This is a genomic window from Paenibacillus sp. LC231 (assembly GCF_001860525.1).
Classification (GTDB): Bacteria; Bacillota; Bacilli; order Paenibacillales; family Paenibacillaceae; genus Paenibacillus_AQ.
Genome location: NZ_JFOM01000013.1, coordinates 115,344 through 161,901 on the forward strand (window position 1 = coordinate 115,344; position 46,558 = coordinate 161,901).

Consider the following 46,558-nt stretch of genomic DNA (forward strand, 5'->3'; position numbering starts at 1 on the left):
AACCGCGCTGCCTGGGAACAGATGACGAATAACACGCTCAATCGTTATTTTAAAAGGGAACTGGGCCGAAGCCCGTACATTATGCCTTCCATTATGGAAGTATAAGTCTCATTGACTTTGAGCCTTAACTGTATCTCAAACATAAAAAGGGTGGATCCAAGGTAATTTGAACCTTTGGATCCACCCTTTTCTTCCGATATCAGAAAGCATACACTTCGAAGCATGTCCTGCTGTTTTGCAAGAAAAACGTCATTAACGGGGGCTCTTTAGCCTTAGTCCGCAAGCTCCAGCCCTTTCGTTTCCTTACCAAGTACCAGTACGCCGAGGGCACCGATCAGGATGGTCACAAAAAACATCACGAAAATGAATTCGATAGGGGTGCCATTTTGCTTCAGCACACCCACGAGCAGCGGCGCAATAACGCCCCCGATCCGTCCGAACGAAGTGGCAAGCCCTACCCCCGTTGAACGAACCTTCGTCGGATAGAGTTCCGGACTGTAGGCATATAAACCTCCCCATGCTCCCAGATTGAAGAATGACAGGGAAATGCCTGCTGCGAGCAGCGAACCTTCCGTGTTGGCGTAGCCAAACCAGATTGCGCTAAAGGCCGTTAGCACCAAATAGGTAACGAGCACGAATTTCCGCCCGAACTTTTCTATAAAATACGCAGCCGTAAAATAACCCGGCAACTGGGCAAGCGTCATAATCAGCACATATTGAAAGCTCCTGACCAGACTGAACCCTTTATCGACCATGACGGTCGGAAGCCACAGGAACATGCCGTAATATGAAAATACGACCGTAAACCACAGCACCCAGAGCATAATGCTCGTACGCCGATGTTCCACCGACCAGACCGAAGCCACTCGCTGCCCGAAGGTCAGCTTACGGGTAACTTTGGCTTTCTGCTCGATATACCTTGGCGAATCCTCGATGGCACGCCGCAGATAGAGCGCATAAAAAGCAGGCAGAGCTCCAATAACAAAGGCTGTCCGCCAGCCGTAATCCGGGATGACGAAGTAAGCAATGAGTGCGGATAGTATCCAGCCTGCCGCCCAGAAGCTTTCCAGCAGCACAACCGCCCTTCCCCGTTCATGAACCGGCATGCTTTCCGATACCAGCGTGGATGCAACCGGAAGCTCTCCTCCGAGTCCGAAGCCGGCAATAAAGCGCATCAGACACAGCATAATAAAACCGGTAGCCAGCGCGGATAGACCACTCGCAATCGAGAATATGAGCAGCGTCCACAGCAGAACATTTTTCCGTCCATATTTATCGGCCAGGAATCCTGCCATAGCCGCGCCGAATACCATTCCGATCGATGTGGTGCTTGTCAGAATACCTACCTGCTGTGAGCTCAACGACCATTCCGCTGCCAGTGCCGCAACAACAAACGAAATCATGCCGACATCCATCGCATCGAACATCCAACTGACACCCGCACTGAACAGCAGCTTGCGCCGCTTCGGTTCTTTTAACAATTGCATATTGCCCATATTAGCCGCCCCCTCTCCTATATCTTTCTATAATGTAGAGCGAACCATACGTCTGGTCAAGCTAGATTATGCTAAGCGGCAGGGTAACCTTTATGGTTGTTCCCTCCTGTAGCTTGCTGGACACGTGAACCTGCCCCTTGTGGTCCTCGATCATTTTTTTGCTGATCATGAATCCCAGGCCATTCCCTTTCTCCTTCGTCGTGAAGAACGGCTCCCCTAGACGGGAGAGGATCGCTTCCGGAATTCCGGAGCCATTATCCGTGAAATAGATGGCCACGGTGTGGTCATCGCCTATCTCCAGCCGAATGGTCAATTCCCCGCCACCCGGCATGGATTCCACCGCATTTTTAATAAAATTGATGAACACCTGCTTCAGATGATTCACATCACCTTCCACATTGGCCTCTCGCTCTCCGAAATCCGTTATAATCTCGACGTTATGTATGATGGCCTGCGTATTTAGTAGCGTAATCACTTGGTCCAGGAGCTGCCGGATATCGGCACGCTCGAATTTCACGCTTTGCGGTTTCGCCAAAAACAGAAGCTCACTGACGATCAGCTCGATCCTTTCGATCTCCGAGGAGATAATATCGAAATACTCATCCTTCCGGCCAGCGCCGGAGCGAATGAGCTGCACGAACCCTTTAATGGAAGTCATGGGGTTACGAATTTCATGGGCGATCCCTGCCGCAAGTTGACCGGCCATGGACAGCTTATCGGACTGGATCAGCCGCTCCTCTTCTTGGTGGGCCGCCTTTTTCATGTCGGTAATATCCGTAAAATGCGCCACATAGCCGAGTGTAGTTCCTTCCCTGCTGCGAGCTGTGCTTAGCATACAAGATACCCACCTGATATCGCCTTGTTTATGTATCAGTCTCTTCTCCAATTGCAAAGAAGCGGTCTTACCCGACTTTAGCTTCTCCATTCTATCTTTGTCCTTATTCACATCCTCCGGATAAATCCAATGGTAATAGGGATGATGCAGACACTCTTCCGCCTCATACCCCAGCATGACGCAAGCAGCGGGATTAATTTTGATAATGCTCCCCTCTGAATCGATGAATACCGTTCCAATCGGCGCTACTTCAATCGCTTGGACCATAAAATCATAGCTGAGACTTTCACTATTCATCATCGTTTGGAGATCCTCCTGTCTTTCATTGTTCCATCGTTTTACCTATTTCGAGATATCGGATTGCTTCTCCTTTCCTATCGCCTATTGAAAAATATAAATAAAGCAAACCAAAGGATAATTTGGACATGAAGCGAATATATTGTTATGAGGTTTCTAATTTTTGGTGGCAATTCCAGCGCTATTCTAGTGAAATTGAGAGAAAATGGTTTTTTTTGACTTGAACGCTATGGCTTTTTCGTTTATTGTGAAAGAAAGCAAGTCATTTACAATTGCTAGTCGTTAGGACCGTTAACAAAGGAGTTTGCGAGTATGTACACGGAACAAGATATTTGGATTGTGCTTACAGGCACGGGCACCTGGTTCAGCAGAATGATCCAATATTTCACGAAGGCCCCACTCAACCATGCATCCATCGCGTTTGATTCCGAATTACGCGAAGTGTACAGCTTTGGGCGAAAGAAGGCGAACAATCCGTTTGACGGCGGTTTAGTTCGCGAAAACCTGCGCGACCCCTTCTTCTACACTTCGGAATGCGCGGTTTATCACTTCCGCGTCAGTAAGGAAGACTATCAACGCATGCACAACCTTGTCAAAGAGATGATGCGTGATCAGGACCGCTACAAATATAATCTGCTAGGGCTGCTGGGTATATTGTTTCGGATTCATATTGATCGTGACGATGCTTTCTTCTGCTCCCACTTTGTTGCTACGGTGCTGGAGCAAGCAGGCCTGCGGCCTGTAAACAAGCCTTGTCATCTCGTAACGCCGGAGGATTTCTCCCATTCACCGCAGTTGAATGAAGTCTACCGTGGACCTCTCCACGGGTATCTTGCTCAAGACATGACATCCCCGCTGTCCCCATCACCGACGTTTACTCCTGTGACAACGAAAGGCCGAGGCAAGTTCTTCAGATTCGGAAAAACGGGTTAATACCGAAATATTTAGCTATCATATAAATATGTTTCTCTGATACCTTGGAAAAAAGCAGCCGGGCTCTCACCCGGCTGCTTTTTTATATGATTCTCGCGGGAGCGTAGCCACCACGTCAATGTTCAGCGTTAAGCCGATGGAGTCTGGTCCGACGTCTGCTCCAGTACCGTCTTTTCGACCACAACTGGACTAGATTCACCAGCAGTTTCAGCGAGCTTTTCCTGCTCCATCTTCTTGCGCTTGCGTTTGCGGTTAAAGTACACACCGATCAACAGAAGCGGAACGGCAATAAGCGCAATGTATAGCGATACGTCCTTAACCATGCCTTCTGCCGCGTTACCATACAGGTAAAACAAGGTGCCTACAACATAAAACTTGGTGGCTCTGCCCACAGCGGCATAAGCCAGAAGTCTCCATAACGGGAAGTTCAAACACCCCGATAGAATCGTGAACACCTTAAAGGGCACCGGCGTGAAGGAACCAATCAATATCGCGGCCTCGCCGTTTTTCTGAAACATGTTCGTTGCAGCGTCAATCCACTCTTTTTTCAAAATCTTGTATAGTACCGACTTCCCAAGCAGCTTTCCGATTAAATAACCCAGCGGCGTCCCCAGCAAGCACCCGATAAAACCGTACGTTGCGAGCCACAGCGCATCCTGCGGGTGCATGATGCTAAGCGAAACCTGCAGAAAAAAAGCGGGAACCGGAAAAATTACAGCATCAGCAAACGAATGAATAAACAATCCCCATGGACCAAAATTTTTCAAAAATTCCAAAATGTCCTGAAACATGTCTCAACCCCTAAACATTTTCTTCCTGCTTCTATCAGACCCTTTATAAATTATAGCACATAATTATACTGGAAAGGACCTAAGCGGCTCTATCCCTGTGTAAAAACCGCGTAAAACGAAGCATGCCATAGCTCCTATACACTATATGCAGCGAGTTCAACTAACAACAAAAAAACCTTTCTTCTTGGAAGAAAGGTTTTCGGTCACTCCTGCAAGCCGAATTCCATGCATGAATAAGCTTGCAAAAAAGTGCATTTTATTTAATTTGCAGATAAACTGCGGTGCGCGGAATGTCTTGTCGGACCTACGAACTCATTCAGCGGGAAGCCATTGGAGATGGCTTGGGTAATGAATGCCTTCGCTTGTTGTACCGACTCGCGAACAGTCAAACCTTTGGCAAGATTAGCCGTAATGGAAGCGGATGACGTGCAGCCTGCACCATGGGTGTATTTCGTTACAATGGTAGCGGCCTCGAACCATTCAAAGCTGTTTCCGTCATAGAGCAGGTCCATCGCTTTGCCTTCGCGGATCTTGCCTCTGTCTTTAATCAGCACATTCTTCGCGCCGCGCTCGTGAATGATGGCCGCCGCCTCCTGCATTTGATCCAGGGTCGTGATCGGGCCGGACTTGGCCAGCTGGGACGCCTCGAACAGGTTTGGCGTTACCAGATCGGCGCGCGGGAGAAGGAACTCCAGCATCGCTTCCGTATTTTCCGGCTGCAGCACTTCATCCGTGCCTTTGCAGACCATCACCGGATCGATGACGATCCGCTCCAGATTATAACGGTCGATATACTGGGACACGAGCTCGATGATCTCTACGGATCCGAGCATGCCGGTCTTCATAGCGTCGATGCCAATGCCCTCAAGCACGGTTTTCAACTGCGTTTCTACAATATCCAGCGCCACCGGGAAAACCTGATGATCCCATGTCTTTGGTTCCATGCAGACAATCGTGGTCAGTGCGGTCATACCGTATACGTCAAATTCCTGAAACGTCTTCAGATCCGCCTGGATGCCAGCGCCCCCGCTCGTGTCCGAGCCGGCTACGGTTAGTGCTTTTCGTATCGTCATGTTCCATGTTCCCTTCGCTTGTAAAATGATTACTCTATTATAAGAAAAACTCAGGGTGACGTCTATTCATTGATCGCGTATTCGCAGATGTCGAATTCTGCATGGTACCACATCACTCCGCATGCGGATTGTTCTTCCGATCGCTGTTGCCCCCAGATTTCCCTTGAATCACGATATATATCGTTGAAATCCGGGGGCAAAGGCGAACGCTTCGCTTCTACAGAACAATTCCGCCTGCTCCGTTGGAGTCTTACTTTTAAAACCTTAATGACAAATTCGCTTTAGCATCTATTCGTCGTAGATGTCGAATTCTGCATGAAAACACATCACTCCGCATGCGGATTGTTCTTCCGATCGCTATTGCCCCCAGATTTCCTTTGAATCACGATATATATCGTTGAAATCCGGGGGCAAAGGCGAACGCTTCGCTTCTACAGAACAATTCCGCCTGCTTCCGTTGAAGTCTGTCTCATAGGCCCTTAAAGGACAACTTCACTATAGCGTCTATTTCGCAGAGGCCGAATTCTGCTTATGATACCACATCACTCCGCATGCAGACTGTCTTCCGATCGCTGTTGCCCCCAGATTTCCCTTGAATCACGATATATAGCTTGTACATCCGCTTACCTCCAATAGGAGCAACGCCCCCTCGGAGTCACATCATGCATCTTATTGCTCCGTCAAGATCACCGGGCCATCCTTGGTAATGGCAAGCGTATGCTCATACTGCGCGGACCATTTGCCGTCCACCGTTCTTGCGGTCCATCCGTCTGAATCGATCTTGCATTGATATGTGCCTAGATTCAGCATCGGTTCAATGGTAATGACCATGCCCTCTTTAAGATGCGTCCCGCGGTTGGGCGGGCCGTAATGCGGCACCTGGGGCTCCTCATGCATATTTTCGCCGATGGCATGCCCTACGAAGTGGCGGACGACCGATAAATTTTGGGATTCCGCATAGGTTTGAATCGCATGGGAGATGTCTCCGATTCGATTGCCGATTACCGCTTGCTCAATGCCAAGATACAGGGATTTCTTCGTTACATCCAGCAGATGCTGCGCTTCCTCGGACACGTTTCCGACCGGATAAGACCACGCGGAATCAGCGAGCCAGCCATCATACTTCACCACCATATCAATGGTAACGATATCCCCGTCCTTTAATGGCTCCTTGCTCGGAAAACCATGGCAAATCACATCATTAACCGACGCACAGGTGGCATACGGATATCCGTGATACCCCTTCTGCTCCGGTGTCGCGCCGCGCTCTGCCAGAAACCGCTCGACAAATTGATCAATCTCCAATGTCGTCACGCCCGGTTTAATCATCTTGGCAATCTGCCGGTGGCATTCGGCGAGGATGTCCCCTGCCTTATTCATCTTGGCGATTTGTTCTGGTGTTTTAAGGATTATCAATCCTGCTCACTCCTTCTCATATGGCTGTTATCTCCTATTCAAATCAAAAAGCCTTAGCTGACCGAAGATTCTGAAGGACAGGCATCTGCCTCTCCCCACTCCCCGGCCAATAAGGCTGATTTACAATCACAAGGTGTATCTGCTTTCTTCTGGTCTGTATCCAAAAAAAGAAAAGCGAAAAGCGCCCTACCTCATCTTATTCTACTCCTAAGCCAAAGGAACCTCAATCATTTCCATTAGGAATACCTGTCTTTCGGTTTACACGCGGGCAGGCACGGGAACCGAGGCGTATGCTTGTTGCATCCTCGGAGGCAGCTTCAACTCGGCTGTAACCCAGAAAGTCATATGGCTCTCAATGACCATGAACAGAATCAGGGCACGCAGCATTTTATCTAACTTCGAACTTCATGTATCCAATGACAATCGTTTCTCCTCATATCATAAATATAATGTAAGGTTGCGCAGAAACGATAATTTTACACGCGAGATCACAATTCCTTTCTTTTTTTCCTATGTTCATTATATCAAACGGGCCGTTTCTTTAGCTTTCCACTTGTTTCCGGCAGCGTCATGGCAGGGCAACGGCAGCCAAAACCACATCAACTGCAAATGCAATATCGCAAGCTCTACCTTTAATACGAATCCAAAGGCAGAAGGAAACAAAAAAACCTTTACCTCGTTTATCGGCGATAAAGGTTCCATCTTATCAGAAATAGCTGAAAGATATGTTCGTGCCACGAAATGACGACTGTGCTGCAACTGTTGCTCCACTTCACTTGAATTACAAGTGTTACATCACAGCTGTTTAGCCGCGCCAATAGTCTTGCTGAAATTTTTACATTCCCTATATATTTCTCTTATTCTTCCTCCAAAAATAGAGCCGTCCCCCCGCTGCCAGCAGCACTGCTGCCGCTATCCACAAGACGGGCTTCAGTAAGAATGGAGATTGACCTGCACCCCGACCTTCACCTGGAGGGCCGCCCTCAGCAAGGGTATCAGGCCCTGATTCACTCGGAGCAGATGCATCTTCTGGAGGATATCCATCTCCAAGCTCAGTTAGCTCTTGGCCTGCGGTGGAGAGGAGCTTCGTACCATCACACATCCCTGTTCTGAGCTGGCCCGATTCGGCAGACGCGAACACCAGGAATTCGCTTCCTACGGCAAATTGATCATAACCGCAGCTGGCTGATGACACCGCCATTGTAAGCTGCGTCATTCCAGCTAATTCGCCCTTCCATACTTCCGTTACTTCTAACGTAACATGGACCGGATCTGCCGATGACATCACCAGCTTCGCCTTCGGGCCAACCAGCTTGGTCACTTTGCCTGCAAATACCGCTGCACTCCGTTCCAGGCCCTCCTCAACCGTAGGCGGCCCCGCACAGGAGCAAGCAAATACGTTGGCTGGTTTGACCGCGTACAGGCTCATGAGCAGCAGCAAGCAGCTTAGTATGATAGCCATGGATTTTCTCATCAATGAATCACCTCAATCCTTAGACGGCCCCCTCCCCCAAAATGTTCCAGCTGTGTATCCATAAATACACCCAATCTGGGATCTACCTCCGCAGATCACGGTGAGGCGGCGCTGGACGGCAAGATCTAAAGGGGAAAGGGCATCCAGCAAGAGGCTTCATTGTCATTGGCTATTTACTGGCGATGATCAGATAATGACGCTCCGTAGGATACTCGATTCCTTCCACATGCAGCCCTGCTTGCTCCAACATATCCTTCATCACATGTGGATCAACCCGATTCGGACGGGGAACCCGCTGCTCGGCTGGGTCCTCCTGCCACTCCAGACACAAGCATCGCCCTCCTGGCCGCAGCACTCTTGCCATCTGGCGGATGGATTGCTCCAACTGCTCGGTAATATGAAGGATCAGGGAGGCAATGACTCGATCCACAGCTTCATGCTCAAAAGGAAGGCTTTCCAGCAGCCCCTCCATCACCTTAATATTCGCAAGTCCCTGTTCCTGTGCACGCCTCTGCATCATGTCCAGCATGGCCGGCTCGGTATCCAGCGCGTAAACCGTCCCTGTCGTTAACGAGGCTGCCGGTATAGAAAAATAACCGGTACCTGCCCCGATGTCAAGGACATCCACCTCGCCGCTCACTTGGAGCTTTTCCAGCAGCGAAGATGCCGGTAACTCCTTCTTCCTTTCCGGACTTTCCAATCGGTCTATGAGTGACGGATCAAAGCTCTCTTTCATGGTATCGCTCTCCTCCTCGCATGATTGCATTTTGCTCATATGTACGTTTATGAACCCTGTGAGGGGAAAAATCCCCCTGTCGATCTACCATACCGTTGATAGGAAACGATGTAAACCGGTTCGTCGCTTAATCACTGTAACATCCATATTTCACTATATCGATCCTTATATGACTGTACTGATAAGATTTACGCTGTTTGAGAACCATTTTATATAATAACTGATCGCAATGAACACGCTGAATGATGATAAATCAGACTTAAAAAAGGCACCCCCACGATCATAATGACCATGAAGCTGCCCCATTTGTACCATTCGTCACGGCTTATCCTCAATCAGCACCTGCTCAGCCAGAAAATCTGCAAGATGAACGGCCTCTACGCCATTTTGCATGCCGGCACGCTCGATCCCCCACTTCATCTGCAGCAGACATCCCGGGTTCGAAGTTACGATGACCTTGGCTCCGGTAGCCTCCACATGTTCCATCTTGTGATCCAACAGCGTGGTCGACATTTCCGTCTGGGTCAGATTGTAAATGCCGGCTGAACCGCAGCATACCTCAGCCCCCTGCAGCTCGCACATCTGTACGCCCGGAAGCTGCTGCATCAGCTGGCGCGGCTCTCCTTGCACCCGCATCACATTACGCAAGTGGCAGGAGTCCTGATAGGTGACATTTAATGCCTCGTTCTGTGCACTTTTCGCATGAACCGGCGTAAGCGGCCTACCGAGGCTGTGCAGCAGCTCGGAAATATCCTTCACCTGATCTGCAAAAAGAACAGCCGCTTGCTGAAGCCGCTCATCCGGTTCGGCATGCATCAGATGATCATATTCCTTCAGCAGGGCGCCGCAGCCACCCGCATTGCTTGCAATGTAATCCACGTTCGCTTCTCCAAAAGCCCATATGTTCCGGCCGGCCAGCTGTTTGGCATCGTCCATTTCACCGGCATGGGCATGCAGCGCACCACAGCATACCTGCTCCTCCGGAATGACAATCTCGAACCCGGCCTGACGCAGCAACCGTACGGTATTTACGTTCGTGGATGCAAACATGACGTCCATAATGCAGCCACGGAACATGCCGACCCGGCCGACTTTAGATCCGGCCGCAGGGATAACCATAAGCCCCGAACCGCTGTCTGTCTTCTCGCGGCGGTAGGGCAAGCCAGCCTTACTCCACAGCTCTTCCAGGCCATCGCCTGTTACGTCAGGCAGCGCCTTTTCCAGCTGCTGTAGATGGTCGGGAAACAGCTTCATGGCCCCGGAGCTGCGCGCAAACTTCTGCAGCCCGGATTTCTGATAGAACGATAGCGTCTTGCCGATCAGCTTCAGTCTACCGCGATGTGGGAATATCCCTTGCAGGAACGTCTTACGGACGACTCGTACCGGCAGCGAATAAGGCTTCTCCGCTGCAATGGCCGCCCGAGTCTGCTCGATCAGCTGACCGTATTTCACGTCGGAAGGACATGCAGGCTCACAGGCTCTGCAGCCCAGACAAAGATCCATCTGGCTACGAAAGCTTTCATCCGGTTCCATCAAACCATCCACAACCGCTTTCATAAGCGCAATCCGCCCGCGCGGGGAGGCAGCTTCGAGCCCTGTCTCAAGGAATGTCGGACAGGCGGTCTGGCAAAACCCGCAGCGCATACAGTTCGTCAATTGATCCTCATCCAGCGTCAGCTTCAGCGATTGTGCAAGCTTCTCATGGGTTGGATTCATGCGCTATCGCCTCCTCTCACGATGTTTCGATCTTCTGATCCTGATCCGAGATCGAGCCCCGCTCTGCCTGCTCCGTCCGCTCCTGGAATACAATCCGCTTCCGGGTTTCCGCAAACAACTTGCCGGGATTCATGATCTGATGCGGATCGATCGCATCCTTAATGGATTTCATCATTTGGATGCCGGCTTCGCCCACCTTCCATTCCAGGTAAGGGGCCTTCACGATACCAACGCCATGCTCGCCGGTAATGGTACCCCCCATGGCAATCGCAGCCTCAAAGATTTCGGCGAATGCCTCCTCCACGCGGTGAATCTCTTCCGGGTCACGGGCATCCGTCATCGCGGTCGGATGCAGGTTGCCATCTCCGGCATGGCCGAATGTGCAAATCTGCACGTCGTATTTCTGTGCGATACGCTGAACTTCAAGCACCATGTCCGCAATCTTCGAACGCGGAACCGTCGCGTCCTCCAAGATCGTGGTCGGCCGCAATCGGGACAGCGCCGCAAGCGCGCTCCGCCTTGCCTCCATTACCTTCGCACCTTCTTCCGGTGTCTTGGCGATGTTAAGCTGAACCGCCCCGGAGGCGAGACATATCTCTTCCAGCTTCTTCAGATCCCGCTCCACATCATCGATGCTGCCGTCCTGCTCGATCGCCAGCATCGCTTTGGCGTGTACCGGCAGTCCGATTTTGGCAAAATCCTCAACCACCTGGAGGGTCGGCTGATCCATAAATTCCAGGGTACACGGGAAAATATGATTCGCTATAATATTCGAAACCGTTCGGGCCGCCGCGTTGAGATCGTCATAGACGGCAACCATGGCCTTCCTGTAAGAAGGCTTCGGAATCAACTTGACCGTGGCCTCGGTCAGAATGGCCAGCGTACCGCCCGATCCTACCAACAGTCGGGTCAAATCGTACCCTGCGGCGTCCTTCACCAGCTTGCCGCCTGTGCGCAGGATGCTCCCGTCCGGCAATACAGCCTCCAAGCCGAGTACGTAATCCTTGGTCGTTCCATACTTCAAGCCGCGCAGGCCACCAGCCCCCAGAGCGATGTTGCCGCCCATCGTGCAGATGATCATGCTGCTTGGATCCGGAGGATAGAATAATCCCGTCCGTTCAACCGCCAGATGAAACTGCTTCGTATTCAGACCCGTCTGGAAGGTCGCGGTAAGATTATCGGCATCGATTTCCAGCAGCTTATTCATACGGGTCATGACAACAATCAGGCCGCCCTGAAGCGGAATGGTCCCGCCGCACAGATTGCTGCCTGCGCCCCGCGTAATCACGGGTATGCGATGTTTTGAGCAAATTTTGACGATGTCGGAGACGTCCTGCGTACTTCCGGGAAAGATAACCCCGTCCGGCATCGCTTGATATAACGGCGTAGCATCGTAACTGTAAGAAACGAGGCTCTCCGGATCATCCTTGAACCACTTTCCGCCAACCACGGTGGCCAGCTGCTCGCGAATGACAGATTCCAGCATGTTGTTTCTCCCCCTCCCCTATAGGGTTTGACTGTATAAGGATAATCCACTACTTAACAAATCGGTTTCAACATCATCTATGAACCATCGCTAGGCTCTTCCGTTTGCTGGCTTTAATGAAGGTTTATGGCAGCGCCAGCTTCCCCATTACGGTCGGTCTGTTCGCTCCGGTAGCTGCCGGCAAATGGTTAGGAACGCCGAGCATGAAGTCATTGCCCAGCAGCGCAAAAATCACGGCTTCCTTGGCATCGTCATCGAAGCCCAGCGCCTTGGAGGTCATCACCTCCTGCTCCGGCAGCAGCTCTCCTAACATCGAGAGCAGCGTCTTGTTATGGGCCCCTCCGCCGGTTACGATTACTTCATCGATTGCGTGGCGTGGAAACACGTGTTTCACATAGCTATCCGCAATGGAATATGCAGTAAACGCCGTGGCCGTGGCCATCGTATCCTCATCTGAGAGGTTCCTGAGCCTGGCTTGCTCCAGAAACGAAACCGCATAGTTGTGACCGAACAGTTCCCTGCCCGTTGATTTCGGCGGTTCTGCATGAAAATAGGGGTGCGCCATCATCTCTCTTAACAAATCCTGATCCGGGTTGCCTCGGGCAGCCCATTGCCCGCTGTCGTCATACGCAAGCTGCCCTCCGGATAGCATTTGAGCTACGGCATCCATGATCATATTGCCGGGTCCGGTATCATAGGCCAGCACATCCGAAGGATCCGCCCCTGCGGGCAGCGCCGTGCAATTGCCGATCCCGCCGATGTTCTGCAGCAGTCTTCCCCGCTCCGGGTGCCGAAACAGGATCAAATCTCCGTATGGCGCAAACGGGGCTCCTTGCCCCCCAACCGCCATATCCGCCGGCCGGAAGTCTCCTACCGTAAGTTTGCCGGTGTGCTTGGCGATAACGGAAATATCGCCAATCTGTAAAGTCGAAGCGACAGCATAAGGATCCCCTTGTTCGGGTATGGGCTGATGCCAAATCGTCTGTCCATGAGAGCTTACCAGATCCACCTCATCGATTCGCATGCCGGCATCGGCAACCGCTTCCAGGACAGCCGCTCCAAACTGATACCCCAAGTATGCATTCATACTGCAAACAGCAGCGCTATTGGAATTCTCTTCACTGCACAAATCGCGCAGCCGCTGACGGAGTTCCGGTTCGTAAGGCTTGTTATAGTAATGCAGCAACTCAACCGATGCCTCGAAGCCGCTGCCGTGTATGCGGACGATGGCCGCATCGATGCCGTCAAGCGAAGTGCCCGACATCAAGCCGGCCACAACGGTAGGCCTTCCATCCTTCCATGGCGAGAACAGCATGCTTTACGCCTCCCCGTACAGCAGATAAGGAGCCTGCATCGTTCTCCACTGCTCCGCATCCTTGCCCCACTCGGCAATCATGCGCTGAAGTCCGGCTTCTTCGTGGATATGCCGTCGAACTTCCTCACTGCCCGTCAGCAAATCAATAAAGTACCGACTACGTCCTTCCGGCGGGCTAATCCACTGGAACTGATCCGGGTACATCCGGCTAACCAGGTGAAGCAGCACAAGCCCTGTGCGCACAGCCTCCACTTCTGCCGGATGCGTGACAAAGAGCATCACCCCGCCGCAGCCTTCGCCCTGATGCTTCGAGAAGGTAGGCGTCATGTACATGGAATGGGCATGAACACCTGGCAGTTCGTACGCGTTGAACGCCTTCGCCAGCTCTTCGCCATTGACCCATGGAGCGCCGATCCATTCAAACGGCCGGGTCGTCCCCCTGCCTTCCGAAAGATTGGTCCCTTCGAAGAAGCAGGTCCCGCTGTACAGCCGTACCGTATCCATCGTAGGGATGTTTGGCGACGGCAGTACCCACGGCAGGCCCGTGTCGGTATATTCCATACCGCGCGTCCAGCCTTCGAGCCCAATAACATCCAGATCGCAGCCTGTTCCCCGCATGTCATTGGCCATGCGCGCGAATTCGCCGATGGTCATCCCGGTACTAATCGGAATCTGCCATCCGCCCACCATGGATTCATATCCCTGCTTAAGGAAACCTCCTTCAACTCGCTTGCCGCCCAGCGGATTCGGCCGATCCAGGACAAGCAGGCTCTTCCCATGTTCGGCGCAGGCCTCCATGACGTACAGCAGCGTTGTCATATACGTATAAAAACGCACCCCAAGGTCTTGTATATCGAAGATGACCGTATCCACGTCCTTCAGCATGTCGGCGTCCGGTTTACGCCGCGAGCCATACAGGCTGTACACCGGCACGCCGAATACCGGGTCCACTTCATCATCGACGTGCTTGCCTGCCTGCAGCTGGCCGCGCAGCCCGTGCTCGCAAGCGAATAAAGCCTTCAATTCCGATTCAGGCAAGCCTGCAATCACCTCGATAGATGAACGAAAATCCGACGTGAGCCCCGTCGGATTCGTAATGACACCAAGGCGACGACCCGTGATTTTCTCATGCTTGATGTCCGGCAGCACGTCAATTCCGCTTCGTACGTTACCTCTTGTCATATGCTTACACCTCCTGCTTTCGAGGCTATGACACCGTCCTCCGCCGGTTTGGCCTCTTCCGGATTCAGTACATTATACGTAACCTTATGCTGGTATATGGCCCACATGCCGTTAAACAAAAATCCGAAGCCAACGACCGTAACCATCAGTGGAATTGCAACGCAGAAGGCTTGAAAGCATGCGCCCAGCGTATACGCCGGAAACTTCAGGAACAGCTTCACGCTGTGGGCCATGGCCTTGAAGATGCCCATCCCTTCCTGAATGACAAGCTGAAAGGTGTAGAATTGGGAGATGAGCGCCATGATAACAAAATAGGTCTGGAACACGCCAATCGCAAGATAACCGATTCCCTCTTTGCCCCCGTAGTACCACCAGGTGGACCACAAGATGAGCACCATCACCACGAAGAAGAAACCCATGACTACCGCAGGTCCTAATCCCTTAAGCGCACCTTGAAACACATCCTTGAGTCTCGACTTGCCCCGTTCCGTTCTGCGGTGATACGCATAACAAACTCCGTAAAACAACGGCATGTACAGAACCGGCAGCAGCACCAGCGCTGTCCATAGCGGAACGAACATAACCACCGTAACGAGCACCAGCGAGGTAATCATGCTGTATAAGGCCACCGCCGTAATCTCACGGTAAATCTCAACCCCGGTCTTCTTCAACACATCATTCAGCTTGCGCATAGCTTACCTCTCCTCTTCGTCGTTGTTTACCAATCGATACGCTGCTCCGTCTCAGGATCGAAGAAATGCACTTTATCGAAATTGAAAATGAAGGTTTTGTCCATGCCCGGATAACCCGTCGTTTCAGGGTGAACCTTCGCCGTAACCGTCCGGTTCCCTACGCGGAAGTACACCAGATTCTCCGAACCCAAATGTTCGACGACCTGGACCTTCGTGGAGTACTTGTAATCCAGATTGGTTGTGCCCGGCATATCCTCACCCGTAATATGCTCAGGGCGGATCCCCAGGATAAGGTGCCCGTTATCGTATTTGCTCAGCGCATCCGCCATCGAATCCGGGATGGTAAATGTGCCGCCTTCCATCCGGAGCACGTTCCCTTCCTTCTGCACATCGATGAAGTTCATCGGCGGGGAGCCGATAAAGCCAGCTACGAACATATTTTGCGGATTCGCATACAGCTCGGTAGGTGATGCGATCTGCTGGATAATTCCGTTGTTCATCACGACGATCCGCTCACCGAGCGTCATCGCTTCAACCTGATCATGCGTGACGTATACAATGGTGGCTTCCAGGCGCTTGTGCAGCTCGGACAGCTCCACCCGCATCTGGACGCGAAGCTTCGCATCCAGGTTCGACAGCGGCTCGTCAAACAGGAACACCTGCGGATCGCGCACGATGGCCCGCCCTACCGCAACGCGCTGACGCTGTCCGCCGGACAGCTCGCGCGGCTTCCGGTCGATCATCGACTCCAGGCCGAGAATGGTGGCTGCCTGCGATACCTTTTGCTCAATATAAGCCTTTGGCTTCTTCAGGTTCTTTAAGCCGAAAGAGAGATTCTCGCGAATGGTCATATGGGGATACAGGGCATAGTCCTGAAACACCATCGCGATATCACGATCTTTCGGGTGAAGATTGTTTACCACTCTGTCGCCGATGATGATATCCCCGGACGTTTGGCGCTCCAGCCCGGCAATCATGCGCAGGGAAGTGGTTTTGCCGCAGCCGGAAGGACCGACGAAAACAACGAACTCTTTATCATTGATCACAAAGTCCGACCCCGCTACAGCGGTAAACGTCCCTTTGTTGTCGTCTACAAATTCTTTTCGTATATTGCGGAATTCTACGCGTGCCATAACTTTGCCTCCTTCTAGCCTTTAACGGCTCCAATGGTGATGCCTTGCAGGAAATAGCGCTGAAGCGAGAAGAACAGAATCATCATCGGCAGTGCCGCGACGGTTGCTCCAGCCATAAGTGCGCCGAAATCGGTCGTGTCCGCATAGACGAAGGAAGCAAGACCGACCTGAATCGTCCTCATCTCCGTCGAGTTAGTCACGAGGAAGGGCCAGAAGAAATCGTTCCATGATGCAACGAACGTGAAAATTGCCAGCACGGCGAGACCCGGTTTCGCCATCGGAAGAATAACCTTCCAGAAGATGCCGAATTCGCCGCAAGCGTCGATACGCGCTGCATGAATCAGAGAGGTAGGCAGTGATGACATGTACTGCTTCATCAAGAAGATGTTGCCCACGCTTACAATGCCGGGAAGAAGAATAGCCGTATATGTATTCCCGAGATCAAACACGTCAATCATCAAAATATAGAGCGGAATCAGCGTCACCTGCGCCGGGATCATCATCGTACTGAGCAAAATCCAGAATACCGCTTTGTTCCCCGGAAACTTCAGCTTCGCAAAAGCATAACCTGCGAGCGAAGCCAGGAATACGTTGGTCACCGTCAGGATGGATGAGATCAATAAGGAGTTAAAGAGCCACCTCATGACGTCGGTTTTGCCAAAAAAACGCTCGTACGGGGCTACGGAGAATACCTCCGGTATCATTTTCGGGATAAACGATGCTGCTGACTTCGTGTCCTGCACAGAACCGATCAGCATCCAGTACATCGGAATGATCGTCAGAACGCTCCATACCACCAGGATGACCGAGGCCACAATCAGCATGATCACTTTTGATCTTGATTTCATAGGTGCACCCCCTTTTAGCTTCAGAAATAAACGTTAGTACTCCACGTCGGACGAGAAGTACTTGAACTGAATGATGGAAATGACAATAATCAATGCAGCCAGTACAAAAGATTGCGCTGCCGCGAGTCCAAACTCGTAGAAGTTGAACGCCGTGCTGTAAATCAGATAGGCGATCGTTGTCGTCGCGAAGTTCGGTCCGCCCTGGGTCATCAGGTACACCGAGATAAACACCTGGAAGGATGTTATGACGCCCGTCACCAGCAGGTATAATGTGGTTGGTTTCATCAGCGGCCACGTAATGCGCCAGAATTTGGACCAGCCGCTGGCATGGTCGATGTCCGCCGCTTCATACAGCGATTTCGGAATCCCGCCCATGGCGGCCAAATAGAGAATAATGCCCGCGCCATGCGAACCGAGCCAGTTCATCAAGATGAGTGAGAAGAGCGCTGTGTTCGATTTACCGAGCCATATGACCGGGTCCAATCCGAACAAACCGATAAAACGATTCAACAGCCCGGCATGCGTCGGGTCGTAAATCGCGAGCCACACGACCGAAATGGTGACGCCGGAAGCAACGGCCGGCAGGTACATTGTAGCCTTGAAGAATGTTTGCCATTTGTTCTTCATCTGGAAAATAAAAAAGGATAATGCATACGTAATGACAATGTTGACCGGAACCGTGCCGATCGTGAATATGACTGTATTCTTCATGGATTTCCAGAACACTTCATCCTGTACCATCCGTGTGTAGTTGTCCGTTCCAATCCATTCGGAGCCCATTACGCTGTATTCCTGGAAGCTCATCAGAAAAGCGGAGGCGACAGGGTAAAGCGTAAATATCAAGAACAACAAGACTGGAGCCAGAATGAATAAATACGCCCATCCATATTCGCGTAAGTACCCCTTCATGGGGGGACGTGATGGCCGGGCTTGCGCCGGGGCAGTCTGCATTTGATTTCCTCCTTTGCGCACAGGTGAAGTATTTTCATGAAGCCCTTATAGAGCCTTTAGCGATTGGTTTAAAAAGGGAGTGCCCCGATCGTTCCTGCTAAGGACAACGGGACACCCCCTTATAACTTCAATTACTGTCCTAAAATTTGTTTGCCTTTGTCCTTGAAGTCTTGTGCGATCTGCTCCGGCGTCTTCTCACCCGAGAACAGCGCTTGTATATTCGGCTTCACCACTTGCTCCTTGAACTTCTTCTGGTTGCCTGAAGCTTCTGCATCAAGGTTCAGAGTCACCGGAATTTCCTTGAAGTTTGCGAAAATTTCCGCTGCCTTAATTGTAGATTCCGTACCGAGTCCTTTACCTTCATAAAACTCCGCCTGGGATTTACGTACGAAAGGCAATACCAATTCATTGGCGGAATTACCGGCTTTCGCCCCGCTCAATCCTTCCATGATCAGGAACGTGTTCTTTGCATGCTCTTCGCCTTTATCCTTCTTCTGCTTGAACGCTACGTAACCTTCACCAAACATGGATGTCTTCCGCTCAGCCCCGTCATTATGCGGAACCGGCAGCAGAACGAAGTCGATTTTCGCGCCTTGGACCGTACCGCTGTCGATATCCTTCGCACGGTTCTGCAGCATCACGTCATAGTAAGGGATCGCCTTGGACACGATCGCGGCTTCCTCGGCGTAGAACAGGTCCATCCGTTTTGCCGGTGTAATCGCGGCAGTCTCGGCAGGCAGATGACCGGCTTTCATCAGATCCGACACGAAGGTCATCGTATCCAGAATCCGTTCGTCGTTCCATTGGAACTCGCCTTTATCGTTCAGCACGTCCGGCATGCCGTTGCTGCGCGTCAGCATTTCCATGAAGTCCAGCGAAGTGCCGTCCGTTACCAGCGCATATTGCGTATTGCCATTAGGAAGCTTCTTGGTCAGCTTCTCGGCAGCTGCCTTGAACTCGGTCCAGGTCCAGCCGTTCTCTTGAATGGCCTTCCAGTCGATTCCCGCTTCTTCGAGAATCTTCTTGTTGCCGCCCCAAGCCCAAAGGGATTGGTACAGCGGAAGCCCATACTGCTTGCCCTGGATTTGACCCAGCTCAAGCGTTCCCGGCAGGTAGTCGTTTTTGATCTCGTCCGTAATATAAGGGGTCAGTTCCAGTGCCAGGCCTGTATCTACATAAGCGCCATCCACCGCGTGGAAGTAAAGATCAGGCGGATTACCGGCATTCAGGGCCACGTCGAACTTCTTCGGACCCTCAGCCCAGGAGAGCACTTCGGTTTGGACCGTAATATGCGGATATTTTTCTTTCAGATCCGCTACATGCTCTTTCAACTCATCTTCGTATTTACCATGTACCGGATAAGTCCAGACGACAACCGTATCCTGCTTCGGTGCGGCTTCACCGTTTCCTTCCGAAGTGGTTCCTGTTCCGCCTTCCGGAGCCTTCGTCCCGCCGGAACCGCCGCAAGCTGCGGTAAACACGAGCATTAAAGAAGCCAACAATGTAAGCCAACCTTTTTTCTTCATGTACTACTCCCCTTATCATTTATATATTTGTGGTTTTCGTAATGAACTACAACCGCTTGATCGCTTGCCGGCTCTCATCCAGGTATTTCACTGAATTCTCGTAATTCCGGCTGGCGACGCCAAGATATAAAATATCGATAAGATTAAGCTGCGTAATACGAGAGGACATCGCGCCACTGCGAATCTCGTTCTCCGTGGAGGAAGTGTACAAGGGAATGTCCACCGATCGGCTCAAGGTAGAATCGCCGTATTTGGTAATGCCAATCGTCTTGCATCCCTTCTCCTTCGCAATAGCTGCCGCGCGGATTACTTCATCCGTTTCACCGGAGTAGGAAATGCATACGGCCGCATCATCTGGAGTCAGCAGCACCGCCGAGGTGAGCTGAACATGAGGGTCCGGAAAAGATATGCATACCTTATTAATCCGCAAAAATTTCTGTTGGGCATCCATCCCGATCAGATTTGAAGCCCCTACCCCGAACATGAAAATGCGCTTCGACTGATCGAGGGCCAGAACGGCCTCTTCCACCTTCCCTTCCTCCATAATCTTCATCGTATCCCGAATCGATTGAATGTTGTTGTTCGAGACGTTCTGTATAATTGCAGAAATGCTGTCATTGGGCCGGATATCCTGATATCCGGTGGCTAATGGCTCCTGCAAGTCTCCGGCTACCTTCAGCTTCAGATCCTGATAGCCTTTGAAACCCATCGTTTTGCACAGGCGCACAATGGCAGCCTGACTGGAACCGCTTCGGACTGCAAGATCCGCGACCGACATCTGTATCATCTCTGCCGGCTCCTGCAAAATGAAGGCTGCAACTTTGCGCTCGGACGGATTTAATGAATCATACACCTCACGCAATCGAACCAATCCGCCGTTCATTTCTTGCCCCCCTTTACAAATCATCCTCTGACGGTCACTACTATGTAATATTAATTTACACATCTTGAATGAAAGCATGACTGGTATCGCTTTCAATATCAGTGGATTGAGTTCATTATAAATTGTATGAAATTATATTTCAATACTTAATTAATGATTTAAAATTTTATTTTACAACACTTCTGTTTTCTCCTATACTGGATATAGAAAGCGAAGTGGTTCAATATGGAAATTTTTATCGGTGTTGATGGTGGCGGTACCAAGACTGAAGCAACCGCTATCAATAGCGCTGGAGAAGTGTTGTCCCGGTATACCGGAGGTTCCACCAATCCTTATATTGTAACCTTTAATAAAGCGATGGAGGAACTCCGAACGGTGTTGGATGGGCTTCTGGCACCTCTTTTTGATAAGTCATTATTATTAACATCAATATGTCTTGGTATGTCAGGTGTGAGCTCTGCAGAAGAACGGAGCCAAGTTCAGTCTTTCCTTCATTCCTATCTCCAGCAGCGGCAGCTCTCGATGCATATTTACATGCGCTCGGAAGCCGAAATTTCATTAATGGCCGTACTGGAACGGCAGTATGGAATCCTTGCGATCTCGGGAACCGGATCCAATACCTACGCTATAACCAAATCGGGAGACATTCACCGCGTCGGTGGCTGGGGACATCTTCTTGGAGACGAAGGCAGCGGTTATCAGATCGGACTTCAGACTCTGAAAACTGTCATTAAGAGCCATGAGGGCATTTTGCCACCCACCATCATGAGCAGCCTGATTGTTGCAGCCTATCCTCTCCAGCATATTACCGATCTCAAATCTTACATTTACCAGCCCGCTATAACGAAACAGGATATCGCTTCCTTCGCCCGCTGCTGCATAGAAGCAGCCGAAGCCGGTGATGAAGCGGCAGACCGTATCCTCCGGCAGCAGGCAGCAGAACTGGCCGATACAACAAGCGCTCTCATCAGGCAGCAAGCTGAATTCGCTGAGAGTGAACTCGTGCGGATCGGCTCGATCTTCAAACATTCGCCATTGTTCCGGGAAACGTACGCCGGCATTCTGCTATCGCGTTATCCCCGCCTCCGGTTCCCTGAAGGAAATCGTGAACGTACACCCGCCCATGGTGCGGCTCTGTTAGCCTGCAAGCTATTTACAGACGGCGTCTCTGACTTGCTGTAGCTTTACATCAGTGCCCGTCCATATTCCAAGGCAAAAAAGGAGACCTGTCTCATGACGAATATTCTAAGTCAATTGACAACCGAACAGCCTCATGAAAATACGCAGAACATTGATCAGTTGAGCTCAGAACAAATTATGATCCTCATCAATAACGAGGATAGCCTGATCACGGATGCGATCCGCGAGCTTATTCCTCTTATAGCCAGAGCTGCAGATCTCGTTGTGGAAGCTTTCCAGAAGGGCGGCAGATTGTTCTATATAGGTGCCGGAACCAGCGGCCGAATCGGGATTCTGGACGCCTCCGAGTGTCCGCCTACCTACGGAACAGACCCTTCCATGGTGCAGGGATTGATCGCAGGTGGTTTCAGAGCCGTGAAGGAAGCTATCGAAGGTGCCGAGGATAGCGAAGAGTTAGGTGAGCAGGATATCAATGAAAACGGTATCAACGAAAAGGATGTGGTCATCGGCATCGCTGCAAGCGGCCGCACGCCCTACGTTCTTGGGGCGATGAGACGCGCCAAGGAGCGTGGAGCCGTTGTCATCGGACTCTGTAATAACTACGAATCGCCGATGCATCAGTATGCGGAATTTGTAATTGAGGCTGTTGTCGGACCCGAAGTAATTATGGGCTCCACGCGTATGAAGGCCGGTACTTCGCAAAAGCTGATTCTGAACATGCTGACAACGACCGCCATGATTCGAATCGGCAAAGTGTACAAAAACCTGATGGTCGACCTCAACCCGTCCAATAACAAGCTTGTGCACCGAGCCAAACGTATCATTACCCTGGCAACCGGAGCATCAGAGGATGCTGTGGAGAAGGCGTACCATGAAGCCGGCGCCCACGTCAAAACCGCTATCGTGATGCTGCTGGCTAATGTCAGTGCCGCGGAAGCGTCCAAACTGCTTGACGGCACCAGCGGATTTGTGCGCAGCGCGATCGATATGAAAACGACGAAGTAATTTCAAGTGTGAGCTTCTATGGCCTATGATGAACATCTAACGTAAAATGAAACGGGATATCCTCAGATCATGTTGATCTGGAGATATCCCGTTTATTCGTTCGCCATTATACTTGTAGTCGTCACCATGTGATGGGCTGATTGGTCTCGTTGTTCTTTATTGTCCATTCATGCCCTTATCGGATCATTTCAGTTATAACCTCACTCGTGAAGCTGGGTCTTTGGAACGCGTAAATTCATCGACCCTGGACCGACTTCCATCCTACCTGTTGTTCACTCCACTCCCACAGACGAGCGGCGAGCTTCGGATCCCTTGCCTTCTCGGTGATTTTGGCCGGTTTGCATTTGACGTAGTATTCCCCCGTCACATGCTCCACTTCAGGACTTGAAGCCAAGTATATCGCTGTCCGAGCTCCTTCAAGCGGCGTTAAGAAGAACGGGCGAAGCAGCTTGTGAACCGCATTGCCAAAGCCTGTGTCCCTGTTAACGCCAATGCTGGTGCTGACGGCACCGGGGTGGAGCGTATTGACCGTGACCCTTGTCGGCTGCAGCCGGCGCGCCAGCTCCTTCGTGAATAAAATATTCGCCAATTTGGACTGCGCGTACCCTTTGGCCACATTGAATCCCTTACCGAGATTAGGGTCATCAAAATGGATGCCGCCCACTTTATGCGCGCCTGAGGATACGTTCACGATCCTCCCTTGCCGGGCATGCTGAAGAGGCTCCAGCAGTTCGTTCGTCAACAAAAAATGCCCCAGATGATTAACCCCCATCATGGCCTCATATCCGTCCTGCGTCAATTCCCGCTTGATGGTGACCACACCCGCGTTGTTCACCAACACATCGAGTCTGTCATATTTGGCCTTAAAGTCGGAAGCAAACGCTCTGATGCTATCAAAGGACCCCAAATCCAGCGTCATCAGCTCGATGTCCGAGCTGCCGCTCTCCTGCTGAGCTTCGCGAAGAGCCGCTTCGCCCCTCGATTGACTACGGCAAGCCATGATCACATGCGCTCCGCTTTTTGCCAGCTCCACTGTCGTAGCCAAACCCATGCCGGAGTTCGCCCCTGTTATCATGACGATTTTGCCTGTCATATCATTCATGCACAACCTCCTGTTCGTATCCTTCTACCCTTGTAATAAGAAAAACGACTATCGACGTACTTTCTCAGGAGACAGACCGCATTTAGCGGAAGTTTTTCTTGCGATATCAGGAAGGTCCAAGCTTCGAAGTTTATACTTTCTGATATCTAAAGAAAAACGACTATCGACGTACTTTCTCAGAAGACAGACCACATGTAGCGGAAGTTTTTCTGCGAGATAAGGAGGGTAAGCCTCTGAAGTTTATACTTTCCTATCTCTAAAAAAAAGCCCCGCCACCAACATCCATTTGGAGACGAGACTTCAATAACGCACCGGAAAAAGCTTATGTCAGACTTATACGCCTCAGGCGGCGCCATTCATGGCAAGTATGATGGCAGCCAGACCGAAACAGAGATTCAGCAAGCACAGAAATACCAATGTCTGCTTCTGATTGAGCCCCGTTGCCAGCAAACGATAATGCGCCTGCGATGCATCGGCCTGATAGATCGGCTTGGACTGAAGCATTCTGCGGATGACCACAATGATATTATCGAAAATCGGTACGCCCAGTGCGAAGATCGGAACGAATAAGGACGCCAGGGTTGCACCTTTAAACGCACCATCCAGGGCAATGATCCCGAGTATGAACCCCAGGAAGGTTGCACCGGCATCCCCCATAAACACTCGGGCCGGCGGCTTATTATATCGTAAATATCCCAGCGCAGCACCTACAAGAATGACGGCAAGCAGCGCGGATTCGCCTCTGCCCAGCGTAATCGCCACAACAAACAGCGTGCCTCCGGATATGGCGGAGAGCCCTCCAGCAAGACCGTCGATGCCATCCGAGAAATTAATAACGGTCGTTACGCCAAAAATCCACAAAATCGTTAAGATGAGCTGCAGCCATTCCGGCAGGTTAATATACTGACCCGTAAACGGATTGTTGAATCCTTCAAACGCGATGCCATAGCTGTATACAACAACGGCTGCGCTGACCTGTACAATGAGCTTCGGCAGCGAGGCCAGCTCCTTGCCCTGGGACTTATACCAATCATCCACAAGTCCAATGCCAAGAATAAGAGCACTACCGATAAAAATGCCTACCGCTTCCCTTGAAATGGCGCCGGTAAGCGCAAAATAAGTGATGAAAAATCCGATAAATATGGCGACCCCCGCTGTCAGCGGTATCGGCTCGCGGTGTATTTTCCGCTCGCTGTCCGGTCTTGGCTTGTCCACAAAATCAAGCTTGATCGCAAGTTTACGAAATGGCGGAATCAGCACCAATACCAGCACCATGGATATGACAAACGCTGCAAAATAGAGCATGGTTTCCTCCCAATAAATGATGAATAATGGAGAACATTGCATTCTAAGTATATGACTTATAGCGAACTCTATCAACCTATCAAAAGAAAAAGACTGCTGCATCAGTAGAATTTCTACTTAGCAGCAGCCCTCCCGGACTCACAGGTTAAGACTCCTTCTTCACCGCAAGTCCAATGATCATAACGATAAGTGCCAGCAAAGCAATCAACTGATCGATGGTCATGGCCAAAAGCCTCCTTCAAGCAGGATGGCTCTTGCCCGGGCTACACATCTCCCTCTCCCGTTAAATGCCTTACGTTTTCCCCACTACCATCTTATGAGGGCCCCCACCCGTTTTATGACGGGCCGCCAAAAAAACCTGCTCCCGTTCATAAAACGCGGGAAGGCAGGTTGTATTGGCATAGCTTGGAATATGAGCACGGATATGGTGATGAGATGAGCTATTCGTACGGAGCAGCAGTGCTCATCCCGATGCTCCTCCGTGTTTCGAATATGACTCGCTACGGATTAGGCTTCCCTTACTCCGTCACGATGTCATAAATCAATACAGGCGCATCCGCATGATCTGCAATCCGAATGCTTTCATACAGCTTCTGCTTCACGTCATCCACGTTCTCGCGATTAGCATGAATGGTTACAAGGGAATCACCCTTCTTCACGGCATCGCCGACCTTCTTGTTCAGCATCAGGCCTACAGCCAGATCAATCTCGGATTCCTTCGTCGCGCGGCCGGCTCCAAGCAGCATCGCTGCGGTACCGATCTCATCCGCTACCAGCTCTGCGACAACGCCGTCCTGCTGGGCAGGAAGCTCAATCAGATATTGCGCCTTCGGCAAACGGTCCGGATGATCCACCACGGACGGGTCCCCGCCCTGGTTCTGAATGAATTCCTTGAACTTCTCCAGTGCCTTGCCGTTGCGGATAACCTCTCTTAACATCTCTTCGGCATCTTCAAGCGAATCTGCCTTCTGCGCAAGGTAAACCATCTGCCGGCCCAGAGCCAGGCACAGCTCCTCCAGATCCTTCGGTCCCTCGCCGCGAAGTGCATCGATCGCTTCCTGCACCTCCAGCGAGTTGCCAATCGCAGCGCCAAGCGGCTGGCTCATATCGGAGATGACCGCCATCGTTTTGCGGCCTACGTTGTTGCCGATGCTGACCATGGCGTGTGCCAATTCCTTGGCATCCTCCACCGTTTTCATGAACGCGCCTGCGCCGGTTTTAACATCCAGCACAATCGCATCCGAGCCGGCGGCGATCTTCTTGCTCATGATGGAGCTGGCAATCAGCGGAATGGAGTTGACGGTGGCCGTCACATCCCGGAGCGCGTACAATTTTTTGTCCGCTGGGGTGAGGTTTCCGGTTTGGCCGATGACGGCGATTTTATGTTGATTCACAAGGTTCACAAATTCGTCTTTGCTGATCTCCACATGGAAGCCCTCGATGGATTCCAGCTTGTCGATCGTTCCTCCGGTATGGCCGAGGCCGCGTCCGGACATCTTCGCTACCGGAATATCCAGAGCCGCTACGAGCGGAGCCAGCACCAGCGTCGTCGTGTCGCCTACGCCCCCGGTGGAATGCTTATCGACCTTGATTCCCTCAATTGCGGACAGATCAATCGTTTCGCCGGAGTTTACCATCGCCATCGTCAAGTCCGCCCGCTCCCGGTCGGACATGTCCTGGAAGTATATCGCCATGTTCATGGCGCTCACCTGGTAGTCGGGAATGTCTCCCTTGGTATATCCGTCGATAAAGAAATTGATCTCTTCTGTTGTCAGTTCCTTGCCGTCGCGTTTCTTCGCAATTAAATCAACCATTCTCATCGTACATTCTCCTCACTGTTTGCGATGATTGTATTCCTTGGGCATCACTACAAATGCGGATCCTATCGCTGTTGCCCCCAGATTCCTTAGATTGTTAATATTGTTGGAATCCGTGGGCAAAGGCGACCGGTTCGCTTCTCCAAAACCAATCCGCTTTCTTCGTCGGGACAGTTTGATTACAACGAAATCGCCGTATCCAGGGCCACTTCCATCATCTCGTTAAACGTCGTTTGCCGCTCCTCGGAAGAAGTCTCTTCCCCTGTGAGCAAATGATCGCTTACGGTCAGGATCGTCAGGGCGTTTATGCCGAAACGTGCGGCAATCGTGTAGAGCGCCGTTGTCTCCATTTCCACGCCGAGAACCCCATGCTGCATCAGCTTCTCCACCACGGATTTGTCCTCGCGGTAGAACACATCGGACGTGAACACGTTGCCGACATGCATCTTCAGCCCTTTCTCCTTGCCGCGCTCATACGCGCCCAGCAGCAGCGGGAAGCTGGCGATCGGAGAGAAATCATAACCGTTAAAGTGGTGACGGTTCATGCCGGAATCCGAGCAAGCCGCCTGGGCCAGAATGACGTCGCGCACACGAACATGCTCCTGCATCGCGCCGCAGGTTCCGACACGGAACAAATTTTTTACGCCATAATCCCGAATGAGTTCATTGACATAAATCCCGATGGAAGGCACGCCCATGCCCGAACCCTGCACGGAGATGCGTTTTCCTTTGTAGGTTCCCGTAAATCCGAGCATGCCCCGCACTTCGTTGTAGCAGGTCACATCCTCCAGATACGTCTCGGCAATAAATTTAGCCCGCAGCGGGTCGCCTGGCAGCAGAATCGACTCGGCGATATCTCCCGGTTTCGCTCCAATATGTGTACTCATGTCCCATTCCTCCACTAGTTCGATTATTTCAAATCATTCAAAAAGCTGGTTCCATGCTCCGGCAGCTTCACGCCGAAGTTGTCGGCAACCGTGGCGCCGATGTCGGCAAAGGTTTTGCGAAGCGGCAGCTCCTTGCCTTCCGTAAAGCGAGGGGAATATACAAGCAGCGGCACGTATTCACGCGTATGGTCCGTGCCCTTGTAGGTAGGATCATTGCCGTGGTCGGCCGTGATGATCAGAAGATCATTCTCCGTCATTTTCTCGAACACCTCAGGGAGGCGCCGATCGTAATCCTCCAACGCTTGGCCATATCCTTTCGGATCGCGCCGATGTCCGTACACGGCATCGAAATCCACGAGGTTCAGGAAGCTCAGACCCTTGAAGGATACACCCAAGGTTTGCACCATTTTATCCATGCCGTCCATGTTCGATACGGTTCTGACAGCCTTCGTTATGCCCTCGCCATCATAAATGTCGGAGATTTTTCCGAGGGCGATGACGTCAAGACCAGCATCCTTCATCTCGTTCATCGTGGTACGTCCGAAAGGCTTCAAGGCATAATCATGCCGATTCGCCGTACGCTTGAAGCTTCCCACCTCGCCAATGAACGGACGGGCGATGATCCGGCCGAGCATATAAGGATCTTCCAGCGTGATTTCGCGGCAGAACTCGCAGATTTCATACAGCTCTTTCAGTGGAACGATATCCTCATGCGCAGCGATTTGAAGCACGGAATCCGCCGAGGTATAAATGATCAGCGCTCCCGTTTTTACATGCTCTTCGCCAAGCTCTTCGATAATCTCCGTTCCGCTGGCCGGCTTGTTGCCGATGACCTTCCGTCCGGTCTTCTCTTCGATCCGCTGGATCAGCTCGTCCGGGAACCCGTCCGGGAATACGCGGAATGGCGTATCAATATACAAGCCCATGATCTCCCAGTGCCCCGTCATGGTGTCTTTGCCATTCGAAGCTTCCTGCATCTTCGTATAGTACGCCCGAGGTTTATCCGCGGCCGGAACTCCTTCGATCTCCCGGATATTGGACAGCCCGAGCGCTGCCATGTTCGGCATGTTCAGCCCGCCGCACTCGCGGGCAATATGACCCAGGGTGTCGGATCCGATATCGTCAAAATCAGCCGCATCCGGTGCTTCGCCGATACCTACAGAGTCCAATACAATTAAATGAATTCGATCAAAACGTTCCATCTCCAAGTGATCCCCCTCATATATGAGTTTTTACATCAAAACTATCCATAAGGCTCGCTTGTTGTTATCCTTCCATGACTTGCTTACAGGAACAGTCCCGCAATCGTTGCCGACAGCACGCTCACCAGCGTTGCGCCGTACAGCAGTTTGAGGCCGAAACGGGCAACCACGTTCCCCTGCTTCTCGTTCAGGCCTTTGACTGCGCCGGCAATGATGCCGATCGAGGAGAAGTTGGCAAAGGATACCAGGAATACCGATACGATTCCCACAGTGCGTTCGGACATATCCGTGAAGTTGGCCAGGTCGAGCATCGCGACGAACTCGTTCGATACCAGCTTCGTAGCCATGATGCTGCCTGCATCCACTGCCTCTTTCCAAGGCACGCCCATGACAAAAGCAAACGGGGCAAAAATGAATCCTAACAGCTCTTGGAAGGTAATCCCGAAAATCATATCAAAGATGCCGTTGATCATCGCAATCAACGCAACGAAACCGAGGAGCATCGCGGCAACGGTAATCGCTACCTTGAAGCCGTCCATGATGTATTCGCCCAGCATCTCGAAGAAGGATTGCTTCTCCTCCTCCTGCACCTCCAGGATATCCTCATCCTTCTCTACCTTGTAAGGGTTGACGATGGAAGCGATGATAAATCCGCCAAACAGGTTAAGCACAAGCGCGGTTACCACGTAACGCGGCTCGATCATCGTCATATACGCGCCGACGATCGACATCGATACGGTGGACATGGCGGAAGCACACAATGTATACATCCGATGCTTCGGAATGAGGGCAATCTGTTTTTTTACCGAAATAAACACCTCGGATTGCCCAAGAATCGCGGAAGCAACCGCATTGTAAGACTCCAGCTTGCCCATGCCGTTGACTTTACTCAAGACGAGACCGATATATCTTACGATAAACGGCAGTACCTTAATATATTGAAGTATACCAATCAATGCGGAAATAAACACGATTGGCAGCAGGACATTCAAGAAGAACGGACCCGCACCTTCATTGGCAATGCCGCCAAACACAAACTCGATCCCGGCTCCGGCATAGTCAAGCAGCGCTTTAAACGTATTCGCTATCCCTTTAACAAGATACTCGCCGAAATTCGTGTTCAGCAGAAAAAATCCAAGGATCAGCTGCAGCACAATCATGACAGCCAGCGGACGGTAACGGATGCGGCGCTTATCATTGCTGATAAGGAACGCAAGACCGAATACGACCAGCAAACCTAGTATGGCGATTATAAATTTCATCGTCGTTGTTCCCCCATAGGTGTTTTTTTTGATATGACACGTCTACCGAATCATCGAAAACCGGATATTTGCAACATCATTTAGTAGGAAGAGCTGGATTGGCCGCCCTCCATAATTTTCACGCCGGAGCTGGCACCGATACGCGTTGCGCCTGCTTCGATCATGCGGTCCATATCTTCCTTGCTGCGGACGCCGCCGGAAGCCTTCACGCCGGTGTTCTCGCCAACGGTTTTGCGCATCAAGGCTACGTCTTCCGGTGTGGCTCCGCCCGTGGAGAACCCTGTTGACGTCTTCACAAAATCCGCTCCCGCTTTCACGGACAGCTGGCACGCACGTACCTTCTCTTCTTCTGTGAGAAGACTTGTCTCAATAATAACCTTGACCAGGGCTTTGCCCTTTGCTGCATCCACTACAGCCTGAATATCGTTCAGCACAAGCTCATCGTTACGATCTTTGAGCGCACCGATGTTAATGACCATATCAACCTCCGTTGCCCCGTTAGCGATGGCATCCTTCGCTTCAAAAGCCTTTACTGCGGATGTCGTAGCTCCCAGAGGGAAACCGATGACCGTGCATACTTTGACGTTGGTGTCCGCTAGCTGCTCAGCACAGTAGGATACCCAAGTCGGGTTCACGCAAACCGAAGCAAATCCGTACTTTTTGGCCTCTTCCGTAATTTTTGCAATCTCGGCTTGGGTTGCATCCGCCTTCAAGAGCGTGTGGTCGATCATTCCTGCTATATTCATCTGGTTAAAACACTCCTTAATCTGTTTTTTTAGTAACTTGTAAAAGCGCTATCATAACGCTTAATCCTTTAGACGGGACCATCATATCACAGCCTTGAACATATGTAAAATACATATTGAAAATATGTTCATTCCGATTTATGGCAATGATATTTATCATTGTTAACTAAAACGACAATCCATCATTCAGGAATAATCTAACAATTCCCTCCGTTTACTATGCTCTATACCCGATCAGGGTAAACAGAAACAAAGAATCGGCCTCCTATTCAGCAAGGGTCATTCAATTTCTGCGCACAAAAAACACCCCGTCCAGGTAAGTTTGAAAGCCGTAACCGGTTCGAATCTCCCTGAACGAGGTGCTGTAAACTTTGACAATATGTCAAACTTTTTATGATAACAAGGCTTGCGCCGTAAACTGGTCCGTCACCAGGATGTTTGCATATTTGCCGATCAGCGCGGCTCGAATGGCATCTACCTTACGCTGCCCGCCTGCCACGAGAATGGATTTCTCCTTGTGGCGCAAATCTTCCAAATCGATGCCCACCGTACGGTTGTTAATATCCTCGCTGCACACCGTGCCCTCCGCATCAAAAAACCGGGAGCAAATATCGCCGGCGCCGATCCGCTGCAGCAGCTTCTGTTCCTCCTTGCTAAGATAGCCAAGTCTGAACAGAAGCGCATCCTCATGAACGGTACCCACCGTGAACATGGCGATGTTCGCTTGTTTGCCTAATTGGATAATCCGCTGGATATGCCGGTCCCTCTCCACCATCTCTTTCAGCTCGGTGGTGTCAAAGATGACGGGCAGCGGCAAATATCTCGCCATCGTGTGGTACGCCTCGGCAAACAGATTGACGATCTCTGCGGCATACGTGTTCACATGCGAATGACTGACGCCGCCCTTCAACTGCACGACCTCGACGCCCCGAACGGGCTTCTGCAGCAGCTGAAGCGCCACGGCATGCATGGTCGTTCCCCAGGTCACGCCGATGATGTCGGCATCCTGGACCGTTTCATGCAGGTAATCGGCTGCCCTTTTGCTGATATGCTTCTGGATTTCACGGTATTCATTGATAGGGGAATAACTCACCAACACCTGTTCCAGGCCGTACTTCTTCTTCACTCCTTCGCCCAAAGCGTCCAGGTCCTCGAGAGGGTCCACGATGCTGATCTGCACGTAGCCCTGCTCCTTGGCATGCTGAAGAAGCCTGGAGACCGTGGGACGTGAAACGCCGAGCCTTGTCGCGATATCCTGCTGGCTGTAATCCGACATATAATACAATCTTGCCGCCTCAATGCTAAGGCGCTGTTTATCCTGATCCATGATCCAACCCACTTTTATTATGTCGTAATCGAATTGGGTCCATTATACATCGTTATGCTGATGATTTCGATAGCGGCCGTCGTTATGAACAAACAAGCGTCCATATCAACGGTTGTATTCCTGATGTCTCAGGGATACACCGTTGATATGGACGCTTGCAAAGGATCAGCCTATACCGGCTGAACGTATTCGAGCGGAGATACCCGGCCATAGGAGGTCTTCGCGCCCTGGATCGGCGCCGCCCAGGCCACGGCATTGGCAATTACCTGTTGAATTTCAGGTTGATGGTAAGTAGGGAATGCTTCATGACCCGGTCTGAAATAGAACAGCTTGCCGCGTCCGCGCTTGTAGCAGCAGCCGCTGCGGAACACCTCACCGCCTTCGAACCAGGAGACAAACACCAGTTCATCCGGTGCCGGGATCTCAAAGCGCTCACCGTACATTTCCTCCTGCGGAACCTCGATATATTCTCCAAGTCCGCTTACGATCGGATGGCTCGGATCGATGACCCACAACCGTTCCTTCTCGCCGTCATCGCGCCATTTCAACGCGCCTGTGTTAGTGCCGAGGAGGCGCTGGAAAATCTTCGAGCCGTGACCGGAATGCAGGACGATGATTCCCATGCCGTCCAATACGCGCTGGCGCACTTTTTCCACGATATCATCCCGTACTTCACCGTGAGCCACATGCCCCCACCAGATCAGAACATCCGTTGAAGCGAGCACCTCATCCGTCAAGCCGTGTTCCGGATCATCCAATACGGCGGTGCGTACGACGAACTGAGCATCTTTTCCCAAAAAATCGGCAATCGTACGGTGGATACCTTCAGGGTAAATCTTAGCGATCTGTTCATTATGTCTCTCGTGCCGGTATTCATTCCATACCGTTACATTGATATTAGCCAAGGGTAGTGGCCTCCTTTAATATTGAAATCCAGCGACCTCTTATACATTCATCCCAAGTATAGGCTGTGTTACAATGAACGGGAATGTGTGAAAGTTACTCTTTTTGTACAAAAACGACTTCGCGTTTTTTTGGGGAGAGAGGGTGGAATTCGTGCTATCGATGAACGCTGACTATGTGCCAAGAATCAAACTGATGGGCTTTGTCTCCTACAAGAACCCCTGGATTCATTTCAAGCGGAACACACACGAGTATATTCTGTATTTCGTGAAGAGCGGCGAGCTTCATATGCGGGAGAACGGCGTTTCCCATGTGCTCAAGAAAGGCGACTTGCTCGTCCTTGAACCGCATTTGGACCACGAGGGAACCCAGAAGCATCCCTGCGACTACTACTATATTCATTTTGAACACCCCGATATTCGTCAAGCGCCCGAGCGCCCCTTACCCTTGCTGGCCAAGCAGTGGATCATGGGCGAGAACGAGACGGCAGGCAAGAACGACAGCAGGCAGCTATATTTCCCCAAGACCTGCACGCTAACCCAGAAAAAAAGCCTTCATCATATGTACCATGCCCTCGGCGAAATGCTGCAGCTATATAGGCGGAAGCACTTTAACCGCAGTTTGACCGCGATCAAATTCATGGAAATGCTGATCGAGCTGTCCCGGGAGAGCCTGTTCGATGAGATGGAGAAGAACAGCCCACATACCAAGTCCTATATGAAGGTGCATGCGCTGCTCGACTACATCCATGAACATTACGCTGAGAAAATCATCAGCTCGGATATCGAACAGCGCTTCGAATGCAATTATGATTACATCAATCGGGTATTCGCCAAGCTTACCGGTCATACGATCATGCGATATGTGAATCAGGTAAGAATCAATCATGCGAAGGAATTAATCGAGGCCACGCACCTTAGCTTCGGTGAGATCGGGTATCTGACCGGCCTGGAGGATCCGTTCTATTTCAGCAAGATCTTCAAAAAATACGTCGGCATGTCCCCGAATCAATACTATAAGCAGGTCCGCGAGAAGGAATAAGCTTGGCTTACCCGTTTTCTGGCTCCCTGCATTATGGTCGTCGTATCGTAGTGGATAGAACCAAGCAAGCGTTTAACGGTTGACCTTCGGCGTTGGGGATAACCCGCCACCCCTCCAAGTTAATAGGGAGTTATCCTTGCACTTCTCCACATTTGTTCACAAACGCTGGATAACTTCCTTGTATTAAAAGATCGGAAATTCAGTTTGTGCGGAACGAACGGGGATAATGTTCATAACTCTGTGTATAACGAACTTATTCAAGATGTTATGCACAGTTCTTCCGGTGTGAGGTAAGTCTGCCGTGTTAATTATCCACATGCGTTGATTTGGATTTTTCCGCATGAACCCGGGAATCATGACATATAAAAAAAAGCGAGAACAGGGAAGCCTCCTCCCTGTCTTCGCTTTTTAATAGTAAGATGCCCGTCCGCTCATAAAGACATCGATATCTAAAACCACCCTTTATATTGCTTCGAACGGCTCCCTTCTGCTGCCCTCGTTACTTGCGCCCGTAATCGGCCTTAATCTCGCCCCAGCTCTTCGTTTGCCATTTCAGAACCTTGTTCTCATATGTATTGGTTCGAAGCCAGTGCTCGGCCCGGTCCACCAGATCCCAGATCTCTTGGGTTGACGCGTCGCGCGGAAGCGTGGTCGCCACCTTCTTCTGCTTCAGCCATTTGATTGCATTCATGGAATCGCTGTACACCGTTTTGGTGCTGCCGATTTTCTTCAAATAAGCCAGCGCGTGAACGATGGCCAGAAACTCGCCGAGATTGTTCGTTCCCTTCGATATCGGTCCGCACGAGAACAGAATATCTCCCGTCTGCGTATCCACGCCTTTGTACTCGACGGGTCCCGGGTTTCCTCGCGTCCCCACATCTACGGAAATGCTGTCATAATCGATCTCACCCGGTTCTTCGGCAGCAGATGCACTGCTTCGCTTGTAGTTTTTGGAGCCTGAACTGCCCGATTTGCCTCCAGACTGCTGCCCCCAGTAATTTTTATAACCGGCCGCATATGCCTGTTCCGCTTCGCTTCGGGATTCGAACGCCTTGAACTTCGCACCTGTAAACTGATTGACCTGCTGTTGGCATTCGCCCCAGCTTGTATAAATTCCGGGCACTTTACCTACCCAGACTACATAATATTTTTGCTTCGCCATTATAAACCTCCATTCCGAACTAACCTCTCTAGCGTACTATATCACATCCTCCGAAACCAACAAAAAAAGCGCCATCGTCTCCGATCCGCTTTCTGTGTTTGATCTTATTCAATTGTTCCTGTTTCGTCGGCTTTACTCTCACATGCTGTGACAGCGCACTGTAATCTTCGTTGGTCTTTCTCATTGAGACGGCTGACCATGTTCCGGCACGTTCCGCTTTGCGGAGCGCTTTTTGCGTTTTGGTACGGGCCATAAGGCTCACACTCCTTGTATTATAGAATTCCCTTATATTGTACGGCAAAATGGATGGGAATGGAACAAAAGGCAGTCTGGGATTTCCTCTCCTTCTTCATAAAACCTATGATATAATACGGAATCATTGGAGAATAGATCCAATTAAGATAAGAGGGGTTGAAGCGATATGAAACTAGAGCGGCTCATATCCATGATTTACATGCTGCTGAACAATGAGATCCTGTCCGCGTCTGCCCTGGCAGAGAAATATAACGTGTCCCAGCGAACCATATACCGCGACATTGATGCAATCTGCGCAGCCGGCATTCCCGTTGTATCGTATCAGGGAGTGAACGGCGGTTATGGCATTATGGAGCAATACAAGATGGACAAAAGCTTGCTTGGCTCCTACGATGTCAGTGCCTTGATCACCATCCTGCACAGCATGTCCACGGTGTTTGAGGATGAACGGGCCATGGATACCATTCAGCGTCTGCAGACCATCGATCGTTCCGCCAATTCGGCATCGCAGGGATTGTCCATGGATATCGGGAGCTGGCGCTCTTACAACGAAAGCCTCCGACTTCTTCGCCGCGCCATTACCGACAAGCATGTGATCTCCTTTCAATACATAAGCGCCAAGAATGAACGCATTCACCGTAAAGTCGAGCCCCTGCGACTCATGTATAAATTCGGCTCCTGGTATTTGTACGGATTCTGCAGAACAAGGGCCGATTACCGCGAATTCCGAATTTCGAGGATATCGGAGCTGTCCCCCTCCGCCGAGCCCTTTTTGCACCAGCATTCGGAGGAGCACACGCACGGTCCTCATCTTCAAGAGCAAAATCAGCACGACCGAGGGGAGCAGCATCCCTGGGAGCCTTCATCCGATGCGATGGAAGTCATCCTTCACGTATCCCCCCGGGCCTTGGCGAAAGCGATGGATCAATTCTATGATGTGCAGCGGGAATTTTATGAAGACGGCTCGCTCCGTCTCACGTTCAAGGTCCAAGATCCGGATTCCTGGTGGTTCTGGTCGACCCTGCTGAGCTTTGGCGAGGATATCGAGATCATTGAGCCGGCTGGCTTAAGGACGCTCATGCAATCCAAATTAGAAAAAATGCTGCAGGTATACGCAAAAGTATGACAGTCCGCTGTCATACTTTTTTATTTACAATGTTCCCAAGAAAGCAAAAACAAAGAAGCCAAAGGGGACGATCACAATGAATTATCCTGTAAAAATGTATGAGTATCATGTATGGGCCAACCAAGCGATATTCAACCGTCTGCTGGAGCTGCCGGGGGAATTGTACAATCAGAAAATAACGAGCATTTTCCCAACCGTATCCGAGGCGTTGATTCACATTTACACGGCGGATCTTGGATGGATCAACATTTTGTCGGGGATGGATATGAAGCAGGCTTTAACAGAGGCCTTCCAGCTTCGGGAAGAGCTTGAGTCCATTTCACTGGAGGACCTAAACCTCCGGTTTATCGAACTATCCGAGCGATTCACGGCCTTTCTGGGCCAAAATCCTGACCTGGAACGGATCATCCGATTGGATAATCCTTATGCCGGGATCCGGGACACCCGCCTCTCCGAGATCATACTTCATGTCGTGAACCACGGCACCTATCATCGTGGAAATATTGCTGCCATGATGCGCCAGCTCGGAAGCTCCTCCGCGATGACCGACTACGCTTTTTTTTGGTACCAGAGTGAACCGGAGTTGGTCTTGCCTAAATAACTCGCAGTACTAGTGGCAATCCCCTGATCCGAAAATTCCATGCCGGTTCAGCCCGGCAAAAGCCTGCTCCGAACGGGTTCGAAGCAGGCTTTCCTGTTTCCTGTTAAAAGCGTGTTACAGTTTGCGTCCTTCCGTCAATCGCACCCAGAAGCCGCCTTTAAAGCTCTTCGGTTCATGGGAGATAATGAACGCCTGCGGCGACATTTTGGATAGTGACTCCATCAACCGCCGCTCATTCTTCCGTTTCACGAGAACTTGAAGCACGAGCCGTTTGCCATCCTTGCCGTCCGCTTCCCAGGCAGTCACGCCATACCCCTTCTCCCGCAGGTTCATCGCCAGGTTCGTCTCAACGGAATTCACGATAACCTGTACCACGATGTACCCGAGTGCCAGATACTCTTCGATACGACTGCCGGCATATACGCCAAGACCGAAGCCCAGGCAATAGGCCGCCATATTAAAGGGATTGTCCAGATTTTGCAGGACGAGATTAAGGCCGAGCAAGTAAACGAATACCTCCAGCATGGCCAGGAGAGAGGCGATCCCTCTCCTGCCTTTGATCATCAGAATCAGACGCAACGAAAAGATTGAGACATAAACCACGTTGATGCCGATGATGGAGCCGATAAGTGACAGCGAGATCATAAAGAATCGCGGGTGGCGATGTACTCTGGCCTTGGCTTCTGGCCCGAATACGGCTGCTTGACCTTATTCTCCACGCTGTTATAAACCATGAAAATATTGCTGCGCGGCATCGGCGTAATATTGCTGTTCGAACCGTGCATAATATTGCAGTCAAAAATCACAATTGAACCGGCTTTGCCGACAGGCGTGTCGATACCGCTTTTCTGCACCATGCGTGTCAGGCTGTCATGATCCGGAACGCCGTACTCCTGTTTGCGCAGGGAATCCTTGAAATGATTCTCCGGCGTTTGGCCGATGCAGGCCACGAATTCCTTATGCGATCCAGGCACAACCATAAGCGGTCCGTTATAAGAGTAGTTATCCTCCAGAGCAATGGAGCAGCTCAAGGCTCTCATACGAGGCATGCCATCCTCAACATGCCATGTTTCGAAATCGGAGTGCCAATAGAACTCTTTGCCCGTGAAGCCCGGTTTGTAATTAATCCGCGATTGATGGATATACGTCTCGCTTCCCAAGAGATACTCCATGATCGCCAAGAGTCTCGGATGCCGGGACAGCTTCTTGAACACTTCATGGCTCTCATGCACCGCAAAGACCGATCGAACTTCGTTCCCGCCCGGCTCCCGGATTACTTCATCCTGGTTCAGCTCTCTTGCCGATACCTGTAAACTTCGGGCTTCTGCCTGATATACCGACAGCTCTTCTGGACCAAAGAAGTCTTCCAGAAATAAATATCCGTTGCGCTCATAGAAGTCGGATTGCTCCTGCGTTAACGCAGCATCCGGCGTCCATTCCGAATGTACGACAGGATCCTGTCTCTTTAGGATCCGGGGTTCCGAATGCACTCTTGAAGGATAAACGTCCAGTTCTTTTTCCTGAAGGGCCGACACATGATTATTACTCATCGCATATCATCTCCTTAGTCTGAAATTGGGGCAAGCAGCGGGTAGGTTCCTTCCTTATCGTGAACTTCCGCGCCGGTAAGCGGCGGATTGAATACGCAGACCATCCGCATCTGCGAACGAGCTCTCAAATAATGCTTCTCGTGACCGTCCAGCGCATACATCATGCCTGGGGAAATAGGGTACGTTTCCCCCCCGACAATCTCGATTTCCCCCTCGCCTTCGATGCAGTACACGGCTTCGACGTGGTTTTTGTACCAGATCAGCGTCTCCGTTCCCGCCTTGATGAGGGTATCATTGAGAGAGAAGCCCATGCCGTCTTTTGTAAGCAGAAGCCTTCTCGAGTTCCATGTCGTTGTATCGATGTCATCCTTGGTATCCACGATCTCTTCCAAATGTTTAACAATCATGACAACCTCTCCTCTGCTGCTAATTGTTTGATACTGTTCTCAAATATCCCCAATCCCTCTGCCAATGTGTTCATTTCAATCGTAAGCGGCGGCATTAGCTTTGCCACTTCGCTGTACGGACCGGACGTTTCCATAATCAGTCCATGCTCGAAGGCCATCTCGGACAGCCTGCCTGCGAGCTCCGGCTTATCAAAAGCAACCCCCTGAATCATGCCTCTGCCGCGGATTTCGCCGCCGAGCTGAGGATAATCCTTCACAACGCCTTCCAATGATTGGCGAATCCGATTTTCCCTGATGCCGATATCAAGCTGAAAATCTTTCGTTTTCCAATAATTCAGCGCTTCGGCTGCTGCAACGAATCCGAGATTATTGCCCCGGAAGGTACCGTTATGCTCCCCCGGCTCCCATATATCAATCTCCGGTTTGATCAGCGTAATCGCCATCGGCAAGCCAAAGCCGCCAATCGATTTCGAGAGGCATATGATATCCGGCTCAATGCCGGCATCATCAAAACTAAAGAACGGACCGGTTCGGCCGCAGCCCATCTGGATATCATCCAAAATCAGCAGCATTCCCTTATCCTTGCAGATGCGTGCAAGCTTCTGCAGCCATTCCTGGCTGGCGGCGTTCAATCCGCCTTCCCCCTGCACCGCCTCGACGATCACTGCGGCCGGCAGCGGAATTCCGCTTCCCGGATCATCCAGAAGTTTCTCCATATATGCCATCGTATCCACGTCGTCACCAAAGTAACCGTCATACGGCATAAACACGGAATGACTTAGATCCACGCCGGCACCCTGGCGCTTGAAGGAGTTGCCGGTTACCGCCAGTGATCCGAGCGACATGCCATGAAAGGCGTTCGTGAAGCACAGAACGGTGCTGCGCCCTGTCACTTTACGGGCGATTTTGAGCGCGGCCTCTACGGCATTCGTTCCGGTCGGACCGGGAAACATCACTTTGTGATCCCACCCGCGCGGCTTCAGGATGACCTCCTGAAATCGGGTCAGAAACGTTTCCTTCGCACCCGTAGCCATATCCAGGCTATGCGTGACGCCATCCTTCAGGATGTAGTCGACTACCTTCTCGCGAATCTTCTCATTGTTATGTCCGTAATTCAAAGCCCCGGCTCCCGCAAAAAAATCAATGTATTCATTACCCTGCGTATCCCACAGCTTCGCATTTCGGGCCTTGTCAAAAACCGTCTGAAAGCTCCGGCAATAACTTCTTACTTCCGATTCCAGCTTGTTAAACACAGTAAGCTTCGGTTTCTCCATGACTTGGTTGTCCATAGTTCCCTCCATTTGTTTAAATGTCATTGAAAAAGGGGCCAATCACGAATAACGGCTCATCTTCATGGGACGTTCCATCGGGGAACATCTCTGCTCCATAACCTACGGTTACGGTGCTGGGAATGGATTTCTCCTCGGCATAACCGAGAAACAAACGACGGGACGCCATGTTACTCGGCGATACCGTAGCTTCAATGTAACGGACGCCATGGCATGCCTTCTGATTCATCAGATTTGTCAGCATTGCCTTTGCAACGCCTTGCCTCCGATGCGAATTAGCAACGGCCACTTGCCATACGAACAGCGTCTCCGGATTGCGAGGAGAACGGAAGGCGGAAATAAAACCGATGATATCTCCTTCATGCTCGGCAATCATGCAGGTATCATGGAAGTAATCTCCAAGCAGCATGTAGCAATAGGGGGAGTTCAGATCAAGCGATCCGGTGTCGCGTATAAGCTCCCACACCCGGGTACCATCCCGGGCTTTCGGTCTTCGGTAAACAATTTCGGTATCGGTATCCACAGCCATTCTATACAATCACCTCTTTCCAGAACTAATTTCCGTTGGAACGGAATCGCTGCAGGAAGCTCTGCAGCCGCTCGCTCTGGGGATTATCGAATATCTCCTCCGGCGTGCCCTGCTCAACGATCCTTCCCTCGGCTCCGAAGATGACGCGGTCCGCGATTTCCTTCGCAAAATCCATCTCATGCGTAATCAGCATCATGGCCATTTCGCCTTCCTCCGCGATTTCCCGGATGACCTCCAGCACTTCGCCGACCAGCTCGGGATCCAGCGCCGAGGTCACCTCGTCAAACACCATAACCTTTGGCCGCATGACCAGCGCTCTGGCGATGGCAACCCGCTGCTTCTGGCCCCCGGACAGATTGGACGGGTACATCTTCAATTTGTCGGCCAAACCGACCTTACTGAGCATGGAGACGGCCCGCTCCTCCGCCTCCTCCTTGGATAAACCCAGCACTTTGCGTGGGGCCTCCGTCACATTGCGAAGCACGTTCATGTGCGGGAACAGATTGAAATGCTGGAAGACCATGCCGACATTGCAGCGCATCCGGTGCAAATGCTTTTCATTGGCCCGAACCAGCTTGCCCTTCTCTTCCATATGCCAGAGCAGCTCACCATCAACCTCGATGGTTCCCTCGGTCGGTTCTTCCAGCGTCATCAGCATCCGGCCCATCGTTGTTTTGCCTGATCCGCTCGGACCGATCACAGCCACCTTTTCTCCAGGCTGCATCTCCAGATCAATGCCTTTAAGCACCTGTAGATCACCAAACGACTTGGTCACGCCGGTATATTTCACAATCGGCTTTGTACCCGTAGCGATATCGGGATTTCCCTCCTGCTGCGGCACCTTCGACGCTTCCGCTTGCTCATCGATCACAACGGCATTCAATTGATTCCCTCCTTTTATTTTCCACGCTGCAGATTCATGCGTTTTTCCAGCCTTTGCACAAGCAATGAGGCGATATAACTGATGATCAGGAACAGAATCCCGACCATCGTATACGGTTCAAATGCACGAAACGACTGCGACACGATATTTTTGGCGGTCAGCATCATCTCCACAAGCGTTATGGCGCATAGAATCGGCGTCTCTTTAAACATAACAATCAAATAATTACCCAGTACCGGAATGATCGGCGGCACCGCTTGCGGCAGGATAATACTTCGCCAGGTTTGGGCTTTCGTGTAATTCAGTGCTGTGGCAGCCTCCCATTGTCCCTTCGGCACTCCCTCGATTCCGGATCGGTACACCTCGGACAGATATGTGCTGTAATGCAGCCCGAGACCGATCACCCCGGCATAGAAGGCCGGAATGGAAATTCCGGTAAGAAGCGGCAGACTGTAATACAGGAAGAAGACCTGCACCAGCAGCGGTGTATTGCGAATAAATTCGATCATTCCCTTGGTTATTAATGACAGCACCTTAAATCGGCTCCGCGCTGCAAAAGCAAGCAGCAAGCCGATGACCAATGCCACCGCGAAAGCGCAGATCGTCACCCATACCGTCATTTTTAATGCACTCAAGAGCTGGGGCAGGATATCCCATACATAGTTCCAATCCCACATGACTATAACCTCCCCGCTGTCCATTTACGCTCCAGCAGTCGAACTGCCAGCGAAACAAGCGTAGCAATGACAAAATACATGAGGAGCAGCAGCACCAGAATCTCGGTCGTCCAGGAGATGTAATTATTGCGGAGCACCATCGCCTGATACGTTAAATCCGCCATCGTGATGAAATAAACCAGTGAGGTGGATTTGATGAGCTCCACAAGCTGATTCCCGAAGGGGGGAAGCATTCGCAGGGACGCTTGAGGCAATATGACATTCCACAGTCTTTGCCAAGGCTTCAGATTAAGCGCTACAGCGGCTTCCCATTGTCCTTTCGGAACGGCCAACACGGCGCTGCGAACGATTTCCGAGCCGTATGCGCCGAAGTTCAGCCCGATCGCGAGGATCGCAGCCAGCATTTTCGGAAGCTCGAGGCCGATGAACGGAAGGGCGAAATACAACCAGAACAGCTGCACCAGCAAGGAGGTCCCCCGAAAGACTTCCACGTACACGGCTGTCAATGTGCGAATGAACCACAGCTTCGACAGTCGGCATAACCCGGCTGCAAAGGACATCACGACCGCAAGAATGGCTGAAAAGAAAGCAACTACAATCGTGATCTCTGCCCCTTTCAGCAGCGTAGGGAGAAAATCAATCCACGAATTCGGCATGCTACTCCCCGCAAAGGGCAGCGGCCGTCATCTCGCCCGGGAGCTCTTCTTCTGTGAACCCGAACTTCTGCAAAATTTCCAGCAGCTCGCCCGACTCCTTCATTTTTTGAAGCTCCGCATTATAAGCCTCCTGGAACTCGGTATCCGCTTGGCGGAAAGCCGTAGCTCCATAACCGCGAACGCTTTCGCCGTCGATGACCGGCTGTTCGAAATCAGCCACGCGTTCGATGCTGTCGTCGCTGGCCGAATCCAGCATCGCCTGCAGGGACGGCCCCGTCATGGTAATTGCATGCACCCGGTCTGCCTGAAGGGCGCTAATGGCCGAGGCCTGATCGGGGACCTGCACAATCCGGTCCGCAGGAATGCCGGACTTTTCCATATAGCCGATTTCGACCGCACCGGTCATAACGGCAACCTTCGCTTGATCATGATTGGCAATATCCTCATAACTTCCGAGTCCCAGCGGATTCCCTTGCTTCACCGCAATGGCTTCCCCGATGCTGTACTCCGGATTAGCAAACAATACGGCAGAGCAGCGATCCGGATTAATGAACATGCCTGCGGTAATTAGATCAAACCGCTCGGCCTGCAGTCCGGCAACCAGCGATCCGAATTCCGTAAGCTCTCCCCTCATTTCCTTGATGCCAAGCCGCTCCAGAATAACCCTCGCAATTTCAACCGCTTCTCCTGTCAGCTCCCCGTTGGCCTCTTTATAAGCATAAGGCTTCTCATTCGCAAATCCCACGGTGATATACCCCTGCTCAATGGCTTGCTCCAATGTACTCCCTTTGTCACCGCAAGCCGCAAGCGACACCCCCATAATCAATGACAACATCAGTACAACCACTCTTTTCAAAACTTTCCACAACCTTTCATTATGACTTTGGTATGCTTAAAAATGGCATGTTGAAATTACTCATGTTAACACATATGTTAACTAGGATTTAACCTATTCAGATACCTTGCATGGGCCGAACCTTCAGGGAAGATGATTCATCCATCTCCTTCCACGCTTAAACCCAATGCCATCTGATCGATTTAATTGCTTTTGGTTAAACATTTGCAGGCCTTGCCCCTCCTCTTTAGCAGAATACAAAAAGACCACCAAACAGGGGATTTAGACATAGCTCCGCCAGCAGGGGGTCAAAAAATAGAGAAAAGGCCCCTAAAGAGAATTAAGGGCCTTTGTTATGAACATCCATTATGTATGCAAGACCCATCCACTGCTGACGAGGTTAGCTGACGGACTCGGGTAAGATGGTACCCTACACTCGTGATTCCAAGTGACTCGCCCCTGGTGAAACTGGTTCCCCCGCTTTCCGGAAAATGTATGCCGGAAACTAAGCGTGTGTCCATGATAAAGGGAACTTCAGGAAAAGTCAAACCCCTTTAACCGCTTTTTCTGGAAATTCAGAGGCGGAAATGCCGTTCTTCCAGGGCCTATGACAAGCATGAAAAATGCCTCATTCAAGCCTCTTCCCCAACGATACAGGAATTTTATCCCAGCCTCATTTTTCGCTATATAGCAGGCATTTGACATGCCTCCCTTACTCATTCATGTGGTGGATCGTTTATGCCATGAATTACATTCGGATTGTGAAAGCTTTCCCCACACATTTACGGCGCAAATTTTTTTTTGAAACGCTGCGTTACAGAGCCTATGAATATCGTAGGGAGATCCGAAATTCATCCTATAGTTTTGCTATTCGTCAATAGATGAATGCCTCCGGGGCTAGCGTACATTCTGGAGATTATAGGTGTTTATCTATCATTTATGCGCTATTAACCCATGCCGTACCGAGAGTATTTGCGTAGTATAGAACAAATCTAAAGGAGGTGCTTCATTTGGAACGTTCTTCTAGAAAGAGAAAATTGTGTGCTCTTAAAAAAATAGAGAAAAAAGTCATTCATGCGAAGAAAAAGCATTGCCCGTCTCATGGTCATGGTGATCATAAAGGCCATGGCGGTGGCATGAAAAAGCGTCGATGCCCAAGAGCTATCCGTGGACCTGTAGGTCCTCAGGGTCCGATCGGACCGGTTGGACCGGTCGGACCTATCGGGCCTGTGGGACCTGCCGGACCGACAACCGGTATTGCAGGACCTGCTGGACCTGCTGGACCAGTCGGGCCTGTGGGACCTGTCGGACCTGCGGGACCTACTGGAGCTACTGGAGCTACTGGGGCAACAGGGGCTACAGGAGCAGCCGCAGGAGGAGCCATCATCCCATTCGCATCCGGCATACCGCTTGCTCTGACCACCGTTTTAGGCGGATTAGTTGGATCCGTTGGTCTCGTAGGATTTGGTAACTCGGCCAATACGTTTACGCTGGCTGGCGGTACGATTGACCTCACTGGAGCTGCTGGAACTCTGCTTAACATGGCGTTTAACACGCCACGAGCCGGTACCATCACTGGCATCTCCGCTACCTTTAGCACTACTGTGGCGCTTTCCCTGCTGGGAACTACGGTTACAATTACAGCACAACTGTACAGTGCGCCAGCTACAAGCAACATTTTCGCACCGATACCAGGCGCTCTTGTTACGCTGGCTCCGCCTCTTACGGGCGTTCTCGCTCTCGGTACGGTAAGCAATGGCTTCGTAGAAGGCCTGGCTATTCCGGTGCCGGCCAATACACGCCTGTTAATGGTATTCTCGGCAACCGCAGCTGGCGCAACACTTGTCACTGCAGTGGCAGGTTACGGCAGCGCTGGTGTCAGCATTATATAAGTTTCGTTTTCCACCTGCAAAAAAAGCCCCGATTTTCATATCGGGGCTTTCAGGCTGTCGAGAAAGTCTCGACAGCTATTTTTTGTACATTTAATTCAACACGACACCGCGTTAATATTATATAATATTAGTAAATAAACCGTTCGGAAGGGTGTTAAACATGTTGCTTACTGACC

At 51.2% G+C, this 46,558-nt stretch carries 45 protein-coding genes and 1 riboswitch (1 of these 46 running past the window's edge); of the genes, 8 read left to right on the top strand and 37 right to left on the bottom strand.

The window, feature by feature from the left end; genetic code table 11:
* Positions 1–105 carry the end of a ribonuclease J1 gene (gene rnjA / locus AK95_RS09225; protein WP_071219682.1) on the top strand. Its footprint begins 1,614 nt before the window's first position, so the window shows 105 of its 1,719 coding nt (coding positions 1,615–1,719); its start codon lies off the left edge, out of view; its stop codon occupies positions 103–105.
* Between the two features lie 167 nt (positions 106–272).
* On the opposite strand, the gene AK95_RS09230 is transcribed toward rnjA, so the two are convergent.
* On the bottom strand, positions 273–1,496 hold the full coding sequence (locus AK95_RS09230; RefSeq protein WP_071219683.1) for an MFS transporter: 1,224 nt from the start codon (positions 1,494–1,496) through the stop codon (positions 273–275).
* 61 nt (positions 1,497–1,557) lie between these two features.
* Positions 1,558–2,631: an ATP-binding protein gene (locus AK95_RS09235; RefSeq protein WP_071219684.1), complete on the bottom strand. Its 1,074-nt coding sequence runs from the start codon at positions 2,629–2,631 to the stop codon at positions 1,558–1,560.
* Between the two features lie 309 nt (positions 2,632–2,940).
* Between AK95_RS09235 and AK95_RS09240 the strand changes: the two genes are divergently transcribed.
* Positions 2,941–3,561, top strand: coding sequence for a hypothetical protein (locus AK95_RS09240; RefSeq protein ID WP_071219685.1), 621 nt, complete (start codon positions 2,941–2,943; stop codon positions 3,559–3,561).
* Between the two features lie 128 nt (positions 3,562–3,689).
* Here the strand turns inward: AK95_RS09240 and AK95_RS09245 are convergent, their stop codons facing one another.
* From AK95_RS09245 to AK95_RS09320, 15 genes are all read right to left on the bottom strand, one after another.
* Positions 3,690–4,352: a YqaA family protein gene (locus tag AK95_RS09245; RefSeq protein ID WP_071219687.1), complete on the bottom strand. Its 663-nt coding sequence runs from the start codon at positions 4,350–4,352 to the stop codon at positions 3,690–3,692.
* Between the two features lie 260 nt (positions 4,353–4,612).
* The gene (gene pdxK, locus AK95_RS09250) at positions 4,613–5,425 is read right to left on the bottom strand and encodes a pyridoxine/pyridoxal/pyridoxamine kinase (protein WP_071219688.1); all 813 of its coding nucleotides are present in this window, start codon (positions 5,423–5,425) and stop codon (positions 4,613–4,615) included.
* A gap of 669 nt (positions 5,426–6,094) precedes the next feature.
* Positions 6,095–6,841, bottom strand: coding sequence for a type I methionyl aminopeptidase (gene map / locus AK95_RS09255; RefSeq protein WP_071219689.1), 747 nt, complete (start codon positions 6,839–6,841; stop codon positions 6,095–6,097).
* An 844-nt stretch (positions 6,842–7,685) separates the two neighbouring features.
* Positions 7,686–8,315, bottom strand: coding sequence for a hypothetical protein (locus AK95_RS09265; protein WP_235613072.1), 630 nt, complete (start codon positions 8,313–8,315; stop codon positions 7,686–7,688).
* Positions 8,316–8,484: 169 nt separating this feature from the next.
* The gene (locus tag AK95_RS09270; protein WP_071219724.1) at positions 8,485–9,051 is read right to left on the bottom strand and encodes a class I SAM-dependent methyltransferase; all 567 of its coding nucleotides are present in this window, start codon (positions 9,049–9,051) and stop codon (positions 8,485–8,487) included.
* A gap of 318 nt (positions 9,052–9,369) precedes the next feature.
* Positions 9,370–10,767, bottom strand: coding sequence for a (Fe-S)-binding protein (locus tag AK95_RS09275; RefSeq protein ID WP_071219692.1), 1,398 nt, complete (start codon positions 10,765–10,767; stop codon positions 9,370–9,372).
* Positions 10,768–10,783: 16 nt separating this feature from the next.
* Positions 10,784–12,253 carry an FAD-binding oxidoreductase gene (locus tag AK95_RS09280; protein WP_071219693.1) on the bottom strand — a complete coding sequence of 490 codons (1,470 nt, stop codon included), beginning with the start codon at positions 12,251–12,253 and terminating at the stop codon, positions 10,784–10,786.
* 124 nt (positions 12,254–12,377) lie between these two features.
* Positions 12,378–13,568 (bottom strand): anhydro-N-acetylmuramic acid kinase, encoded by a 1,191-nt coding sequence (locus AK95_RS09285; protein ID WP_071219694.1) that lies wholly within the window; start codon positions 13,566–13,568, stop codon positions 12,378–12,380.
* Positions 13,569–13,571: 3 nt separating this feature from the next.
* On the bottom strand, positions 13,572–14,750 hold the full coding sequence (locus AK95_RS09290; protein WP_071219695.1) for a DUF1343 domain-containing protein: 1,179 nt from the start codon (positions 14,748–14,750) through the stop codon (positions 13,572–13,574).
* Positions 14,747–15,442, bottom strand: a complete 696-nt coding sequence (locus tag AK95_RS09295; RefSeq protein ID WP_071219696.1) for a hypothetical protein — start codon at positions 15,440–15,442, stop codon at positions 14,747–14,749. The genes AK95_RS09290 and AK95_RS09295 overlap by 4 nt, the downstream gene beginning before the upstream one ends.
* 26 nt (positions 15,443–15,468) lie before the next feature.
* Positions 15,469–16,575: an ABC transporter ATP-binding protein gene (locus tag AK95_RS09300; RefSeq protein ID WP_071219697.1), complete on the bottom strand. Its 1,107-nt coding sequence runs from the start codon at positions 16,573–16,575 to the stop codon at positions 15,469–15,471.
* A gap of 14 nt (positions 16,576–16,589) precedes the next feature.
* Positions 16,590–17,423, bottom strand: a complete 834-nt coding sequence (locus AK95_RS09305) for a carbohydrate ABC transporter permease (RefSeq protein ID WP_009590118.1) — start codon at positions 17,421–17,423, stop codon at positions 16,590–16,592.
* A 33-nt stretch (positions 17,424–17,456) separates the two neighbouring features.
* The gene (locus AK95_RS09310) at positions 17,457–18,374 is read right to left on the bottom strand and encodes a carbohydrate ABC transporter permease (RefSeq protein ID WP_071219698.1); all 918 of its coding nucleotides are present in this window, start codon (positions 18,372–18,374) and stop codon (positions 17,457–17,459) included.
* Positions 18,375–18,505: 131 nt separating this feature from the next.
* Positions 18,506–19,900 carry an ABC transporter substrate-binding protein gene (locus tag AK95_RS09315; protein ID WP_071219699.1) on the bottom strand — a complete coding sequence of 465 codons (1,395 nt, stop codon included), beginning with the start codon at positions 19,898–19,900 and terminating at the stop codon, positions 18,506–18,508.
* A 46-nt stretch (positions 19,901–19,946) separates the two neighbouring features.
* Positions 19,947–20,783, bottom strand: coding sequence for a MurR/RpiR family transcriptional regulator (locus tag AK95_RS09320; protein WP_036643553.1), 837 nt, complete (start codon positions 20,781–20,783; stop codon positions 19,947–19,949).
* Between the two features lie 225 nt (positions 20,784–21,008).
* On the opposite strand from AK95_RS09320, the gene AK95_RS09325 reads away from it, so the two are divergent.
* Together AK95_RS09325 and murQ are read left to right on the top strand one after the other, a co-directional pair.
* On the top strand, positions 21,009–21,965 hold the full coding sequence (locus AK95_RS09325) for a BadF/BadG/BcrA/BcrD ATPase family protein (RefSeq protein WP_071219700.1): 957 nt from the start codon (positions 21,009–21,011) through the stop codon (positions 21,963–21,965).
* A 51-nt stretch (positions 21,966–22,016) separates the two neighbouring features.
* Complete coding sequence (gene murQ / locus AK95_RS09330; RefSeq protein ID WP_071219701.1) at positions 22,017–22,928, top strand: N-acetylmuramic acid 6-phosphate etherase; 912 nt, start codon at positions 22,017–22,019, stop codon at positions 22,926–22,928.
* Positions 22,929–23,163: 235 nt separating this feature from the next.
* Here murQ and AK95_RS09335 read toward each other — a convergent pair whose 3' ends face one another.
* The 9 genes from AK95_RS09335 to AK95_RS09375 all read right to left on the bottom strand — a co-directional run bounded on the left by AK95_RS09335 (position 23,164) and on the right by AK95_RS09375 (position 33,481).
* On the bottom strand, positions 23,164–24,030 hold the full coding sequence (locus tag AK95_RS09335; protein ID WP_201259371.1) for an SDR family oxidoreductase: 867 nt from the start codon (positions 24,028–24,030) through the stop codon (positions 23,164–23,166).
* Between the two features lie 342 nt (positions 24,031–24,372).
* Entirely contained in the window at positions 24,373–25,335 is a 963-nt protein-coding gene (locus tag AK95_RS09340; RefSeq protein ID WP_071219702.1) for an MraY family glycosyltransferase, read from the bottom strand.
* A gap of 518 nt (positions 25,336–25,853) precedes the next feature.
* On the bottom strand, positions 25,854–27,155 hold the full coding sequence (locus AK95_RS09345; RefSeq protein WP_071219703.1) for a pyrimidine-nucleoside phosphorylase: 1,302 nt from the start codon (positions 27,153–27,155) through the stop codon (positions 25,854–25,856).
* Between the two features lie 176 nt (positions 27,156–27,331).
* Positions 27,332–28,039 carry a purine-nucleoside phosphorylase gene (deoD, locus tag AK95_RS09350; RefSeq protein ID WP_071219704.1) on the bottom strand — a complete coding sequence of 236 codons (708 nt, stop codon included), beginning with the start codon at positions 28,037–28,039 and terminating at the stop codon, positions 27,332–27,334.
* Positions 28,040–28,062: 23 nt separating this feature from the next.
* Positions 28,063–29,241 carry a phosphopentomutase gene (deoB, locus tag AK95_RS09355; RefSeq protein WP_071219705.1) on the bottom strand — a complete coding sequence of 393 codons (1,179 nt, stop codon included), beginning with the start codon at positions 29,239–29,241 and terminating at the stop codon, positions 28,063–28,065.
* Positions 29,242–29,324: 83 nt separating this feature from the next.
* On the bottom strand, positions 29,325–30,503 hold the full coding sequence (locus AK95_RS09360; RefSeq protein ID WP_071219706.1) for a NupC/NupG family nucleoside CNT transporter: 1,179 nt from the start codon (positions 30,501–30,503) through the stop codon (positions 29,325–29,327).
* A gap of 80 nt (positions 30,504–30,583) precedes the next feature.
* Positions 30,584–31,249 (bottom strand): deoxyribose-phosphate aldolase, encoded by a 666-nt coding sequence (deoC, locus tag AK95_RS09365; RefSeq protein ID WP_071219707.1) that lies wholly within the window; start codon positions 31,247–31,249, stop codon positions 30,584–30,586.
* A gap of 391 nt (positions 31,250–31,640) precedes the next feature.
* A complete protein-coding gene (locus AK95_RS09370) occupies positions 31,641–32,576 on the bottom strand; it encodes a sugar-binding transcriptional regulator (protein ID WP_071219708.1) in 936 nt (311 codons plus the stop codon).
* A gap of 170 nt (positions 32,577–32,746) precedes the next feature.
* Positions 32,747–33,481 carry a ThuA domain-containing protein gene (locus tag AK95_RS09375; protein WP_071219709.1) on the bottom strand — a complete coding sequence of 245 codons (735 nt, stop codon included), beginning with the start codon at positions 33,479–33,481 and terminating at the stop codon, positions 32,747–32,749.
* Positions 33,482–33,641: 160 nt separating this feature from the next.
* Between AK95_RS09375 and AK95_RS09380 the strand changes: the two genes are divergently transcribed.
* The gene (locus AK95_RS09380; protein ID WP_083397575.1) at positions 33,642–34,520 is read left to right on the top strand and encodes an AraC family transcriptional regulator; all 879 of its coding nucleotides are present in this window, start codon (positions 33,642–33,644) and stop codon (positions 34,518–34,520) included.
* A 499-nt stretch (positions 34,521–35,019) separates the two neighbouring features.
* On the opposite strand, the gene rnhA is transcribed toward AK95_RS09380, so the two are convergent.
* Together rnhA and AK95_RS09390 are read right to left on the bottom strand one after the other, a co-directional pair.
* Positions 35,020–35,682 (bottom strand): ribonuclease H, encoded by a 663-nt coding sequence (rnhA, locus tag AK95_RS09385; RefSeq protein ID WP_071219710.1) that lies wholly within the window; start codon positions 35,680–35,682, stop codon positions 35,020–35,022.
* 28 nt (positions 35,683–35,710) lie between these two features.
* Complete coding sequence (locus AK95_RS09390; protein ID WP_054404324.1) at positions 35,711–35,935, bottom strand: hypothetical protein; 225 nt, start codon at positions 35,933–35,935, stop codon at positions 35,711–35,713.
* Positions 35,936–36,103: 168 nt separating this feature from the next.
* Here AK95_RS09390 and AK95_RS09395 point away from each other — a divergent pair, with 168 nt between their 5' ends.
* Together AK95_RS09395 and AK95_RS09400 are read left to right on the top strand one after the other, a co-directional pair.
* Positions 36,104–37,063 carry a helix-turn-helix transcriptional regulator gene (locus tag AK95_RS09395; RefSeq protein ID WP_071219711.1) on the top strand — a complete coding sequence of 320 codons (960 nt, stop codon included), beginning with the start codon at positions 36,104–36,106 and terminating at the stop codon, positions 37,061–37,063.
* Between the two features lie 76 nt (positions 37,064–37,139).
* Positions 37,140–37,664, top strand: coding sequence for a DinB family protein (locus AK95_RS09400; RefSeq protein ID WP_071219712.1), 525 nt, complete (start codon positions 37,140–37,142; stop codon positions 37,662–37,664).
* 114 nt (positions 37,665–37,778) lie between these two features.
* Here AK95_RS09400 and AK95_RS09405 read toward each other — a convergent pair whose 3' ends face one another.
* Genes AK95_RS09405 through ehuB form a run of 9 tightly spaced genes read right to left on the bottom strand, consistent with a single transcriptional unit; the run spans position 37,779 to position 44,490 of the window.
* Entirely contained in the window at positions 37,779–38,309 is a 531-nt protein-coding gene (locus tag AK95_RS09405; protein ID WP_015737571.1) for a DUF2179 domain-containing protein, read from the bottom strand.
* A complete protein-coding gene (gene thpD / locus AK95_RS09410; protein ID WP_071219713.1) occupies positions 38,306–39,214 on the bottom strand; it encodes an ectoine hydroxylase in 909 nt (302 codons plus the stop codon). The genes AK95_RS09405 and thpD overlap by 4 nt, the downstream gene beginning before the upstream one ends.
* 14 nt (positions 39,215–39,228) lie before the next feature.
* The gene (locus tag AK95_RS09415) at positions 39,229–39,621 is read right to left on the bottom strand and encodes an ectoine synthase (RefSeq protein WP_071219714.1); all 393 of its coding nucleotides are present in this window, start codon (positions 39,619–39,621) and stop codon (positions 39,229–39,231) included.
* Positions 39,618–40,910 carry a diaminobutyrate--2-oxoglutarate transaminase gene (gene ectB, locus AK95_RS09420; RefSeq protein ID WP_071219715.1) on the bottom strand — a complete coding sequence of 431 codons (1,293 nt, stop codon included), beginning with the start codon at positions 40,908–40,910 and terminating at the stop codon, positions 39,618–39,620. The genes AK95_RS09415 and ectB overlap by 4 nt, the downstream gene beginning before the upstream one ends.
* A gap of 16 nt (positions 40,911–40,926) precedes the next feature.
* Positions 40,927–41,439, bottom strand: coding sequence for a diaminobutyrate acetyltransferase (gene ectA / locus AK95_RS09425; RefSeq protein WP_071219716.1), 513 nt, complete (start codon positions 41,437–41,439; stop codon positions 40,927–40,929).
* Between the two features lie 25 nt (positions 41,440–41,464).
* A complete protein-coding gene (gene ehuA / locus AK95_RS09430) occupies positions 41,465–42,322 on the bottom strand; it encodes an ectoine/hydroxyectoine ABC transporter ATP-binding protein EhuA (RefSeq protein WP_083397572.1) in 858 nt (285 codons plus the stop codon).
* A gap of 14 nt (positions 42,323–42,336) precedes the next feature.
* Complete coding sequence (gene ehuD / locus AK95_RS09435) at positions 42,337–42,999, bottom strand: ectoine/hydroxyectoine ABC transporter permease subunit EhuD (protein ID WP_071219717.1); 663 nt, start codon at positions 42,997–42,999, stop codon at positions 42,337–42,339.
* A 2-nt stretch (positions 43,000–43,001) separates the two neighbouring features.
* A complete protein-coding gene (gene ehuC, locus AK95_RS09440; protein ID WP_071219718.1) occupies positions 43,002–43,655 on the bottom strand; it encodes an ectoine/hydroxyectoine ABC transporter permease subunit EhuC in 654 nt (217 codons plus the stop codon).
* 1 nt (position 43,656) lies between these two features.
* A complete protein-coding gene (gene ehuB / locus AK95_RS09445; protein ID WP_071219719.1) occupies positions 43,657–44,490 on the bottom strand; it encodes an ectoine/hydroxyectoine ABC transporter substrate-binding protein EhuB in 834 nt (277 codons plus the stop codon).
* 376 nt (positions 44,491–44,866) lie between these two features.
* Positions 44,867–45,012: riboswitch (cyclic di-AMP (ydaO/yuaA leader) on the bottom strand.
* 488 nt (positions 45,013–45,500) lie between these two features.
* On the opposite strand from ehuB, the gene AK95_RS09450 reads away from it, so the two are divergent.
* The gene (locus AK95_RS09450; protein WP_275528119.1) at positions 45,501–46,382 is read left to right on the top strand and encodes an exosporium glycoprotein BclB-related protein; all 882 of its coding nucleotides are present in this window, start codon (positions 45,501–45,503) and stop codon (positions 46,380–46,382) included.
* Positions 46,383–46,558 lie beyond the last annotated feature (176 nt).

Bases quoted from the DNA above. Each gene is read 5' to 3' on its own strand.
- AK95_RS09230 (WP_071219683.1), bottom strand. From the start codon at position 1,496: ATGGGCAATATGCAATTGTTAAAAGAACCGAAGCGGCGCAAGCTGCTG.
- AK95_RS09235 (WP_071219684.1), bottom strand. From the start codon at position 2,631: ATGATGAATAGTGAAAGTCTCAGCTATGATTTTATGGTCCAAGCGATT.
- AK95_RS09240 (WP_071219685.1), top strand. From the start codon at position 2,941: ATGTACACGGAACAAGATATTTGGATTGTGCTTACAGGCACGGGCACC.
- AK95_RS09245 (WP_071219687.1), bottom strand. From the start codon at position 4,352: ATGTTTCAGGACATTTTGGAATTTTTGAAAAATTTTGGTCCATGGGGA.
- pdxK (WP_071219688.1), bottom strand. From the start codon at position 5,425: ATGACGATACGAAAAGCACTAACCGTAGCCGGCTCGGACACGAGCGGG.
- AK95_RS09265 (WP_235613072.1), bottom strand. From the start codon at position 8,315: ATGAGAAAATCCATGGCTATCATACTAAGCTGCTTGCTGCTGCTCATG.
- AK95_RS09270 (WP_071219724.1), bottom strand. From the start codon at position 9,051: ATGAAAGAGAGCTTTGATCCGTCACTCATAGACCGATTGGAAAGTCCG.
- AK95_RS09275 (WP_071219692.1), bottom strand. From the start codon at position 10,767: ATGAATCCAACCCATGAGAAGCTTGCACAATCGCTGAAGCTGACGCTG.
- AK95_RS09280 (WP_071219693.1), bottom strand. From the start codon at position 12,253: ATGCTGGAATCTGTCATTCGCGAGCAGCTGGCCACCGTGGTTGGCGGA.
- AK95_RS09285 (WP_071219694.1), bottom strand. From the start codon at position 13,568: ATGCTGTTCTCGCCATGGAAGGATGGAAGGCCTACCGTTGTGGCCGGC.
- AK95_RS09290 (WP_071219695.1), bottom strand. From the start codon at position 14,750: ATGACAAGAGGTAACGTACGAAGCGGAATTGACGTGCTGCCGGACATC.
- AK95_RS09295 (WP_071219696.1), bottom strand. From the start codon at position 15,442: ATGCGCAAGCTGAATGATGTGTTGAAGAAGACCGGGGTTGAGATTTAC.
- AK95_RS09300 (WP_071219697.1), bottom strand. From the start codon at position 16,575: ATGGCACGCGTAGAATTCCGCAATATACGAAAAGAATTTGTAGACGAC.
- AK95_RS09305 (WP_009590118.1), bottom strand. From the start codon at position 17,423: ATGAAATCAAGATCAAAAGTGATCATGCTGATTGTGGCCTCGGTCATC.
- AK95_RS09310 (WP_071219698.1), bottom strand. From the start codon at position 18,374: ATGCAGACTGCCCCGGCGCAAGCCCGGCCATCACGTCCCCCCATGAAG.
- AK95_RS09315 (WP_071219699.1), bottom strand. From the start codon at position 19,900: ATGAAGAAAAAAGGTTGGCTTACATTGTTGGCTTCTTTAATGCTCGTG.
- AK95_RS09320 (WP_036643553.1), bottom strand. From the start codon at position 20,783: ATGAACGGCGGATTGGTTCGATTGCGTGAGGTGTATGATTCATTAAAT.
- AK95_RS09325 (WP_071219700.1), top strand. From the start codon at position 21,009: ATGGAAATTTTTATCGGTGTTGATGGTGGCGGTACCAAGACTGAAGCA.
- murQ (WP_071219701.1), top strand. From the start codon at position 22,017: ATGACGAATATTCTAAGTCAATTGACAACCGAACAGCCTCATGAAAAT.
- AK95_RS09335 (WP_201259371.1), bottom strand. From the start codon at position 24,030: ATGAATGATATGACAGGCAAAATCGTCATGATAACAGGGGCGAACTCC.
- AK95_RS09340 (WP_071219702.1), bottom strand. From the start codon at position 25,335: ATGCTCTATTTTGCAGCGTTTGTCATATCCATGGTGCTGGTATTGGTG.
- AK95_RS09345 (WP_071219703.1), bottom strand. From the start codon at position 27,155: ATGAGAATGGTTGATTTAATTGCGAAGAAACGCGACGGCAAGGAACTG.
- deoD (WP_071219704.1), bottom strand. From the start codon at position 28,039: ATGAGTACACATATTGGAGCGAAACCGGGAGATATCGCCGAGTCGATT.
- deoB (WP_071219705.1), bottom strand. From the start codon at position 29,241: ATGGAACGTTTTGATCGAATTCATTTAATTGTATTGGACTCTGTAGGT.
- AK95_RS09360 (WP_071219706.1), bottom strand. From the start codon at position 30,503: ATGAAATTTATAATCGCCATACTAGGTTTGCTGGTCGTATTCGGTCTT.
- deoC (WP_071219707.1), bottom strand. From the start codon at position 31,249: ATGAATATAGCAGGAATGATCGACCACACGCTCTTGAAGGCGGATGCA.
- AK95_RS09370 (WP_071219708.1), bottom strand. From the start codon at position 32,576: ATGGATCAGGATAAACAGCGCCTTAGCATTGAGGCGGCAAGATTGTAT.
- AK95_RS09380 (WP_083397575.1), top strand. From the start codon at position 33,642: ATGAACGCTGACTATGTGCCAAGAATCAAACTGATGGGCTTTGTCTCC.
- rnhA (WP_071219710.1), bottom strand. From the start codon at position 35,682: ATGGCGAAGCAAAAATATTATGTAGTCTGGGTAGGTAAAGTGCCCGGA.
- AK95_RS09390 (WP_054404324.1), bottom strand. From the start codon at position 35,935: ATGGCCCGTACCAAAACGCAAAAAGCGCTCCGCAAAGCGGAACGTGCC.
- AK95_RS09395 (WP_071219711.1), top strand. From the start codon at position 36,104: ATGAAACTAGAGCGGCTCATATCCATGATTTACATGCTGCTGAACAAT.
- AK95_RS09400 (WP_071219712.1), top strand. From the start codon at position 37,140: ATGAATTATCCTGTAAAAATGTATGAGTATCATGTATGGGCCAACCAA.
- AK95_RS09405 (WP_015737571.1), bottom strand. From the start codon at position 38,309: ATGATCTCGCTGTCACTTATCGGCTCCATCATCGGCATCAACGTGGTT.
- thpD (WP_071219713.1), bottom strand. From the start codon at position 39,214: ATGAGTAATAATCATGTGTCGGCCCTTCAGGAAAAAGAACTGGACGTT.
- AK95_RS09415 (WP_071219714.1), bottom strand. From the start codon at position 39,621: ATGATTGTTAAACATTTGGAAGAGATCGTGGATACCAAGGATGACATC.
- ectB (WP_071219715.1), bottom strand. From the start codon at position 40,910: ATGGACAACCAAGTCATGGAGAAACCGAAGCTTACTGTGTTTAACAAG.
- ectA (WP_071219716.1), bottom strand. From the start codon at position 41,439: ATGGCTGTGGATACCGATACCGAAATTGTTTACCGAAGACCGAAAGCC.
- ehuD (WP_071219717.1), bottom strand. From the start codon at position 42,999: ATGTGGGATTGGAACTATGTATGGGATATCCTGCCCCAGCTCTTGAGT.
- ehuC (WP_071219718.1), bottom strand. From the start codon at position 43,655: ATGCCGAATTCGTGGATTGATTTTCTCCCTACGCTGCTGAAAGGGGCA.
- ehuB (WP_071219719.1), bottom strand. From the start codon at position 44,490: ATGTTGTCATTGATTATGGGGGTGTCGCTTGCGGCTTGCGGTGACAAA.